54 protein-coding genes (1 of these 54 running past the window's edge) are annotated in these 57,671 nt (G+C 45.6%); 34 read left to right on the top strand and 20 right to left on the bottom strand.

What is annotated here, in order from left to right; all coding sequences use genetic code 11:
• Window positions 1–942: the 5' portion of a 5-(carboxyamino)imidazole ribonucleotide synthase gene (locus J3998_RS05035; protein WP_208148381.1), read on the bottom strand. Its footprint begins 165 nt before the window's first position; the window shows 942 of its 1,107 coding nt (coding positions 1–942); its start codon is at window positions 940–942; its stop codon lies off the left edge, out of view.
• 93 nt (window positions 943–1,035) lie between these two features.
• Window positions 1,036–1,542: a 5-(carboxyamino)imidazole ribonucleotide mutase gene (purE, locus tag J3998_RS05030; protein ID WP_208148380.1), complete on the bottom strand. Its 507-nt coding sequence runs from the start codon at window positions 1,540–1,542 to the stop codon at window positions 1,036–1,038.
• Window positions 1,543–1,742: 200 nt separating this feature from the next.
• On the opposite strand from purE, the gene J3998_RS05025 reads away from it, so the two are divergent.
• The 14 genes from J3998_RS05025 to J3998_RS04960 all read left to right on the top strand — a co-directional run bounded on the left by J3998_RS05025 (window position 1,743) and on the right by J3998_RS04960 (window position 16,408).
• Complete coding sequence (locus J3998_RS05025; RefSeq protein WP_208148379.1) at window positions 1,743–2,684, top strand: phosphate/phosphite/phosphonate ABC transporter substrate-binding protein; 942 nt, start codon at window positions 1,743–1,745, stop codon at window positions 2,682–2,684.
• Between the two features lie 14 nt (window positions 2,685–2,698).
• Entirely contained in the window at window positions 2,699–5,119 is a 2,421-nt protein-coding gene (locus tag J3998_RS05020; RefSeq protein ID WP_208148378.1) for an EAL domain-containing protein, read from the top strand.
• A 194-nt stretch (window positions 5,120–5,313) separates the two neighbouring features.
• Complete coding sequence (metK, locus tag J3998_RS05015) at window positions 5,314–6,474, top strand: methionine adenosyltransferase (RefSeq protein WP_208148377.1); 1,161 nt, start codon at window positions 5,314–5,316, stop codon at window positions 6,472–6,474.
• 205 nt (window positions 6,475–6,679) lie between these two features.
• Window positions 6,680–7,531, top strand: a complete 852-nt coding sequence (gene metF, locus J3998_RS05010; RefSeq protein WP_208148376.1) for a methylenetetrahydrofolate reductase [NAD(P)H] — start codon at window positions 6,680–6,682, stop codon at window positions 7,529–7,531.
• Window positions 7,532–7,543: 12 nt separating this feature from the next.
• A complete protein-coding gene (locus tag J3998_RS05005; RefSeq protein WP_208148375.1) occupies window positions 7,544–8,278 on the top strand; it encodes a 16S rRNA (uracil(1498)-N(3))-methyltransferase in 735 nt (244 codons plus the stop codon).
• A gap of 186 nt (window positions 8,279–8,464) precedes the next feature.
• Entirely contained in the window at window positions 8,465–9,775 is a 1,311-nt protein-coding gene (gene gshA / locus J3998_RS05000) for a glutamate--cysteine ligase (RefSeq protein WP_208148374.1), read from the top strand.
• Between the two features lie 9 nt (window positions 9,776–9,784).
• The gene (gene gshB / locus J3998_RS04995; RefSeq protein ID WP_208148373.1) at window positions 9,785–10,735 is read left to right on the top strand and encodes a glutathione synthase; all 951 of its coding nucleotides are present in this window, start codon (window positions 9,785–9,787) and stop codon (window positions 10,733–10,735) included.
• A gap of 62 nt (window positions 10,736–10,797) precedes the next feature.
• Window positions 10,798–11,817, top strand: a complete 1,020-nt coding sequence (locus J3998_RS04990) for an FAD:protein FMN transferase (protein ID WP_208148372.1) — start codon at window positions 10,798–10,800, stop codon at window positions 11,815–11,817.
• A gap of 9 nt (window positions 11,818–11,826) precedes the next feature.
• On the top strand, window positions 11,827–12,393 hold the full coding sequence (locus J3998_RS04985; protein ID WP_208148371.1) for a YqgE/AlgH family protein: 567 nt from the start codon (window positions 11,827–11,829) through the stop codon (window positions 12,391–12,393).
• Complete coding sequence (ruvX, locus tag J3998_RS04980; protein ID WP_208148370.1) at window positions 12,386–12,808, top strand: Holliday junction resolvase RuvX; 423 nt, start codon at window positions 12,386–12,388, stop codon at window positions 12,806–12,808. The genes J3998_RS04985 and ruvX overlap by 8 nt, the downstream gene beginning before the upstream one ends.
• Before the next feature lie 18 nt (window positions 12,809–12,826).
• A complete protein-coding gene (gene pyrR, locus J3998_RS04975) occupies window positions 12,827–13,339 on the top strand; it encodes a bifunctional pyr operon transcriptional regulator/uracil phosphoribosyltransferase PyrR (protein WP_208148369.1) in 513 nt (170 codons plus the stop codon).
• On the top strand, window positions 13,336–14,382 hold the full coding sequence (locus J3998_RS04970) for an aspartate carbamoyltransferase catalytic subunit (protein ID WP_208148368.1): 1,047 nt from the start codon (window positions 13,336–13,338) through the stop codon (window positions 14,380–14,382). Before pyrR ends, J3998_RS04970 begins: the two co-directional genes overlap by 4 nt.
• Window positions 14,379–15,665, top strand: coding sequence for a dihydroorotase (locus tag J3998_RS04965; protein ID WP_208148367.1), 1,287 nt, complete (start codon window positions 14,379–14,381; stop codon window positions 15,663–15,665). The genes J3998_RS04970 and J3998_RS04965 overlap by 4 nt, the downstream gene beginning before the upstream one ends.
• Window positions 15,665–16,408 (top strand): hypothetical protein, encoded by a 744-nt coding sequence (locus tag J3998_RS04960; RefSeq protein ID WP_208148366.1) that lies wholly within the window; start codon window positions 15,665–15,667, stop codon window positions 16,406–16,408. Before J3998_RS04965 ends, J3998_RS04960 begins: the two co-directional genes overlap by 1 nt.
• 105 nt (window positions 16,409–16,513) lie before the next feature.
• Here J3998_RS04960 and J3998_RS04955 read toward each other — a convergent pair whose 3' ends face one another.
• The 3 genes from J3998_RS04955 to ppk2 form a co-directional block, all read right to left on the bottom strand.
• On the bottom strand, window positions 16,514–16,759 hold the full coding sequence (locus J3998_RS04955; RefSeq protein WP_208148365.1) for a hypothetical protein: 246 nt from the start codon (window positions 16,757–16,759) through the stop codon (window positions 16,514–16,516).
• Window positions 16,760–16,901: 142 nt separating this feature from the next.
• Window positions 16,902–17,138 (bottom strand): hypothetical protein, encoded by a 237-nt coding sequence (locus J3998_RS04950; RefSeq protein ID WP_208148364.1) that lies wholly within the window; start codon window positions 17,136–17,138, stop codon window positions 16,902–16,904.
• Between the two features lie 24 nt (window positions 17,139–17,162).
• The gene (ppk2, locus tag J3998_RS04945) at window positions 17,163–17,957 is read right to left on the bottom strand and encodes a polyphosphate kinase 2 (protein WP_208148363.1); all 795 of its coding nucleotides are present in this window, start codon (window positions 17,955–17,957) and stop codon (window positions 17,163–17,165) included.
• A gap of 203 nt (window positions 17,958–18,160) precedes the next feature.
• On the opposite strand from ppk2, the gene J3998_RS04940 reads away from it, so the two are divergent.
• Both J3998_RS04940 and J3998_RS04935 read left to right on the top strand, forming a co-directional pair.
• Window positions 18,161–18,871 carry a YggS family pyridoxal phosphate-dependent enzyme gene (locus tag J3998_RS04940; protein WP_208148362.1) on the top strand — a complete coding sequence of 237 codons (711 nt, stop codon included), beginning with the start codon at window positions 18,161–18,163 and terminating at the stop codon, window positions 18,869–18,871.
• A gap of 40 nt (window positions 18,872–18,911) precedes the next feature.
• Window positions 18,912–19,280 carry a response regulator gene (locus J3998_RS04935; RefSeq protein ID WP_208148361.1) on the top strand — a complete coding sequence of 123 codons (369 nt, stop codon included), beginning with the start codon at window positions 18,912–18,914 and terminating at the stop codon, window positions 19,278–19,280.
• 162 nt (window positions 19,281–19,442) lie between these two features.
• Here J3998_RS04935 and J3998_RS04930 read toward each other — a convergent pair whose 3' ends face one another.
• The gene (locus tag J3998_RS04930) at window positions 19,443–20,372 is read right to left on the bottom strand and encodes a hypothetical protein (RefSeq protein WP_208148360.1); all 930 of its coding nucleotides are present in this window, start codon (window positions 20,370–20,372) and stop codon (window positions 19,443–19,445) included.
• A 175-nt stretch (window positions 20,373–20,547) separates the two neighbouring features.
• Between J3998_RS04930 and proC the strand changes: the two genes are divergently transcribed.
• The 7 genes from proC (at window position 20,548) to J3998_RS04895 (ending at window position 26,841) form a co-directional block, all read left to right on the top strand.
• On the top strand, window positions 20,548–21,375 hold the full coding sequence (gene proC / locus J3998_RS04925; RefSeq protein ID WP_208148359.1) for a pyrroline-5-carboxylate reductase: 828 nt from the start codon (window positions 20,548–20,550) through the stop codon (window positions 21,373–21,375).
• 1 nt (window position 21,376) lies between these two features.
• Window positions 21,377–21,964 carry a YggT family protein gene (locus J3998_RS04920; RefSeq protein WP_208148358.1) on the top strand — a complete coding sequence of 196 codons (588 nt, stop codon included), beginning with the start codon at window positions 21,377–21,379 and terminating at the stop codon, window positions 21,962–21,964.
• Window positions 21,961–23,106 (top strand): homoserine O-succinyltransferase MetX, encoded by a 1,146-nt coding sequence (gene metX, locus J3998_RS04915; protein WP_208148357.1) that lies wholly within the window; start codon window positions 21,961–21,963, stop codon window positions 23,104–23,106. Before J3998_RS04920 ends, metX begins: the two co-directional genes overlap by 4 nt.
• Window positions 23,103–23,714, top strand: a complete 612-nt coding sequence (gene metW, locus J3998_RS04910; protein ID WP_208148356.1) for a methionine biosynthesis protein MetW — start codon at window positions 23,103–23,105, stop codon at window positions 23,712–23,714. Before metX ends, metW begins: the two co-directional genes overlap by 4 nt.
• A 286-nt stretch (window positions 23,715–24,000) precedes the next feature.
• Entirely contained in the window at window positions 24,001–24,222 is a 222-nt protein-coding gene (locus tag J3998_RS04905) for a FeoA family protein (RefSeq protein ID WP_208148355.1), read from the top strand.
• Window positions 24,219–26,576: a Fe(2+) transporter permease subunit FeoB gene (gene feoB / locus J3998_RS04900; protein WP_208148354.1), complete on the top strand. Its 2,358-nt coding sequence runs from the start codon at window positions 24,219–24,221 to the stop codon at window positions 26,574–26,576. Before J3998_RS04905 ends, feoB begins: the two co-directional genes overlap by 4 nt.
• Window positions 26,557–26,841: a FeoC-like transcriptional regulator gene (locus tag J3998_RS04895; RefSeq protein WP_208148353.1), complete on the top strand. Its 285-nt coding sequence runs from the start codon at window positions 26,557–26,559 to the stop codon at window positions 26,839–26,841. Before feoB ends, J3998_RS04895 begins: the two co-directional genes overlap by 20 nt.
• On the opposite strand, the gene J3998_RS04890 is transcribed toward J3998_RS04895, so the two are convergent.
• Genes J3998_RS04890 through J3998_RS04880 form a run of 3 tightly spaced genes read right to left on the bottom strand, consistent with a single transcriptional unit; the run spans window position 26,838 to window position 28,954 of the window.
• Window positions 26,838–27,785 (bottom strand): PilZ domain-containing protein, encoded by a 948-nt coding sequence (locus J3998_RS04890; protein WP_208148352.1) that lies wholly within the window; start codon window positions 27,783–27,785, stop codon window positions 26,838–26,840. The genes J3998_RS04895 and J3998_RS04890 overlap by 4 nt on opposite strands.
• A gap of 11 nt (window positions 27,786–27,796) precedes the next feature.
• A complete protein-coding gene (locus J3998_RS04885; protein WP_208148351.1) occupies window positions 27,797–28,297 on the bottom strand; it encodes a pyridoxamine 5'-phosphate oxidase family protein in 501 nt (166 codons plus the stop codon).
• Window positions 28,298–28,954 (bottom strand): alpha/beta hydrolase, encoded by a 657-nt coding sequence (locus J3998_RS04880; protein ID WP_341829247.1) that lies wholly within the window; start codon window positions 28,952–28,954, stop codon window positions 28,298–28,300.
• A 143-nt stretch (window positions 28,955–29,097) separates the two neighbouring features.
• On the opposite strand from J3998_RS04880, the gene J3998_RS04875 reads away from it, so the two are divergent.
• From J3998_RS04875 to J3998_RS04865, 3 genes are all read left to right on the top strand, one after another.
• Window positions 29,098–29,259, top strand: a complete 162-nt coding sequence (locus J3998_RS04875; protein ID WP_208148350.1) for a hypothetical protein — start codon at window positions 29,098–29,100, stop codon at window positions 29,257–29,259.
• Window positions 29,260–29,289: 30 nt separating this feature from the next.
• Complete coding sequence (gene lysA / locus J3998_RS04870) at window positions 29,290–30,540, top strand: diaminopimelate decarboxylase (protein WP_208148349.1); 1,251 nt, start codon at window positions 29,290–29,292, stop codon at window positions 30,538–30,540.
• Window positions 30,541–30,678: 138 nt separating this feature from the next.
• On the top strand, window positions 30,679–30,888 hold the full coding sequence (locus J3998_RS04865; RefSeq protein WP_208148348.1) for an addiction module protein: 210 nt from the start codon (window positions 30,679–30,681) through the stop codon (window positions 30,886–30,888).
• A 286-nt stretch (window positions 30,889–31,174) separates the two neighbouring features.
• Here the strand turns inward: J3998_RS04865 and J3998_RS04860 are convergent, their stop codons facing one another.
• The 4 genes from J3998_RS04860 to J3998_RS04845 all read right to left on the bottom strand — a co-directional run bounded on the left by J3998_RS04860 (window position 31,175) and on the right by J3998_RS04845 (window position 38,016).
• Window positions 31,175–32,383 carry a hypothetical protein gene (locus J3998_RS04860; RefSeq protein ID WP_243750602.1) on the bottom strand — a complete coding sequence of 403 codons (1,209 nt, stop codon included), beginning with the start codon at window positions 32,381–32,383 and terminating at the stop codon, window positions 31,175–31,177.
• Between the two features lie 4 nt (window positions 32,384–32,387).
• Complete coding sequence (locus J3998_RS04855) at window positions 32,388–33,578, bottom strand: class I SAM-dependent rRNA methyltransferase (protein WP_208148347.1); 1,191 nt, start codon at window positions 33,576–33,578, stop codon at window positions 32,388–32,390.
• A gap of 87 nt (window positions 33,579–33,665) precedes the next feature.
• Window positions 33,666–34,055 carry a glycine cleavage system protein GcvH gene (gcvH, locus tag J3998_RS04850; protein ID WP_208148346.1) on the bottom strand — a complete coding sequence of 130 codons (390 nt, stop codon included), beginning with the start codon at window positions 34,053–34,055 and terminating at the stop codon, window positions 33,666–33,668.
• Between the two features lie 340 nt (window positions 34,056–34,395).
• Window positions 34,396–38,016 carry an EAL domain-containing protein gene (locus J3998_RS04845; RefSeq protein WP_208148345.1) on the bottom strand — a complete coding sequence of 1,207 codons (3,621 nt, stop codon included), beginning with the start codon at window positions 38,014–38,016 and terminating at the stop codon, window positions 34,396–34,398.
• 257 nt (window positions 38,017–38,273) lie between these two features.
• Between J3998_RS04845 and J3998_RS04840 the strand changes: the two genes are divergently transcribed.
• A complete protein-coding gene (locus J3998_RS04840; protein ID WP_208148344.1) occupies window positions 38,274–38,717 on the top strand; it encodes a PAS domain S-box protein in 444 nt (147 codons plus the stop codon).
• 22 nt (window positions 38,718–38,739) lie between these two features.
• Here the strand turns inward: J3998_RS04840 and J3998_RS04835 are convergent, their stop codons facing one another.
• From J3998_RS04835 to J3998_RS04805, 7 genes are read right to left on the bottom strand one after another with little or no spacing between them, the layout of a single operon-like run.
• Window positions 38,740–39,615 carry a MerR family transcriptional regulator gene (locus J3998_RS04835; protein WP_243750601.1) on the bottom strand — a complete coding sequence of 292 codons (876 nt, stop codon included), beginning with the start codon at window positions 39,613–39,615 and terminating at the stop codon, window positions 38,740–38,742.
• Between the two features lie 42 nt (window positions 39,616–39,657).
• Window positions 39,658–41,100 carry a cryptochrome/photolyase family protein gene (locus J3998_RS04830; RefSeq protein ID WP_208148343.1) on the bottom strand — a complete coding sequence of 481 codons (1,443 nt, stop codon included), beginning with the start codon at window positions 41,098–41,100 and terminating at the stop codon, window positions 39,658–39,660.
• Window positions 41,101–41,125: 25 nt separating this feature from the next.
• Window positions 41,126–41,677: a chalcone isomerase family protein gene (locus tag J3998_RS04825; protein WP_208148342.1), complete on the bottom strand. Its 552-nt coding sequence runs from the start codon at window positions 41,675–41,677 to the stop codon at window positions 41,126–41,128.
• A 21-nt stretch (window positions 41,678–41,698) separates the two neighbouring features.
• Complete coding sequence (locus tag J3998_RS04820; RefSeq protein WP_208148341.1) at window positions 41,699–42,265, bottom strand: DUF3833 domain-containing protein; 567 nt, start codon at window positions 42,263–42,265, stop codon at window positions 41,699–41,701.
• Between the two features lie 9 nt (window positions 42,266–42,274).
• Entirely contained in the window at window positions 42,275–43,507 is a 1,233-nt protein-coding gene (locus tag J3998_RS04815) for an SAM-dependent methyltransferase (protein WP_243750600.1), read from the bottom strand.
• On the bottom strand, window positions 43,501–44,310 hold the full coding sequence (locus tag J3998_RS04810) for a DUF1365 domain-containing protein (RefSeq protein WP_208148340.1): 810 nt from the start codon (window positions 44,308–44,310) through the stop codon (window positions 43,501–43,503). The genes J3998_RS04815 and J3998_RS04810 overlap by 7 nt, the downstream gene beginning before the upstream one ends.
• A complete protein-coding gene (locus J3998_RS04805; RefSeq protein ID WP_208148339.1) occupies window positions 44,307–45,644 on the bottom strand; it encodes an NAD(P)/FAD-dependent oxidoreductase in 1,338 nt (445 codons plus the stop codon). The genes J3998_RS04810 and J3998_RS04805 overlap by 4 nt, the downstream gene beginning before the upstream one ends.
• A 346-nt stretch (window positions 45,645–45,990) precedes the next feature.
• Between J3998_RS04805 and J3998_RS04800 the strand changes: the two genes are divergently transcribed.
• The 7 genes from J3998_RS04800 to J3998_RS04770 all read left to right on the top strand — a co-directional run bounded on the left by J3998_RS04800 (window position 45,991) and on the right by J3998_RS04770 (window position 57,341).
• Complete coding sequence (locus J3998_RS04800; RefSeq protein ID WP_208148338.1) at window positions 45,991–46,761, top strand: SDR family NAD(P)-dependent oxidoreductase; 771 nt, start codon at window positions 45,991–45,993, stop codon at window positions 46,759–46,761.
• Window positions 46,762–46,772: 11 nt separating this feature from the next.
• On the top strand, window positions 46,773–47,240 hold the full coding sequence (locus J3998_RS04795; protein ID WP_208148337.1) for a nuclear transport factor 2 family protein: 468 nt from the start codon (window positions 46,773–46,775) through the stop codon (window positions 47,238–47,240).
• Between the two features lie 143 nt (window positions 47,241–47,383).
• The gene (locus J3998_RS04790; RefSeq protein WP_208148336.1) at window positions 47,384–48,706 is read left to right on the top strand and encodes an MFS transporter; all 1,323 of its coding nucleotides are present in this window, start codon (window positions 47,384–47,386) and stop codon (window positions 48,704–48,706) included.
• On the top strand, window positions 48,699–49,235 hold the full coding sequence (locus J3998_RS04785) for a peroxiredoxin (RefSeq protein WP_208148335.1): 537 nt from the start codon (window positions 48,699–48,701) through the stop codon (window positions 49,233–49,235). The genes J3998_RS04790 and J3998_RS04785 overlap by 8 nt, the downstream gene beginning before the upstream one ends.
• Window positions 49,232–49,789, top strand: a complete 558-nt coding sequence (msrA, locus tag J3998_RS04780; protein ID WP_208148334.1) for a peptide-methionine (S)-S-oxide reductase MsrA — start codon at window positions 49,232–49,234, stop codon at window positions 49,787–49,789. Before J3998_RS04785 ends, msrA begins: the two co-directional genes overlap by 4 nt.
• A 797-nt stretch (window positions 49,790–50,586) precedes the next feature.
• Complete coding sequence (locus J3998_RS04775) at window positions 50,587–55,524, top strand: hybrid sensor histidine kinase/response regulator (protein ID WP_208148333.1); 4,938 nt, start codon at window positions 50,587–50,589, stop codon at window positions 55,522–55,524.
• A 725-nt stretch (window positions 55,525–56,249) separates the two neighbouring features.
• Window positions 56,250–57,341: a hypothetical protein gene (locus J3998_RS04770; protein WP_208148332.1), complete on the top strand. Its 1,092-nt coding sequence runs from the start codon at window positions 56,250–56,252 to the stop codon at window positions 57,339–57,341.
• Window positions 57,342–57,671 lie beyond the last annotated feature (330 nt).

Genomic DNA, 57,671 nt, shown 5'->3' with positions numbered 1-57,671 from the left:
TTCGCCAACAATATTCAACATCGCGGCAATCGGCTGTTTCGGTTCCGTTGAACCCAACGGCAAACCGCAAATGGCACGCACATGGTTTTCAAACTGCGACGTCTGCGCACCTTCAATCGTCCAGTGCCCGGAGTTATGCACACGCGGTGCCATTTCATTGGCAAACAGACCGTAATCGGTTTCAAACAATTCCAAAGTCAGAACGCCTACATGATCCAATTCGTCTAATAATGTTTGGATATAGCTCTCGGCCTGCTTTTGCACTTCTTCGCTGACCTCCTGTGCCGGCGCAATGGTGTAACGCAAAATGCCTTTATGATGAACGTTTTGCACGAGCGGGTAGAATCGGTGCTCGCCATGCGCATTACGCACCGCCACTAGCGAAAGCTCACGGTGAAAATCGACAAACGCTTCCAGAATCAACTCGCGACCGCCGATTTCATTCCACGCCTGCTCAACTTCCTCACCGGTTTTAATCATAAATTGACCTTTGCCGTCATAGCCTTCGGTCGTGGTTTTCAAAATCGACGGCACACCTATTACGTCCACCGCTTTCTCTAGTTCTTCGAGAGAGTTGATAATGGCAAAGTTAGCACAAGGAATGCCCTTGTCTCGAAACAAGGTTTTCTCTTTTCCGCGATGCTGCGAAACTTCTAACGAACGCTCTCCTGGATAAACCGGCGTGGTCTTGGCTATTTCACGAACCACTGCCAAATCAGTGTTCTCACTTTCAAAGGTAATCACGTCGGCAAAATCGACCAGTGCTTTCAGGTTATCGGCCTCTTCTGAATGCAGATGCATATTACCTAACAGTGCCGACGGCTCGTCTTCGCTCATGCCGTAAAAACCGAACTTCTGCCCAAGCGGATACCCCGCCAACGCCAACATACGACCTAACTGGCCTGCACCTAAAACACCAATACGTTTGCTAATTGGGGTCATTTAACACTCCAAAAATGAAAAAACCGTAGGCATGATTTTATCCAAATACATCCACTACGGCTGAAATCTTTAATTTAATTTTTAACGAGTGAATTAACAATCCACTCGCGGATCTGGGTTTTCCAAAACGCTCTTGGTTTGTGCCGCGCGGAAATCGGCAACCGCTTGACGAATTTCCGGCATATTATTGCCGACAATTTGGGACGCCAAAATACCGGCATTCTTTGCACCGGCATCGCCAATCGCTAGCGTACCGACCGGAATACCACCCGGCATTTGCACAATAGAAAGTAACGAATCATTCCCGCTCAAAGCACGCGATTTAACCGGAACACCTAACACAGGTACAACGGTTTTTGCTGCGACCATACCCGGCAAATGCGCAGCGCCACCAGCACCAGCAATAATTACTTGCAGGCCACGCCCTTGCGCTTGCTCGGCATACTCAAACATCAAATCAGGAGTTCGATGCGCCGAAACAACCTTAACTTCATGCGGAACGCCAAAAAGTTCTAACATTTCAACGGCATGTTGCATAGTAGGCCAGTCAGACTTTGAGCCCATAATGACGCCAACGAGAGGTGTTGATGTTTGAGACATAAGTATCGCCTTAATTTTAAAAAGGGGTATATTTTCCTGATTTTACGAATAAAATCAACAATTAATCTTAATATCGGGTTTCAGCACAAAAGCCGCTTAAGATGCCGTTCTAGTTCTTGACCCAAGGCAACTAACCTAATCCTTAATATTATTAAGGATTGCTATAATTTACTGAAGTTTATTTACACTGAAGAACTTTCATGCCTCAACCACTAAGGTTTAGTCGCCGCCTCCTTCTTGGAACACTTGCTACAGCGGTTATCGGTTTAACGGCTTGTTCACGCACGAGCGACACGCCTGAATACTATCAACCGAAAACTCTCGACAAACCGCGATTTATACAGGCGGAGTACAGCTTTGCCGTGCACCCTCTGCACAATCCTTCGCGCTTATTCGAAGTGTTCAATCCACTGATGGAATATCTCAATAACCATATTCCGCACGCCTACTTTCGACTTGAAGCCTCTCGAGACTATCCAACTTTTGACCGAAAACTGGCACAAGCCAGCGTCGATTTTGCATTGCCTAATCCATACCAGACGGTAACCGCTCTTAAAAGCAAACGTTATCACGTCATTGCGAAGATGGGCGACGATCAGAATTTTCGGGGCATTATCCTAGTGCGTAAAGACAGCGGCATTAATAAAATCAGCGATCTACGCGGCAAAACCATTAGTTATCCGGCACCTACCGCACTGGCCGCAACCATGTTGCCTCAATATTTCTTACAACAGAACGGTTTAGATATTAAACACGATTTAACCAATCAATATGTCGGCTCGCAAGAGTCATCCATTATGAACGTCTTTCATGGCGAAGTAGACGCTGCCGCAACTTGGCCTCCACCGTGGGAGCTACTTTCTCAACAGCGTCCTGAACTTAAACGACAACTTCGCGTTCAGTGGCAAACCAATCCTTTGCCGAACAATGCGATTATTGTTCGAGACGATATTCCAACCGATGTCGGTAAACAGGTGCAATATCTACTCACTAATTTGCACACATCCGAGCAAGGACGCAAAATTTTGGCCGGTATGTATTTATCGAAATTTGAAATAGCAAATAACCAGAGCTATGAACCGGTTAAACAGTTTCTTGAAGATTTTCAAAAAACCGTTCGTAACCCGCAAGACGAAATCTAAAGCAACCAGAGATTATGAAGCTGATACCTAAATCGATCAAAAACAAACTGATTCTCAGTATCGCATTGATTCATGCGCTACTGATGACTCTGTTCGTCTTCGATTTAGTGCAACGTCAGCAAGAGTTTTTAACTCAAGAATCACAAATGGCCGCTCAAGGAATCGTCAAAACTCTGGCAGCGAATAGTATCCCGTGGATGCTCTCTAACGATTTAGCGGGTCTGGAAGAACTGGCTACCGCACAAGCTAATCAGGCTAATATCAACTTTGTTATGCTCGTTAATAACCACGGCAAAATTCTCGCCTACCACAACAATATCGATAACCAACACCACAGCGAAAATATCGGCAAATATATCGAACTACCAAAACTAAACCCATTTAATCCACAACGTAGCGAACACTATTACTTTAATGACCGTAACGCCATAGATGTCGCGATCCCGGTCTGGAAAGATCAATCGCAACTCGGTTGGGCGCGAGTTCAACTCAGCCGAACCAACACCAGCCAAAGCATTAAAGTGATTACCAAAGAAGGTCTGTTCTATACCGCTTTTGCGATTATTCTCGGTTCACTACTGGCATGGTATATGGGCTTTAACTTAACTAGCCGGATCTATAAACTAATCGACAACACTCGCCGCATTCGCCAAGGCGAACGTAAAATCGAATTTCCTACCCATGGTAAAGACGAACTGGCTGATCTTGCTCGCAACTTCCAATCGATGCTAGCGCAACTCAATCAAAACGAAGAAGACCTCTACGAAGAGAAAGAACGCGCCGAAATCACTTTACGCTCCATCGGCGATGCCGTAGTGGTTATTGACAATCAATCCATCATTACCTATATGAACCCCGCCGCTGAACAAATTACCGCATGGGATCATTATCTCGCCACAGGCAAACCTATTAACGAGGTCATGCAACTGTTTAACGAAGGAACCAAAAAACCGCTGGAAAATCCCGGAACACGCGCATTGCGTACTGCGCAAGTAATCGGTTTAAGCAAAAACACGATTCTGATAAACCGATTAGGCGACACGATTTCGCTAGTCGATTCCGCCGCTCCGATTATCGACCGAGACGGCAATATTATCGGCGCAATCATGGTATTCCGCGATGCGACTGAAGAACACTCGTTACAACAACGTCTTAGTTGGCAAGCTACTCACGATACATTGACCGAACTGCACAACCGTACCGCTTTCGAGACTGAGCTAGAAAGGTTAATTAAAATCAGTGCCGAAAACCCGCAACATAATAGTTGCCTGGTTTATCTGGACTTGGATCAATTTAAAGTTGTCAATGACACCGTCGGCCATACTGCTGGCGACGTTTTATTACGCCAAATTTCCAACATGCTGTCACATCTAACCGAAGACTTCGGCTTTCTATCCAGAATCGGCGGTGATGAATTCGCCATACTGTTAAATGACCATGATCTGGAGGAAGCCTTAGCATTTGCCGAAAAACTTCGACATAGTATTAGCCAACATCGTTTCTATTGGGAAAACAAGCGCTTCCAAGTCGGAAGCAGTATCGGTATCGCACAAATTCACGGCAATCTTAGCAAAGCGTTGATTTTGTCGCGCGCCGACATCGCCTGCTACTTGGCAAAAGATAAGGGACGAGATCGCATTGAAGCTTATCAAGAAGATGACCAAAGCCGCCAGCAAGACCAAAACATCATTGATTGGGTTGGGCGTATCCGTTATGCCTTAGACGAAAACCGATTCTTACTCTTTGCACAGCAGATTATCGACCTCAACCGCAACGGTAATGAACCACTACAACGCTTTGAAATTCTGGTTCGAATGAAAGATCAGGATTCTCAAATTATCACCCCTAACCAATTCTTACCGGCGGCGGAACGCTTTGATTTGATGAGAGACTTAGACCTCTACATCACCAAACGCGCCATCCGCTGGCTTAAAGCACATAGCGATAAAATTGAGTTACTAAACATTAATATTTCTGGGCAATCTTTAGGCCAGGAACAATTCACCCGTAACTTACTAGAACTACTTGACAATAACCTCGAAAACAATCACAAGATCTGTTTTGAAATCACCGAAACCGTTGCCATCAACCAGATGAGTCATACCATTGACTTCCTCAATAAAATCAAAAGTTACGGCTGTAAACTGGCTTTAGATGATTTCGGCTCCGGTTTCGCGACCTTCTCTTGGCTGAAAAACCTACCGGTAGACTTTGTTAAAATCGACGGTGATTTTATTAAGGACGTACTTAATGATCCAGTCGATGCCGTGATGGTTCAGACCATTCGAGACATTTCTGAGCTAATGCAAATTTCCTCAATTGCAGAATTTGTCGAGAACCAAGAAACCGCCAATTGGCTTAAGGAAGTCGGCATACACTATGCACAAGGTTATTACTTTGACCATCCTCGTCCGATTATCGAGATTTTCGACTAATCACCACATAACCAAATATTAGCGAATATTGATGGCAGCAAAAAAAAATGCCATAATACCTGATTAGCGCCGATTTGATCATCAGCTTGCGGGCGCATTAAATAAGTACGGCTAAAGCGAGGAGCTTTTCTCTATCCCTGTCTCCCGTTGATTTTCCGTACCTCGTTATAAGTTTTCGTTTCCGAGGAACAGTTATGAGCAAAACCACAGTATTTACGTCTGAATCCGTTTCTGAAGGCCACCCAGATAAAATCGCCGACCAGATTTCCGATGCGATGTTGGACGCCATCCTAGAACAAGATCCACGTGCACGCGTTGCCTGTGAAACCTTCGTAAAAACCGGAATGGTATTAATTGGTGGCGAGATCACCACTGAAGCTTGGGTTGACCAAGAAGAACTCGTACGTAAAGTCGTAAAAGATATTGGTTATGACCATGGCGATCTAGGCTTTGATGGTGAAACTTGTGCGGTACTTTCATCTATCGGTAAACAATCACCGGAAATCGCCATGGGCGTTGATGACACTGAAGAACACGAACAAGGAGCCGGTGACCAAGGTTTAATGTTTGGTTATGCATCTAACGAAACCGACGTACTTATGCCGGCACCGATTTACTACGCGCACCGCTTGATGGAAAAACAAGCAGAAATTCGTAAATCAGGTCAACTAAACTGGCTACGTCCAGATGCAAAATCTCAGGTAACCTTACGTTACGAAGATGGTCAACCAGTCGCAATTGACGCTGTAGTACTATCCACGCAGCACAACCCTGAAGTAGACAATAAAACCCTACGTGAAGCGGTGATGGAAGAGATTATCAGGCCGGTTCTACCTGCTGAATGGCTGCATAAAGACACTGACTTCCATATCAACCCGACCGGCCGCTTTGTTATCGGTGGCCCAGTTGGCGATGCCGGCCTAACCGGTCGTAAAATTATCGTTGATACGTACGGCGGCATGGCGCGCCATGGCGGAGGAGCTTTCTCTGGTAAAGATCCGTCAAAAGTTGACCGTTCGGCCGCTTACGCAGGCCGTTATGTAGCGAAGAACATCGTTGCCGCCGGTCTAGCAGACAAGTGTGAAATCCAAGTGTCTTATGCGATTGGTGTGGCAGAACCGACGTCAATCAGCATCGAGACTTTCGGTACCGAGAAAGTTGATATCACGCTAATCGAGAAATTGGTACGTGAACACTTCGATCTACGTCCGAAAGGCTTGATTGCAATGCTGGATCTATATCGCCCAATTTATCAGAAGACCGCTTCTTACGGACACTTCGGTCGTGAGCTACCGGAATTCACTTGGGAAAACACCGACAAAGCCGACGCACTTCGTGCCGACGCAGGACTGTAATCAGTCACTAGAGCATGGCTTGACCATACTGAACAAAACTAAAAAACATATTGCAAAACTCACTAGAGCACAGCGAAAAAGATTTTTAGCGAGGTATAGCTCTGTTTACATTAGAGTAAATGAGCAACGCATCACATAAACAAAATCTTTCGCAGCGCGACCTAGTAGAATTTAGCGATATGTTTAAAAGCAAAGGAACTATCCAATGCAATCACAAAAGAAATATGCACAAAAATTGAGTTTGGAATTTTTCCCGCCTCGTACCAATAAAGGCATGGAAAACCTAAAAACCGCCGCTCAAGAACTTGGCGCGATGAGTCCGGAATATATGTCGGTGACTTACGGGGCCGGCGGCACTACGCAAGAAAAAACGGTCGAAACGGTTCGTTACATCCAAACTCAGACCGATTTTGAAGCCGCCCCGCATTTAACCTGTATCGGTGCAACTCAAGAGAGTGTTTTAGAGTTACTGAATAAATATCAAGAAATGGGCGTCAAGCGCATTGTCGCCCTCCGCGGAGATTTGCCGTCAGGGATGATGGACCCGGGCGAATTCAAATACGCCAGCGACTTGGTAGCCTTCATTAAAGAGCAGAAAGGTGATGCCTTTCATTTAGAAGTCGCTGCTTATCCGGAGACGCATCCGCAAGCGCGCAACTGCGACATCGGCATTAAATGGTTCAAACACAAAGTTGAGCAAGGCGCTGATTCAGCAATTACTCAGTACTTCTATAACTTCGACAGCTATCGCTATTTCGTCGATAACTGCGAAAAGAACGGTATCGACCTACCGATTATTCCGGGCATCATGCCAATCACCAACTACGAAAACTTAATCCGCTTCTCTCAAGGTTGCGGCGCAGAAGTTCCTCGTTGGTTGAAATGCCGTTTGGAATCATTTGAAGACGACCAAGCCGGTTTGCTTGAATTCGGTAAAGATGTGGTCACCGAGCTGTCGCAAAAATTACTGGATGCCGGCGCGCCGGGCATTCACTTCTATAGCATGAACAAAACCCAGCCAACGCTGGATATCGCTACAGCCCTAACCCTAAAGTAAGTTTGTAGCAGCATGCGCACCGTTCGTTTACACCTTCCTGTCGAGTTTATCTCCGGTCAAACCTTGAGTTTGACCAAGGAACAGGCTCATTACGCTTTGACCGTGCTACGCCTAAAAAACAACACTGTCTTGGAACTATTTGACGGCCAAGGTAATTTGGCGCAAGGCACTTTACTGGTCGAAGGGCGCCGTGATGCTAGCGTACAAGTTGGTACTGTCAGTCAATCACACAATGAATCGCCGCTTGACACCATTTTACTGCAAGGAATTTCGCGCGGCGATCGCATGGATTACAGCTTGCAAAAAGCGGTTGAACTTGGCGTTAAAGCCATTCAGCCGCTGTTCACCGAGCGCTGCGAAGTAAAACTGAAAGACGACAAAATCGACAAACGTCGTGCACAATGGCAAGCAATTGTCATTAACGCTTGCGAACAGTCCGGCCGAGCATTTGTGCCAGAAGTTCTGCCGCTCATGACCTTAAAAGAGTTCTGGCAACAAAACCCTTCTATACAAGGTATTGTCTGCGATCCTTATGCAAAGCAAACCTTGGCACAGATGGCGACGCCTAATTTCAAGCAACCGTTAAATATTTTAGTCGGCCCAGAAGGCGGCTTAACCGATGAAGAAGTTGGGCTAGCCGTACAACAGGGTTGCACAGCGATTCAACTGGGACCGCGCATCCTGCGTACCGAAACGGCTGGGCCGGCCATGCTCGCCATTGCCCAATCGCTTTGGGGCGATATTTAGGGTCTACTTAAAATTCATATTTGACTCTGTTGTCATCTTAAAAATGGCCGTGGCAGAACCTAATTATGAATTTTAAGCAGATCCTCACCTTATAAGAATAAATATTATTCCAATCCATACGCTGTATGCGTATTGCAGATTCGCTATAATACTGCTCTTAATCAGCGCAAGTAAAAGAGAGAAAAAATGCCAGCTACTTCCGTTCCGCATTTGCAGACCGCTTTGACCGGCCCACTGCTTGAACTTGAAAGCCACCTACTCGCTCATACCAATGAAATCGAGGCATGGTTGCGTAAACAGTTCAGCAAAACCCCAGCGCCTTTTTACGGCTCGGTGGATTTACGTAACGCCGGTTATAAACTGGCACCGGTGGACACTAATCTATTTCCGGCCGGCTTCAACAACCTACACCCGGAACTGCGTTCTCTGGCGGTGCATGCGGCGCAAAGTAAGATATCTCAAGTCTGCCCTATTGCCGACGGCGTGCTGATTATTCCTGAAAACCATACCCGTAATACCTTTTACTTAGAAAACTTGTTTGCTCTAAAATCGATTATCGAAACCGCCGGTTACGAAGTGCAAATCGGTTCGATGATGGAAGGCTTGGACGCACCGATGGTGATTGAGCTGCCATCCGGCAATGCGCTCACCTTAAAACCTTTAATGCGTAAAGATAACCAAGTCGGCGTGGATGACTTTTTCCCATGTGCGGTTCTGCTGAACAACGACTTGTCAGGCGGACGCCCGGAAATTCTGGAAAATATCGAACAAACTCTACTTCCTCCTCTGGACTTGGGCTGGGACAACCGTTACAAGACGCACCATTTCCAACACTATTCAGAAGTGACTGAAGCCTTTGCCAAAATTATTAACATTGACCCTTGGTTAATTACTCCGACTTCCGAACAGTGCGGCCCGATCAGCTTCAAAGAACGTACCGGCTTGGATCAACTAGCCGATGCAGTCAATAAGATGTTAGCGGACACGCAAAAATATTACGACGAGCATGATATCGGCTGTAAACCTTTCGTCATCGTTAAATCCGATAGCGGTACCTACGGCATGGCGATTATGTCAGTACAGAGTGCAGAAGATGTTCTAAACCTGAATCGCAAACAGCGCAATAAAATGTCATCGGTTAAAGAAGGTTTGCACGTCGAGCAAATGCTGGTGCAAGAAGGGGTTTACACCTACGAAGAGATTGACGGTGCCGTTGCAGAACCAGTGGTTTACATGATTGGTAGCCAAGTAGTCGGTAGTTTCTATCGCGTCCATACCGGTAAAGGAGCAACCGATAATCTGAACTCGCCGGGTATGCATTTCCAACCGATTTCTTATGCCGAAGCCGGCATTTTACCGGATGAAAATCAACAACCGGATGCTGCACCGAACCGTTTCTACGCCTATGGCGTCATTGCACGTTTGGCACTATTAGCTGCCGCGCGTGAAATCGCCGATGCCACCGGTGAACTGCCGCCGCTCGACGACAACGCTTAGGAGCCAAAGATGAAACTCGGAATCGTGATGGACCCGATTGAGAACATCAAACCGTATAAAGACAGCTCTTTTGCCATGCTGTTAGAAGCGCAACGTCGTGGTTACGAACTGTATTATATGCAGCCCGAAGATCTCTATCTTGATAACGGTAGCGCTTATGCCAACACCACGTTACTAAAAGTGTGGGATCGCGGTATCGATGAACAATTTTTCGGTTTCGGTACAAGCCAAGAAACGGCTTTAAGCGAGTTAGATATTGTCCTGATTCGCCAAGACCCGCCATTTAATAACGACTATCTGTACAGCACCCATATTTTGGAACAAGCGGAAGCGGAAGGTGTTTTGGTGGTGAATAAGCCGCAAAGCTTGCGCGATGCCAATGAGAAGCTGTTTGCCAGCTGGTTCCCAAACTGCATTCCGCAAACCCTAGTCAGCGCCAATGCAGACAAACTGCGCGCTTTCGTTGCCGAGCATCAAGACACCATTTTTAAACCGTTGGATGCCATGGGCGGCGCGTCTATTTTCCGCGTCAAAGCCGATGACCCAAATATCAGCGTGATTATCGAAACCATGACCGAGCACGGCAAGCATCATATTATGGCGCAGGTTTACCTGCCGGAAATCAAACAAGGCGATAAGCGCGTTTTGTTGATTAATGGCGAACCGATTGATTACACTCTGGCGCGAATTCCAAAAGAGGGTGAGACCCGCGGTAATATCGCTGCTGGCGGCACCGGTATTGGTATGGAGATCACCGAACGCGAACGTTGGTTGTGCGAGCAGATTAAACCGACTTTACAAGCCAAAGGCCTACACTTTGTCGGTCTGGATGTTATCGGCGATTACATCACCGAGATCAATGTCACCAGCCCGACTTGCATCCGTGAACTGGATGCACAATTCGGCCTGAATATCGCCGGCGTGTTGTTTGACCATCTAGAACAGCAACGCCAAGCATAATGTAACCTAGCGCCACAATACAGAGTTTACGGATTGCGGCGTTACTTTGCGGATGAATTGATATGTATCGTCGGCACTTTCTAAAAAGTATTCCTGCAATCATCAGCGCGCCGCTCTTTTTTAGCGCCTGTTCACAACCATTGCAAGCTCATCAATTTCAAATCATCGTGTTCGGCACCGAAGTCGATATTACGATTTATCATCCAGAGCAAGCCGTTATTGAGCAAGCCGTCGCGAAAATTAATCACGACTTTCAGCGTTTCCACCACGAATGGCACGCGTGGGAACAAGGCGGCATTCTCAGCAAAATCAACAATGCGATTGCTGTCCAAAAACCGATTACGGTTGCTGAATCCGTAAAGCGCTTTATTCTAAAATCACAACAACTCAGCGCGGCCAGCGATTATCTGTTTGATCCGGGCATCGGCAAACTGATTGCCATGTGGGGCTTTCACGGCGACAGCTGGCAAGGCCCTCCCCCCTCTCAAGAGCAAATTGATAGGTGGTTGCAACAACGTCCATCGATCAAAGACATTTACTTTACGGACAATCAACTGCTCAGTGACAATCCAGATGTACAACTGGATTTTGGCGGCAATGCCAAAGGCTTGGCTCTGGATATGGCTTTACAAAGCCTAGCAACGGCAGGAATTAAAAGCGCGCTGGTCAGTATCGGTGGCGATATGAAAGCGCTTGGCAATAAACCACAAGGTAAAGCTTGGCAAATCGCCATTAGTCATCCAAAAAACCCACAGCAGCCAATTGCCTCTATTGCAGCACAAGATGGCGAAAGCGTGGTCACCTCCGGCACTTATCAACGTTTCTATGAATGGCAAGGCCGACGTTTTTCACACATTATCAATCCGAACACCGGCTACCCTGCCGACGGTTTTGCTTCAGTCACGGTAATTCACTCCGATGCGACTACCGCAGATTCCGCAGCAACTGCGCTATTAATTGCCGGCCCGAAGCAGTGGCGTGAAATTGCGAAAAAAATGGCTGTTGAACAGGTCTTTTGCGTCGCTTATGACGGCAAAATATCACAAACAAAAAGCATGGAAAAAAGGCTAAAGTTGATATAATCCGACAGTATGAAACAGTTGCACTCTCTCGAACATTCAATTCTGGTGGCGATGCCTTCACTCGACAATAGTTGGTTTGAAAAAACCGTGATTTATGTCGTCGAAGATAACGAGCACGGTAGCATGGGGCTGGTTATCAACCTGCCTCACAAACTCGATGTGCGTACGCTATTGGAACACTTGGAATATCCTTATACCGAACGCAATCATCACCTTGATGAGCCGATCATTATGGGTGGTCCTGTCGATTTGGAGCGCGGGTTTATCTTGCATCAGCGAGGCGGAAACTGGAAAAGTTCGGTTTACCTCAATGATGATTTATCAATGACCGTTTCCGATGATTTTCTGGAAGCAGTCAGCAGCGACGAAGCACCGGATGATTTTATTGTCTGCCTCGGCTTTGCCGGTTGGGAGCCGGGACAACTCGCCGGAGAGTTGCAAGACAATAGTTGGCTGACCATTCCATACAATGCATCACTGCTATTTGAAACCCCTATCGAACAACGCTGGGAAGTCGCGCTCGGCACCTTAGGTATCGCCCCAGAATTTCTCTCCAGCGAGGCCGGTCATGCCTAAGCCGATTGAAGGCTCCATTATCGGATTTGATTTTGGCTTGCGGCGAATTGGGGTTGCTATCGGACAGACCGTCACTCAAACCGCTTCGCCGGAAGCAATTGTTAATAGTCAAGACGGCAAACCCGACTGGCAATCGATTACTCAACTGTTTGAAAAATGGCAACCGGCTGCGATTGTGGTTGGCTTACCTATGCGCCTGGACGGGAGCGAACAACCGCTAACGCAACCGGCACGCAAATTCGGACAACGCCTTAGCGGGCGTTATGGTCGCCCAGTGTTTTTCATTGAAGAACAACTCAGCTCCATTGAAGCGGAACAGCGCCATGCGCACAGTAAAAAGCGCAGCAAAACACCCCATATTGACGACCATGCTGCACAGATTATTTTAGAAAACTGGTTACAACAAAACACATAGAAGAGAGTCATTTTCAGGATGCAACAACTGGACATAGATGTTAGCGCGCTGCTCGAAACCATGAGCGGACAACTTAACGAGAAGATGGCACAACGCCCTAACCCGAAAATGATCGGTATTCGCACCGGCGGCGAATGGATTGGAGAAGCCTTGCACCAACGCCTTGGGTTGCAAGAAGAGCTAGGGTTGATTGATATTTCTTTCTACCGCGATGATTTCTCGCGCATCGGGCTAAACCCACAAGTTAAACCGGCGCATATCCCATGGGATATTGAAGACCAACACATTATTCTGGTCGATGACGTGCTGTACACCGGTCGCACCATTCGTTCCGCATTGAATGAGATCTTTGATTACGGTCGCCCTGCCAGTGTCACCCTCGTCGTCCTGCTGGATCGTAAAGGTTGCCGCGAACTGCCATTCCAAGCCGATGTGGTCGGTATGCAACTGGAATGCCAACAAACCATTAAAGTAACCGGACCGGATCCGATTGAAGTGACCATCTCAGAGAAAGCCGAGGTATCTGCATGACAGCGCGCTTAACCGCCCCCAATCCGCAATTGAATGAACTGGGTAAACTGAAACACCTTTTGACCTTAGAAGGTCTTAAACAACATCACTTGACCGAGATTCTTGATACCGCTGAATCTTTTATCGATCCGAATACCAATAAGATTAAAAAAGTACCTCTGCTGCGCGGCAAGAGCATTATGAACCTGTTCTTCGAGCCAAGTACACGCACTCGAACCACTTTCGAAATTGCCGAAAAACGTCTTTCTGCCGATATCGAAAGCTTGGATATCCAAACCTCCGCAACCAAGAAAGGTGAATCCTTACTGGATACCTTGTGGAATCTGCAAGCGATGCAGGCCGATATGTTCGTTATCCGCCACGCGGAGAGCGGCGCGGCACACTTCTTCGCACAACATGTCGCTCCGCATGTGCATGTCCTGAATGCCGGTGACGGGCAACACGCCCACCCAACTCAAGCGCTTTTGGATATGTTTACCATCCGCAAGAAAAAAGGCGATGTCTTCGACCTGAAAGTTGCGATTGTCGGCGACATCCTGCATTCGCGAGTAGTACGTTCGCAGATTCAGGCACTGAGTATTCTGGAAGCGCGTGAAATCCGTGTTATCGGCCCTAAAACCCTACTGCCAGAGCACCCTGAAGCACTCGGCGTACATGTCTATCACGATATTGAAGAAGGACTGAAAGACGTTGATGTCATTATCATGGTTCGTCTGCAAAACGAGCGCATGAAGTCGGCATTAATTCCAAGCGAAAAAGAGTTCTTTAAGCGCTACGGTTTAACTGAAAAACGTCTGGCGTTAGCAAAACCGGATGCCATCGTAATGCATCCGGGGCCAATCAACCGCGGTGTTGAAATCGATTCCGCAGTAGCTGATGGCCCGCAATCAGTCATTTTAGAACAGGTTACTTACGGCATCGCCGTGCGCATGGCGGTGATGTCGGTGATTATGAGTAACGCTGCACAACTCGCACAACACCAAGCCGAACAAGAACAAAGCGCCCTAGCCGAAGAGAATGCCGAGATGGAGAACCCTCAATGAGATTAGCCATTTTAAATGCCCGAGTTATCGACCCAAGTCAAGACTTGGATAAGGTCACTAACATCTATATGGCACGCGGTCGGATTGCCGAAATCGGCGACGAAGCGCCGGAAGGCTTTAGCGCCGATCAAGAAATTGACGCAACCGGTAAATGGGTTGTTCCCGGCTTAGTAGACCTGCAAGCGCGCCTTGGCGAACCGGGCAGTATCTTTGCAGGTTCCATCGCTAGCGAAACCCGCGCTGCGGTTGCCGGCGGCGTCACAACTATCTGCTGCCCTCCAGACACTAATCCTGTTAATGATACACAAGCCGTAACTGAACTAATACAACGTCGTGCCCGTCAAGCGGCAACGGCTTATGTCATGCCGATTGGCGCCTTAACTCAAGGCTTGGAAGGAAAATTACTAAGCGGCATCTACTCACTTATCGAGGGTGGTTGTGTGGCACTTAGCCAAGCTAACCGCCCGGTACAGAGTGCACTGACTTTAAAAAACGCACTTGAATACACAGCATCACTGGATACAGTGGTGATGTTGCGTTGTGAAGACCAAGATTTAAAGAACAACGGCGTGGCTCACGACGGACCGGTCGCTTCACGTCTAGGTTTGCCGCCGATTACGCCAGCGGCGGAAACGTCTGCTCTAGCACGCGATTTGGTTCTGGTTGAAGAATCCGGTATCCGTGCTCACTTTTCGCAGCTTTCTTGTGCGCGCTCAGTCGAAATGATTGCCGAAGCCAAAAAACGCGGCTTACCGGTAACTTGCGATGTTGCAATTCATCAGCTATTACTATCGGAAATGGACGTACTTAGTTTCAACAGCCTGTTCCATGTATCGCCGCCATTGCGCAGTCTGCGTGACCGCGATGCATTGCTAGCCGGCGTTCGTTCAGGGGTGATTGATGCAATCGTCAGTGACCATACACCACTGCACCGTGATGATAAACTGCTACCGTTCGGTGAAAGCCAACCGGGAATTATTGGCTTGGAAACACTTCTGCCGCTGGTATTGAAATTGGTACAAGAAGGCCAACTAGATATTACTACCGCAATTAAAGCCGTAACCCAAACACCGGCGGAAATCTTACAGATCCCAACCGGCTCATTACAGACTTCGCGCCCTGCTGACTTGGCTATTATTGATCCCGAAGGCATCTGGACGTTCGATAAAGACAGCATTATCAGCGAAGGCAAAAACTCGCCATTTATCGGCTGGGAGTTTATCGGCAAGGTTGAACAAACTTTCTTCCAAGGCCGCCCTGTCTATAAAAACAATGAAGTTTAATGGATAGCGCCAACTACTCGATTGCACAACTTCAGTGGCAGGAACAACTAAACGGCCACTGGCTATTGAGCCTGCAAATCACCGCGGATAACGCTACTGACAAGAATGCCGTTGACTTTATAACGGCACGCTTTTCTCTCAATAGCGGACAGCCGTTAAATCTATTTGCGATCCATTCACTTAGCGATAACCATTGGCAATTGCAATTTCTCTGTGACTCTCAAATCGAGGTTGCAAGTGACACTTGTCTACAAATTATCTGGTCAGAAAAAACACTACCGTTAAAAGCGGATAAGCTACTGATGCTTGGCGAAGAGTTATGCATGGCTCCACTGTTTGCCTTGGCTAAACAGCGTCAAAACCACACGAATCCTACCGGTGATTTAGTATTACTTCATGCCCAAAAAAGGTTCCCATTTGCCATCAAGCCGGCACGCTTTATGGTGCAAGGCACACCGCCTGAAGCAATTGGTGCTTGTACGTTATTAGAAGATTGGAAAATTGCGAATCGACTCTGTAGCGAAGACTTTATTGCCGGATGTGCTCAGATGAGCCTAGCTGAAATGTTAGCCGAATGGCTAAAGACGGCGCTAATTACTGAACAGCACCGCCCTAAAAATGTGATTGATGAATGGCACGTTATTCTGTCTGCTACAAAATCCACCACTCAAGAATGTTGCGAACTCCTTAACCAAGCATCACTAAAGGCAAATTCACTGAAAATCAATTTACTTTGCCTGTAAAAAACATAGAAAAAATTTCAAATATCTCAGCGGATGCATTCAAACAAAAACCACCTTAGTAAGCAGTTTCTTTCAGCCAAAAGCCATTTACTGAACTCTCTAAACTTAAATATCGTTGGTACGTACCAGTCTGATACCAACAACAATAAATAACCACAAAACTAGCAAAAACAGCAGACTACTTAACCCAAATGCAACAATCTGTAAAAGATAGCTTTGATCGACTTGATAAGACCGAACTAGATCCAGTCCTTGGTTCATAATCATCCATGTCCATAATGCTGCACCGGCAACCGCGGTAACAATCAAAAAGAATCCTTCTTTTCGGCACTTCTCCTTTTGTAAACTCATTGCTCTATCCTCGATAAAAACTTATTAACAACCACCATTTATTCGAACCATTATCTCAAATATTGGCATTTTTACGTATAGTATAAGTATTTTACTGAGAGTACGCAAAATTAAATTTACATTACATTCCATTTACCCCGATTCATGAATCACCTTCATCCTGCTCAATACTGGAAGCCAGATGACGAGTGCTTTTAGCCAAAGCTTCAATTTGCTTGGCATTATCATGCAATACTTTCGAGGCATGAGCAGCAATCGCGGCTTCAACTAAAATTTGTAAATCTTCATAGTCCTCTTGGCTAAGCACTGCTTTCTGCTCTTCTCCGAGGCTATTACGAAAACCTTTTACAACATCATAGGCATGGTGGGAAATATTCATCCATTCTCTCCTTAAGCAATTACCTTACGCATCCGAAAAAATATCTTCGCCACTACTGACAATTAGCGGGTCAGGTACTCCTACGACCTCTTCATCCTTACCATCGTACGGAATCTGATTTAAAATAAAGCGCATCGCTTCTAAACGCGCTCGTTTTTTACAATTCGATTTAATCACTGTCCAAGGAGCATGGTGGGTATTGGTATAAAAGAACATATCTTCCTTGGCTTTGGTGTAATCTTCCCAGCGATCCAGTGACGCCAAATCCATTGGACTCAGCTTCCACTGTTTTAGAGGATCGGTTTTACGCGCATTAAAACGGCGCAATTGTTCTTTGCGGCCAACCGAAAACCAAAACTTCATCAACCGAATGCCTTCATTGGCTAGCATGCGTTCAAACTCCGGCGCTTGGTGCATAAATTGGTTATATTCCGGCGGAGTGCAAAATCCCATAACTCGCTCGACCCCAGCTCGGTTATACCAAGAACGGTCAAACATGACGATCTCGCCGGCCGTCGGCAACTGCTCAATATAGCGCTGGAAATACCACTGGCCTTTTTCTTTTTCATTCGGCTTATCCAGAGCAACTACTCGAGCACCACGCGGGTTTAAATGCTCTCGAACCCTTTTGATAGTGCCCCCTTTTCCTGCCGCATCGCGCCCTTCAAACAGCATCACAATTCGCTCGTCATTCTCTTTAACCCAACGTTGCAACTTCAACAACTCAATCTGCAACAGACGCTTTTGCTGTTCATATTCCGAACGCTTCATTTTGGTTTCGTAGGGATAGTTATTCTCGCTGGATATCACTTTCTTCATCGCATCACCTCTGCTGTACTGAACCCGCAACGCTTGTCAAAAATTGACTAAACGAATTAAAAATTACTCTAACATTTGAGTATACTCTAGCCATCACTTGTTCTGGTTAAGCAACGGCGAAAGTTGACCGCAAACAATCAAATCTATCTAGCCGCCAAAACACTTCACTAGAATAAACGCCACCCCATCGACAGAGGATACGCATGACCGCTCGAACACAACAGTTACAACACAGCCGGCAACAAGTTCAACAGCGTATTCAGAACGCTTGCATCGATGGCAAACGCAATCCTGATGAAGTCAACCTATTAGCGGTCAGTAAAACTAAGCCGTTCACTGATATACTGGCAATGGCACAGGCCGGACAACAGGATTTCGGCGAAAACTATCTGCAAGAAGCGCTTGATAAAATCACGCAAGCACCGCAATTAACGTGGCATTTCATTGGACCTATTCAGTCCAATAAAACCCGTCCAATCGCTGAAAATTTTGCTTGGGTACATAGTGTCGATCGTGTAAAAATCGCTCGCCGGCTTAGCGAACAACGTCCAACCGACTTACCGCCCTTAAAGATTTTATTAGCCGTCAATATCGATCAAGAAACCAGTAAATCCGGTTTTACTCCGCAAGAATTACACGATGCGGTAGCGGAAATCAGTCACCTTCCGAATATTACACTACGCGGACTCATGACAATCCCTAAAGCGCGAGATGATTTCAGTGAACAACGTGCTGTTTTCGCAAAAATGAAACATTTATTAGATAAGCTGCAACAGCAAAATCCGCAACTGCAACTCGATCAACTCTCTATGGGCATGTCTGGAGATTTGGAAGCGGCTATTTTCGAAGGCGCAACTTGGGTACGCATCGGCACCGACTTGTTCGGGGCAAGAAATTATTCACTTCAGACTTAAAACAACACAATTCATTTCATTATGTTTTTAAGAGGTAAATATGGATAAGAAATCGATTTTAGTCATCGATGACGAAAGGATTAATTTAAGTATTCTCGGCGCTATGTTGGTTGACGATTACGAACTAATGGTGACCAAAAGTGTTTATACGGCAAGAGAGCTAATCCAAGAAAACCAACCTGATTTGATTCTGTTAGATGTGGTCATGCCCGATATTAATGGCATTGAATTTGCGCAGTCGCTTCGTCAAGATACCAACACACAACATTTACCAATTATCTTCATATCTGCTGACACGAGTGAAAATACCAAAAATTCAGCACAGGCCGTCGGAAATTGCTACTACCTCAGTAAACCGATTCATAAAGCGCTATTGTTAAAGGCCGTGCAATCGCTCCTTAAGGATTAAGTCGCAATAAAATGAAAAAAGCCGATTGAGTTTCCTCAACCGGCCTATCTCCTTTTTGCCAGTATTCACATCTGTAGATTGATGGTTACTGCATAACGGGTAATTGATTACCTCTATTATTTATATCGGCAAGCATTCAAAAACTTTAGCGTTTAGGCAAATTTAAGTTGGCTCTTTTACGCTATTTTCATTTTCGGTCGCATCACTGTCGGCAGTAGTTTGGTTGTTATCTTGGGCAAACTCAGCAAACTGCTGATGAAACGCTTTAACACGTTCCAACCACCCACTCGTAGAATCTTGTTCAGGAAAACGCTGTGCCAATACTTTACCGGTCAATTCATCCCACATGGTTTGCGAGTCTTCCATAAACTGATTCAGTGATTCAAGCGCCGCTTGCCATTTTTGATAATATTCGGGGAGTTGCTCAACCCCTGCCGTTTCCGCAGATTGTTGCTCAGCACTATTTTCACCGTATTCCTGCATAGCCGCTTGTTGCTGACGGCTAACCCAAGTCGCCGACTGCGTTAAATTCAAGCTTACGTTCTGCAATTGACCAAAATCGATTTCCATATCAACCGCACTCTGTAAAGCCTGCTCGATATTGCCTCCATAAAATTGATTAGCAATTTGATCGACCTGCTCGAAAACACTGAAAATCGCCCCCAATTCCTCTTCATTGAGATCGCCTTCAATACTCATCGCAAACCGCTCTTCAAAAGCGGCCATCTGCACCGCTTCTCTCGATTCATAGACAGAAAAACCTTGCGGTGCTTCATCATTCTGCTCGGCATACTGCATCTCTTTATAAGATTGGTAAGCGGCGTATAACTGACGAAAATCGACCGACACCTTATCGCCTTCTTTGGTGGTCAATTGCAGACTCATACTCTCGCTATAGGAGAAAGCTTGTTCGGATTGCATTATCGAACCAGCACGCATTGCCGAGGGGGTATAGGCAACATCTTCATTCTGTTTTATAAAATTATTAGCGGCATTCTCAGCGGCTTTCGGATTGGCGTTATCCTGACTCGGATTTAGATAACGGTTCAGCAAACCATTGGCAGTTAATGCATTGGCAATTGGCGTAGACATCACAGCACCTCAAAGTAATTCCGGTAAGTTTTACATTTAACGGCAGTTCGCGACAAAACTTAAGCGAATTTATCACTCAAAAAAGCATTGTGCAATTACGTGCAAGCGCTGTAATTCAGTGCTCTTTTTAGCTTATAATAATGTCCCTCATAACTAAGTAAAAAGACCGAGGACTATGAACGCAAAAATCTGTTTTATCGGCGCCGGCAATATGGCGAAGAGCTTAATCGGTGGCCTGATTGCAAGCGGTTATGACGCAAACAATATTCTTGCAACCGACCCGAATCAAGAACAGCGTGATGCCCTAAGCAGCCAGTTTGCCATTCAAACTTATGCCAACAACGGCGAAGCCTTGATGCATGCCGATATTATCGTTCTGGCAGTTAAACCACAGATTCTGCGTCAAGTCTGTGCAGAAATCAGCGATACAGTACAAGCAGGTTCACCATTGATTATCTCGGTTGCCGCAGGGATTCGTACTGACGACATCAATCGTTGGTTAGGCGGAGAACTGGCCATCGTACGTACCATGCCAAACACACCGGCGTTGATTCAAACCGGCGCTATCGGTCTTTATGCTAATTCACAAGTCAACAGCGAACAGAAAAGCCAAGCAGAGCACATTATGCGCGCTACCGGCTTGACTCTATGGGTTGAACAAGAAAATCAAATTGATGTAGTTACCGCACTATCAGGTAGCGGTCCAGCTTATTATTTTCTATTTATGGAAGCGATGGAAAAAGCCGCACAAGACATGGGACTGGATGCCAAATCCGCTCACCTCTTGACCATGCAAACCGCGCTTGGTGCAGCGAAGATGGTGATGGAATCGCATCAGGATTGTGCAGAACTGCGTGCCAATGTTACCTCGCCAAACGGTACCACTGAAAAAGCGATTCAATATTTTGAAACCCATAACTTGCGTGATACGGTTGCCGGCGCAATGAATGCAGCGCGCAACCGTGCACAAGAACTGGCAGACGAGCTTGGAGGAGAAGCTTAAGATGGAAATGAGTTCACCCCTAGGCCAAGGCGGCCTGTTTTTGCTACAGTTTGCGGTCGGCTTGGTAATCTTCGCCTTGATGTTACGTTTCTTAATGCGCGCGACTTATGCTGACTGGAATCATCCCGTCGTAACATTTGTAGCCAAAGTGACCAACCCGATTTGCGCACCACTCAATAAAGCTCTTCCAACTAAAGGTCGTTGGGATTGGGCTGCGGTGATTACGGCAGTGATTCTGCAATCGCTGTTTGTGCTTTTAATCGGTTTTTTGACCAACCGAGATTTCGGCATCGGTTTTATTGCCTTAGCTGCATTAAGCGAAGTAATGAATCAGCTACTCGATATGCTGTTCTGGCTAATTATTATCCAAGTCATCTTGAGCTGGGTGTCGCCGCAATATAACCCAAATACCGCGATTTTCATCCAGATGACCCAGCCGGTTCTGGAGCCTTTCCGCCGTATGCTCCCGCCAATGGGCGGTTTTGATTTATCGCCGATTTTAGCGATTGTCGCCATCAAACTGGTGCAAATCGTTATCGTCGGTTCGATTGCTACAGCCGCGCAATCAATGATAGGAATGCCTGGATGAGTATTGCTAACCCGACAGTAGAACAGCGCTTTGCTTTTAAAGCGCCGTTACCGCTAAAAAGCGGTTCAAGCCTACCTGAATACGAACTGGTGTACGAAACCTATGGCGAACTAAATGCCGATAAATCCAATGCGATTTTAATTTGCCACGCTTTGAGCGGTGACCACCATGTCGCCGGTATTGATGCCGATGGCAAAAAAGGCTGGTGGGACGGCTATATTGGCTCAGGCAAGGTCATTGATACCGATAAATTCTTTGTGGTCTGCTCCAATAACTTAGGCGGTTGTCGCGGCAGTACCGGCCCTACGACCATCAATCCGCAAACCGGCAAAGTGTACGGAGCGGACTTTCCTATTGTCACCTGTAAGGATTGGGTAGAAAGCCAGAACGAATTGCGTAAGTATCTTGGCATCGAACAATGGGCGGCGCTAGTCGGCGGTTCAATGGGCGGCATGCAAGTCATGCAATGGGCGATTGATTACCCGGAAAAGCTACGCCATGCAATTGTCATTGCCGCGGCGCCAAAACTGTCAGCACAAAACATCGCTTTCAACGAAGTCGCACGGCGTGCCATCATGTCCGACCCGGAATTTCATGACGGCCGCTTCCTTGATCAAGAAACCGTACCCAAAAGCGGTCTGGCGTTAGCGCGCATGCTGGGTCACCTAACCTATCTATCCGACGATATGATGGGCACGAAATTTGGTCGTGAACTGCGTGAAGACAAATTGAAATACAACTTCGACGTTGAGTTTCAAGTAGAAAGCTATTTGCGCTATCAAGGCGAGAAGTTCGCCACTAAGATGAACTTCGACGCCAATACTTATTTATTAATGACCAAAGCGCTCGACTACTTTGATCCAGCCGCAGATTACGACCACGACTTGAGCAAAACTTTGGCGCAAGCGACGGCAAAATTTCTGGTGGTATCATTTACTTCCGACTGGCGCTTCTCGCCGCAACGCTCGCATGAGATTGTTAAGGCACTGCTCGATAATGATGCCGACGTCAGCTATGCCGAGATCACTTCTGCGCACGGTCATGATGCTTTTTTATTGCCAAACGATCACTATGAAGGGGTTTTCGGTAACTATATGCAACGCGTTTACGATGACATCCCGACTGCAGAGGCATCCGTATGAGCCAGAAAATTTCTACCGAATTTAAACTGATTGCCGACTGGATTACGCCAAAAAGCCGCGTGCTCGACCTAGGTTGCGGAGACGGCCTACTGTTAAAACACTTGATCGAAAAACATCAAATCAACGGCTACGGCATGGAACTGGATGCCCAGAAATCGATTCAAGCGATGCAAAATGGGTTGAACGTGATTCAAAGTGACTTAAACAGCTATGATTTGAGCTACTACTTTGATGAAGATTCTTTCGATTTCGTGATTATGACCCAAGCACTACAGGTGGTTCGCCGTCCTGATGAACTATTGGATCAAATGCTAACCATCGGCAAAAACTGTATCGTTACCTTCCCGAATTTCGGCCATTGGCGCAACCGTATGCAATTAATGTTCGGCGGTAAGATGCCAGAAACAGAAACTCTGCCGTATCACTGGTTCGACACGCCGAATATTCATATGTGTACTTTCAAAGATTTTGAAAACCTTTGTGAACAGAAACACATCAAAGTCGTAGCGCGCACGGTTGTCAATCGAGACCATCAAACATCGCTAGGAATGCGTCTTGCCCCAAATCTAATCGGTGAAGTCGCTCTCTATCAAATCCGCAAAAAATAGTCACTTCATATCGCCCTGTTTGAGTCGCATGGCGATATGGCGTTTACTCATTTATAAACCCTATCTAATATTAGCTATAAATAATTTCTGTTGCATAGCCACTCAGCAAGGTTTGAGCTACAAGCAACTATTTGCTATCATTCGCAAATAATAACAATTATCATTTGTTTTCGATTTTTGCAGTCTGCTTAAAAGCAAAATTACAAAATCTTAAAACTTTGATAACGACAACAGACCTAACTCTTTCCGTTTCGTCTGATAAAAATACTATTTAAGAGTAACGAAAATGCGGCTAGCACAGTGCAATAATGGACAAATCGCGCAAATCACCCATCTTGACGGTGACGTACATATGAAAATGCGCCTAATAAATCTGGGGTTCCATACCAATAGCGTGGTCGAATTGATTATGAGCCGTGGTAATAATTTAGTCGTTACCGTTGACGGTAGCCGCTTTGCACTGGATAAAAGCATTGCCGAACTTGTAGCTGTGAAACCTTTATCATGACCGTAGTACCACGTAATTCCGAACATAACAAAACCAAAACGTTACAGCACAATGTGCAAATTGCGTTGTTAGGTAGCCCAAACTGCGGCAAAACGACCCTTTTCAACCGTTTGACCGGCGCGCAACAAAGCACCGGGAATTGGCCTGGTGTAACCGTTGAGCAAAAATCCGGCTACTTCAAACTGAATAATCAAAACTTTCATTTAATCGACTTACCGGGCGTTTACAGTCTGGAGTTATCCGATAAGTGTGGTTTAGATGAAAAAGTCGCCTGTAATTTCCTACAGTGCCAACCTGCCGACCTAATCATCAATGTGGTCGATGCCACTAGCTTAGAACGCCAACTCTTTTTGACTGCACAACTTTTGCATATGGGCTTGCCGGTTGTCGTTGTGCTGAATCGTATGGATTTGCTCAAAGAACGGAATCTACATATTGATGTTGATAAACTTTCCGAGCAACTGCACTGTCCGGTGATTCCAATTTCGGCTTATCACAATAAAGGAATTGACCAATTAAAGCAGCAGATTCCGCAATTATTGAATCATAAAGTTGACTTGCACTTTGACCTACCGGAAGAACTGCATAATTCGGTACATACAATTCGTGATCTGCAAAAACAGGATGCCCCGCAACCAATCAATGAGTCCTGTTGGAAAACGTTACAACTGCTGATTCACCCGCACACCGCGGATTTGGGGTTACAAAGTTTTTGTACAGCCGAAAAACAGCGGCTACAAGAATTCTACGATGAAGACCTAGCACTGATTGCTGCAGATTTATATTTCCAATTTGCACATGACGCAGCGCACGCCAGTCAAGTACACACTGACCAATTCACTCGCAACACAACCGATTCCATCGACAAGTGGGCACTGCATCCAATTTGGGGCTTGCCGATTTTCTTTGCTGTCATGTATCTGTTGTTCGCTTTATCGATTGCCGTTGGCAATGTCTTTATCGATTTCTTTGACCTCGGTGCCCAAGCGTTTTTCGTTGACGGGGCTGCACAACTGATGCACAACATCGGTTTGCCGGAATGGGCAATTGTCTTAATTGCCAACGGCATTGGCGGCGGCATTCAAGTGGTTGCCACCTTTATCCCGGTCATTGGTGCACTTTATCTGTTGTTATCGATACTCGAAGACACCGGTTATATGCAACGCGCCGCGCTGATAATGGACAATTTCATGCGCAAACTCGGTCTATCCGGGCAAGCCTTTGTCCCCTTAGTCATCGGCTTCGGCTGCAATATTCCGGCGGTACTCGCCAGCCGCACTTTACCGGCGCAACAAGACCGAATTAAAACCGTAATGATGACGCCGTTTATGAGCTGTAGCGCACGTTTGACGGTCTATGTGATGTTTGCCACCGCCTTCTTTGAAAACAACGCTGCACTGATCGTATTTTCGCTGTATTTCATCGGTATTTTAGCGGCCGTACTGACTGCCTGGGTGCTGAAGAAAACCCTGATTGGCGGCGAAGCTCCACCGTTACTAATGGAATTACCGATTTACCATAAGCCGACGGTTTTAAATGTTCTATTGAATACACGAAATCGCTTGAAAAGCTTCATTCTCGATGCCGGTAAAATCATTATTTTAGTGGTGTTGGCGCTGAATGTTCTGAATAGTCTAGGAACCGACGGCAGCTTCGGCCACGAGAATCAAGAAACGTCGGTTCTAAGTAGCATCGCCAAAACTGCAACGCCGATTGTCGAACCGCTCGGAGTAACCGAAGAAAATTGGCCGGCGACCGTTGGCTTATTCACCGGCTTGCTTGCCAAAGAAGTTGTGGTCGGTTCGCTGGATGCGCTCTATCAACAACAAACGGTTGACCTCTCGGAAGACCAGCACTTTGATTTAGCGGCAGCGTTGCTAGAGGCTTGGCAGACTGTACCGGATAATCTGACCGGAATTTTCGGCGATATTTCCGACCCATTAGGATTGCAATCCATCGAGTCGGTTTCCGATAAACAAGCGATTGCCAGTGAGCAAGGTTTCAGCCTATCCACCCTAGACAAAATGGTCAGCGCCTTTGATGGTTCCGTTGGTGCCTACGCTTATCTACTGTTAGTTTTACTGTATTTTCCATGCGTGGCAACATTCGGCGCGATTAAGCAAGAATTGGGCTGGCGCTGGGCTTTGACCAGCGGAGCTTGGAGCCTGTTCCTCGGCTACGCAGTGGCCGTCAGTTTTTATCAAATTGCCACCTTTACCCAACATCCGAGTAGCTCCACAGTCTGGTTGCTGATCTTCTCGGCTATTTTCGCGGCAATTTGGTTTACACTGAAATATCTCGGCAGTAGATACCGAGGCGATAAAGGAGTCAAACATGATTCTATTAGAACTTAAGCGCTATATTCGGCAGCACGAGCGAGTCAGTTTCAGTGACATCTGCAATCGTTTTGATTTAAGCGAAGACGCCGCTGCCGGGTTATTACAACCTTTAGTCCAACAGGGTCATATCCAAACCATTGACAATTTTTCAGCGACGACAACCAGCTGCAATAGTGGCGGTTGTTCCGGCGGCTGCGCCAGCCAACAGACTTACTACCAGTGGCTAGAACGCAAAGTAAAACAGCTGAGCTTGCCTGTTCAGATTAAAGTGTCTGTTTAAAAATCCCAAGCGGTGACTGACGGGATCTGTTGCAATGCCTGACGGACTTCTTGATGTTGCAGATAATCATCAATCTGCTGTTGTGTACGGCTGGAAGGCATTTGAAATTCAATCGCAGTTCGGTAAAGTTCTTGATGATGCGCCGCGGCTTGTCGACTATTTTCAGGGCGCGAATACAACACCTTGCCACGAGCAAGCGTGATTTGATCCAATTCCATAAAAACATCAACGGTTTGTAATACCTCATACTTTTCTTCGCTGAGAAACGCGACCCCGCCCGCACTGAGATTGATCTGTTGTTTCGGCCAACCTTCCGCGGAAGAAATCGGTTCATAGGCCGTTTTTAGCAGATTAAACAACTGGTTAAGTAGATTATATTTATGACTCAGCTTATCCAGAATCATCGCAGCCGTGACTTCTCGAGCCACAAGGCTATCAAGATTAGTGACATAAAAACGACTGTCAAAATCGTTCTTTTGCGGCTGGTTAAAAATAAAAAGGCGACCATCCAGAACATTTTCTACGGAGTCTTTCAACACTTTTAACGCATTGTCGATTTCACCATATAAACCCGCAACCAACAGACTGGTCGGCGAATCCTTTTTCACTTCCGGTGCTTGGTGCTTGTTATCATCACGACTTCGAAATTTAAATTCGGGATGCTCTTGCGGATTACGCTGTTCCAACAGTTCGTTCAATAGCCAATCAAGGTAATTAAGACGCTGATTCATACTGTAAAACAGATCATATAAATGCGAACCGCGATTGGAAATATCTTGTAGCAACTGTCCTAAAATGCCATCCAAGCTACGAACTTGTTGTTGTAGTCGATAACGCTGCTGCCCTTTCAATAACTGGCTGGCATGTTTTAATTCGGTTTTCTCACGCTGCAAATAAATCCGTAGCATGACGTCAAAACGAAAAAACCGGCGCGAGTTAGCCATAAAAAATATTCCTATCGTGGTTTCTGTAAACGCGGTTCGCTATCTAACCCATCAGCAAACTCATAAGCTTGGGCAAAGCCGCGCACATACACGGCCTTTTGTACCTTCATCTCAAACAGCACAAAATCCGGCAAGGTTTTCAATGTAGCAATAATGTCGCCAAAACGCTGCTCAAAACGCATCATCCATTCAGAAAACTGTACTGTATCACGCTCGATAGCTTGTGCAAACAGCTCAAGACTTAAACGTTCACGGGCAAAAATCTGCTCGCAATCTTGTTCGTCTTGCACCAGAAGAGCACTTATCTGACTGACTCTTTCACTGGCAAGAAACAGATTATGAGTATGCGTTGCCAAACCACTGACAAACACCGCTAAATTGCCATATTCGTCAAAGGCAAATGGTGCATGACTAGTGTGCAATTGGCCGTCAGCATTTTGTGTACTCAACAGCAGGCTTTGCCGCCCTTGCCAAAATTCTCGGCATTGTGCCGATATAGCTTGTGCACTCATTTAACGTTCCTGCAACCACTTACCGATATGCATCAACTCCTCGCTACAAACTGCATGTTGCATGGGATAACTATGCCATTCAACCTCATAACCGCTTTTTTGCAAAGCGTTGCAAGTCGCTTGACCAATCGCAAACGGCACCACTGGATCATGCTCACCATGCATCATCAAAACCGGCGTGTCGCGATGCAGTTCAAACCGATCTGCCATCGGGCAGTATGTGGACAGTGCCATCGCGCCTGCTAAATCATATGGCCCGTTTAATGCAACATTCAAAGCGATTAAACCGCCCTGTGAAAAACCGGCCAAGATAATGTTCTCAGCACCTATACCGAACTTGATTTGAGTTTCGATCAGCTCAAAGATTTGCTGGCAACTCGTCTCGATTCCAGCATGATCAACATCGTTCATAAAATCTTCGCTGCGAATGTCATACCAAGAATGCATCTGCATACCGCCATTGATGGTGACCGGATTAATTGGCGCATGCGGGAAAATAAAGCGCACACCATGCTCCGGCGGCAATCCCAAATGCGGTACGACTTCTTCAAAATCATGACCATCAGCACCCAACCCGTGCAACCAAATAACGACTTTTTTGACTTCACCTTGCGGCTCGAGCATGACCGGCGGCTCTTGTTTTAATTGTGCAAACACGCTTTGTCCTTTTTATACGCATAATTGAGCAACACTTTACCAACTCCGTTGAAGTTTACCAACGTTAATAACTGATTGATGAATAGCTCTGGTAAAATAGCGCCAATTTTTTACGCTTTGGCAAATCAGCGCGAGGTATCGGCATGCACTCTTTCAGCAAATGGATTAAAACAGCCGCCTACAGCTTAGGGCTTTTACTGTTAGCAAGCCAACTGAATGGTTGCGGTAAAAAGAGCGACTTAACGCTACCGGATGAACCACAAAAACAACTTTCCGGCTTTACCGAACACACACCAAAGCAATAACCGAATTCTGAAATTTTAGGGCTCAACAAGATGACTCCATTTACTTACAACAACGGCAGCATGCAAGCAGAAGCCGTATCGCTACAACAACTGGCTGAAGAACATGGCACACCTTTGTATGTTTATTCACGCGCGGCGTTTGAAGAACGCTGGCAGGCTTTCGACCAAGCATTCGGCGAGCAGCCGCACTTGGTTTGTTACGCGGTTAAAACCAACTCCAATATCGCAGTATTGAATGTTCTAGCGAAAATCGGGGCGGGGTTCGACATCGTTTCTCAGGGTGAATTGGAGCGTGTGCTTCGCGCTGGCGGAGACCCTAAGAAAGTGGTGTTCTCCGGTGTGGCTAAACAGCCTGCGGAAATCAAACGCGCCTTGGAAGCTGGCATCCGTTGTTTCAATATCGAATCACATGCTGAATTAGACCGTATTCAAGACGTTGCATCAGCAATGAATATGATTGCGCCGATTTCAATTCGCGTAAATCCGGACGTAGATGCCAAAACTCACCCATATATTTCGACCGGCCTGAAAGACAATAAGTTCGGTGTTGATATCAATACCGCGCCTGAGCTGTACCAAAAAGCAGCTGATTACAGCCACATCAATCCTATCGGGATTGATTGCCATATTGGTTCGCAGCTAACGGAAATCACGCCTTTCGTGGATGCGCTGGAGCGTGTACTAGCGCTTAAAGAGCAGCTAGGCCAACAAGGCATTGAACTGCACCACTTGGATTTAGGCGGCGGCCTTGGTATTCAATATACCGACGAAACGCCACCGGCAATCAGCGACTATATCGGCGCGCTATTAACTAAGTTAAACGACAAATCGATTGAAGTCATTATCGAACCAGGTCGTGCCATTGCCGGCAATGCAGGCGTGCTTTTGACTGCGGTTGAATTCCTAAAACCGACCGACCACAAAAACTTCGCGATTATCGATGCGGCGATGAATGACTTGATTCGTCCGGCGCTGTATCAGTCATACCAAGATATCGTCGCAGTTACGCCGCGTAGCGACGGCACCGATGCCGAATGGGATTTAGTTGGTCCGGTTTGTGAAACCGGTGACTTCCTAGGTAAAGGCCGTAGCCTAAATCTTAAAGCTGGCGATATTCTGGCGGTTAAATCAGCCGGCGCTTACGGCTTTACCATGGCATCTAACTACAACACGCGCCCGCGCGCTGCAGAAATCATGGTCGACGGCGATAAAGCGCATGTCATTCGCCGCCGTGAAACCTACGACGATTTAATTGGCTTGGAAACCGTTATCGCCGATTAAAACTCGATTATCATGAAACGTAATAAACGCAGTGCAAATTTGCACTGCATTTTGCAAAGATATTCTAAATTACTCATTGCTGGGTGTATGATTGAAATTTAACGGACTTTATGACCAACAAATTTGAGGTTTTCTAGAATGTCAGTCAATGCTATCCAAATTCAAAATATGCCTATTTCCGAAAAACTACAACTTTTGGAATTATTAACTGATTCATTAGCCCAACAGCAAGGTCAAGTAAATTCACCGAGTTGGCATCAAAATGAATTAGAAAGCCGTGCTCAAGAACTTTCTGAGCCGGAGAGTTGGTATTCTTTAGAACAGATAAAATCCCATTACCGTCGATGAAAACCATTTCGTTAACGCCTGCAGCCGAAAAAGATTTACAAGCGGCATGGCAGTTTTATGAAAGGCTGGAACAAGGACTAGGTAATTACTGTATTGATGCATTAATCACGGATTTAGATTCATGACAATTTTACTCAGGCATCCATCCACAATTTTTTGGCTACTACCGACTTCTCGCAAAACGTTTTCCGTACGCCATCTATTATTCTATTTTAGATAACGAAGTTGTTGTATCTGCTATTCTGGCAACAAAACAAAATCCACAAAAAACATCCAAACGCTTCGATTAATCTGCTTTTGGCAGTTGTTGCAGTAGCCAAAGATGCAAGTCACTGAGCTGTTTGGCTTGTGCCAGTTGATTGCCGCTGCCACGGATTTTGAGGATTTCCGGTTGGGCATTTTGCGCTAGGTTATTAGTCAATTCCGGCCATTCAATTAACGCACTCCAAATCACAGTTGCATCTGTTTCATCCACTTCTTGCCAAGCAACAATATCCTGTCGACCGCTAAGTCTTTCGGCAATTAAATGCCACGGATGTTGCACCGCTAAACTCAACTGTTGCAGGTGTTCTGGATGTTCGACCGGTTTAGCAGCTCCGCCCAACAACTGCAAATTCAAATTTGAAACATCCGGTAGGCTGGCAAACAATGTTTGCTGATAATGCTCTTCAACTTCGGAAAGATAGCGACATTCGGCGATATTCTTCACCAGCTGCGGCTTGCCCAGTAATTCACTCAACTGCAATGTATCAGCCAATAATGCGGTCATCGCCTGACACTGCATCGGTCGACATGGCAACTGCGCTAGAGATTGATGCAGTCGACTCCCGATGAGTTCGGGAAAACCGGCCGCCAAGGACAAAGCCATCGAGTTAATTCGTGGCAATTGTTGCAGCCCGTCGAGACGTTTCGGATCGAGAATACAGGTTTCAATCTGTTCGGCAATCTGCTGATTAACAAAACGCAGACGCAGATTACGTAGCAACTTCACCGTTTCCGTCTTACCTGGCCAACCGAGTTGCGCCACTAAATTCTGGCGCTTACCACCCAATAAAGCAACAATTTCCGGTTCCTCCATACCGCTAGTCACCAAACGCCAAGCCAGCATCGGCGAGTGATCAAGCAGTTCGAAAATTTGCGGGTATTTAGCACAATAATGAAGAAGTTTGAGCTGATTGTTCGGAAACAGTTTGCATGAATCTTGCACCCACTGCGGAATCTGCTTCAACCATGATTGCAATTCGGAAACCTTTGGCCAATCAAACGGTTTTAAAAACGCCGGATAATCGCTTATCGGTTCGGCATCCATCATCATCTTGTCCCAACTCGGCACGGCAAAAACACCCAGCTTCGGAAAAATCTGCCGAGCATCAACCACCAGAAGCTGGTCAAACTCTTCCCAGAAACAGAACTTAGCAAGGTGCTTCTGACGAAGGTCTAACTGGCTATGTTGGGCAAATTGCACCAACGGTAACTGCGTATCGAAGCTCGACATCTACTTACCAACTTGCGCCAACTTTAAAGAACAGCGTTTTGATGTACTCTGTCTCCGGGATAGCAGGGTGTACCGGATGATCTGGCCCTTGATGACCTTGATCAAAGAGCTGAACTTGACGGTCAATATGACGTCCTGCCGACTGCACCGCCTGTAATAACTGGTCGCGCGTTAAGTGATGCGAACAAGACGCCGAGACCAAAATACCATCTTTTTCCAAGACACGCATCGCAAGCTGGTTAATGCGTTTATAGGCTTCAAAGCCTTGCTTGAAATCCTTCTTGCGTTTAATAAAAGCCGGGGGATCGACAATCACCACGTCATACTTATGAGCTTCCATCTTCAAGGCATTCAGTACATCAAACGCATTGCCTTGAATGGTGATAACCTTGTCCTGAACCCCATTTAATTGCGCATTACTATCCACGCCGTCCAAAGCAAATTCCGAAGCATCGATACAAGTCACTTCTTCTGCACCGGCATTGGCGCAAGCGACTCCCCAACCGCCAAGATAGCTGAACACATCCAACACACGCTTACCTTCCACCAGCTGTTGTAGGCGGGCACGCGATTGACGGTGGTCATAAAACCAACCGGTTTTCTGGCCGCCTTGAACCGGAATGGCGAACTGTGTCGTGTTCTCTTCAATCAGTAGATTTTCAGGCAATTCGCCGATGACTTCTTCATACAGAGGTAAACCTTCCAATTCGCGCGCCGCCAACTCGTTTTTCAAAACAATCGCTTGCGGGTGATAAAGGTTTTCTAGAACCTGAAGGATGTCATCCTTGACCGCTTCCATGCCGGCAGTGGAAATCTGTACCGAAAACACATCGCCAAAACGGTCAATGACTAAGCCCGGCAGACCGTCTGCTTCAGCAAAAATCAAACGATAGAACGGTTTATCGAAACTCAGTTCACGCAAAGCTTGCGCCGCTTGGATACGTTTTTTCAGGAACTTAAGATTCATTTCTAGCTTTGGCGAACGGCTCAGAATACGGGCACAAATCAGAGTTTTCGGGTTGACATACCCCATACCAAGAGGCTTACCGTTATTGCCTTCAATAATCACCTGCTGCCCAGGTTCAAAATCCTTTAACGGCGTGGCTTGAATATCCACTTCATTACTGAATACCCACAGGTGCCCCTGTTTAATACGGCGTTCTTCGTTTTTTTTCAGACGTAAACTGGCTAGCATGTTTATCTCATTTCTAGGTATTAAAAAACAAAAAGAAGAGACAGTTTCCCGTCTCTTCTTCTGTTGCGATTAAAATTGTGGAGAAGACTATTCAGCGTCGATTTGCGCTTGGTAATCTTCTGCACTCATTAGGCTGTCAAGTTCCGACTCGTCATGCGGTTGAATCTTAAACAGCCAACCACCGTCATACGGCTCATCATTAATCAACTCCGGCTCGTCTTCCAGTTCTTCGTTAAAAGCGACAATTTCACCGCTAATCGGCGCGAAAATATCGGATGCCGACTTTACTGACTCGACCGACATCACTTCTTCACCTTGGCTAATATCCGTGCCAAGTTCCGGCGGAGTAACGCTCATTAATTCGCCAAGCGATTCTTGAGCAAAATCAGTAATACCGACAACCGCCAAGCCGTCAGAGTCAATGTAAACCCACTCATGGGTATCCGCATATTTTAGATGGTCTGGTAAAACACTCATGACAAGTCTTCCTAGGGTCTGTTGAGAATTCATAATTAGGTTCTGCCACTGCCATTTTTGCGTCCAACAAGGCGGAAATCGTGTGAAATAGTTATTCTATTTGAACGCATTTTCAACACAGTTGGCGTGAAAATGGCGACGGCCCTTCGGGTTGTGCTTAAAAATCCGAAACTCTGCGTTGCTCATCCCTTATTTGGAATAACCAAACTGCACTCAGAGCGCCTTGATTGTCGAACTTTTAAGCGACAACAGAATCAAATATGGATTTTCAACAGACCCTAAGTTTTTTTGCAAATCATAACATCAAAATTACAGACTTTTTAAATTTTGAAAAATTCTTTTATAGGTTATCGAAATTGTCGGCTTGAATGAAGTTTTTGTATAACTCATCGGCAGGAATCGGACGCGAGAAAAGATAGCCCTGCATCGAATCGCAACCGACCTCTTCAAGCACTTTACGTTGCTCTTCATGCTCGACCCCCTCAACGACAACTTTCATCCCAAAGGCATGAATGGTCTGTATCGCGCCGCACACCATAATCCGATCACGCTCGTCATCAATAATTTGACGTACAAAACTTTGATCGATTTTTACTACATCAAACGGTAGGTTTTTCAGACGATACAGGGACGAATAACCCGTGCCGAAATCGTCCATCTGAATTTCCACCCCCAGTTCACGCAGACGGTGTAAAGTCTTAGCCATAACAAAGTGGTTTTTGACGAACGAACTTTCTGTCACTTCGATAGCTAAATTGTGTGGATTAAATCCGGTTTCTTGCAGAATCTGTTGCAATAATTTAACAAAATCGGAATTAATCAGCTGAATAGTCGAGACATTGACGCCCATTCGGTGCTCAACCTTTGTGTCGCCAAACCAGCTTTGGAAATCAGCAATTGCCTGACGCAACACCCATTCCCCGACTTTGTGAATCTTACCGGTCGTCTCAAGCAAGGAAATAAAACGATCCGGCGCAATCATGCCATGCTCAGGATGCTGCCAACGAATCAAGGCTTCAAAACTAGTAAACTGCTGTTCTTTAAGACGGAATTGCGGCTGATAATGCAAAACAAACTGCTGCTCGGCAACCGCCTTATTCAATTCGGTTTCCAAATTAAAGCGGTTCTGTGAATCTTTCAGCAGTTCGTCACGGAAGAAAATATATTTCTTCGCGCTATTATGTTTGGCGTCATACATTGCTGCATCGGCCATTTTAAGCAACTCTTCGGCGTAACGAGAGTGGGTCGGATAAATAGCAATCCCAAGACTGCAACCGCTGTAAATTTGATGCCCTTCAATCTCAATCGGTTTTTCCAATTCGGCGGTCAAATTGCCACAAATTCTCTGCACACTTTCGGTGCCGCGAATCCCTTCCAAAAGAATGGTGAATTCATCGCCGCCCATTCGCGCCAGCAAATCTGATTGACGCAGTACCGATTTCAAACGCAGTGCAACATTTATCAATAACTCATCGCCAACCTGATGGCCGAGTGTGTCGTTAATATCTTTAAAACGATCTAAATCCAAATACAGTAAAGCAAACTGCTCGTTGGTATTGGACGCTCGGCTAATCGCTTGTCCAAGTGCCTCTTGGAAAAATCGTCGGTTTGGCAGCTGAGTGAGGCTATCATGGGTCGCTTCATACTCAATCGCTTGTTGCGCCTTTTTCAGCTGGGTAATGTCATACATCAGTACCAAATAGGCTTTCTGCCCTTCCCATTCGGTTTCATTGTAGGTGACCTCGGCAATACCGGTTGAGCCGTCATCATGCACAATATCGACTTCATTGTGCATTTCCAGATTCATATCGACCGGCAAGGCAAATTGCGTCCCGACAATCTGTTCCCGTGCACGCCCCATCAGTTCTTCAACCGCTTCATTGGCAAATTTCACTTCGCCAAGACTATCAATCACTAAAATACCGGTCTGGCTTTTCAGCACCACACTATCGAAATTCTTACGGCTCAACGCCAACTGCTTAGAGGTTTCTCGCAATTCTGACACATCGTGTGCAACACACAGATAAAACGGCTCTTCGAGATTCGAGTCATTGATATAAACACAGGTGAGATTGAGTTGCACCACCTGATCTCGGTAGGAAAAATGCCAATCAAAATGGATTTGCGAAGGGGTTGTTGGTAATGGTAATTCGCTCAACAAATGCTGTAGAGCTGCACGAGATTCCTCAGGAACCCACTCATCCAACCAAAATATCTCCGCTTGCCGGACATCCAATAAAACATCAGAATCGGCTAGCGAAACCTCTTTTAGGCGTCCATTTGCCTGCAGATGGAACATCTCGCGAATACGCTGATTCACGCTCAGCAATTTAAAATCAGCACTGCATGTAAATACCAAAGCCCCGGAAGCCTCCATATAAAGAGCAGCCAAACGCGAACTGCGTTTAGCAATCTTCATTAATTGCAGTTCATGCTCCACATTTTCCAAATGCATAATCAGCCACCAGTCCATATTGTGTTTGACCGGCGTTATTGAAATTCGTAGGGAAACCGTTTGGTTGGAATGATTGATTAAGCGCGCTATGTGGTGCTCAATTGGCTGAACCGACTTATCGGAACCATCCAATGCCGAAACCAGCGCATGCATGTGGTCACGGTCAAAGTGATCAAGGAAAAGGTGGTAGATATTCATCTGTGCAAATTCATTTTGGCTATAGCCAAGCAATTCACTGGATACCCCATTACTAAACAACACCCTACCGGAAATAGAAAACACCAAAACGCCGTTATGTACGGCATTATTAACCGCTTGCAAACGTTCTTTTTCTAGATAAAGCGCTTGAGATTTCTGTTCCAGCTCCAAAATCTTGTTCTGCAATTCTTTACTCTGCTTGATCGCACTTTCGCTATGACGCAAACGGCGTTGTGTGGTTCTACCGATTAAACCGGACATTAACACCAACCCCAAAAGTAACGCGCCTAAAAAATAGCTCCATTCTTTATACTGTTTCAACCATTCATCGAAACTAAGTTGCGGCAACTGCTCATAAGGCTCAATGCGAAAATCGCGTAATAGCTGGTGCACTGCCAGATAATTTTGCGGCACCGTCCAAGACAGGCGTTCGTCAATATCCGAAGTCATCACCGGAGATTGCCACCTCAATAATAACTGAACCAAACTAGCCGCTTCGTCATTGCGAATATGAGTTAAGGAAGCCAAAGGCCATTCAGGGAAAAGACGGGTACTGACTTGTAGCGGAAATGCCGGTGTTTGTTCCGTTGAGAAAACACTCAGTTGCCTAGCCTTATCAACCCATTCCAAAACACCGGTACGGATAAAACCGACTTGTTTGTCGCCGGCGATAACCGCATTCACGACATGCTGGTGATTGTGGTAGAAAGTGACTCGGTTATCGTTTATCGGAATTTTTAGCTGCTCGCGAATCATCTGCTTTTGAAGCAGATAGCCGCCGAAAGAGTAGCTATCAACCGCGGCTATCGCTTCTTGATGAAGACTAAGCACATTCTTTACATCAACGCCCTCTCGGCTAATGATAACGCCGCCGAATTTATCGACCTTCTGACCATTAATCTGTCTGACCAAGGTCACAAGACGAAAAATATCGTACTTTTTCTCTAAAGCCGCATACAAGGCAGGATTGGCAATCAGAAAATCGATTCTGGCGTTTTTCACCTGACTTTCGATCTGCGAAAATTCCAGCGGTTTAAGGCGATACCGATAAGAGTCGGCTTGATTATTCAGATAATCAATCATCGGCGTCCACAACTCAAGTGCGCGCTGCGAGCCATTCAATGCAAGCACACCAATTACCCTTTCCGAGACGACCAAAGGTGATGTCGAGCTATTCTCAGTCGAAGCGATGGCAAAATTGGGAATAAAAACTAAAACCGCTAGTATCGAAACAGCCAGATACCCCAGCCAAAACTTTGCTGTTTTGAGAAATTTAATGGCAGTAGATAAGCTAGCGAATTGTTGCATTAGCCTTTCTCGAATTTGGAGTTAAAGCAAGCCGTTTAACAGACATACTCATAGCATCTTAGCACAAGAATGAATAGGCACTTTTTATCGACGATGGGGAATTAATACGCAACTAGGAGTTTTGCAAGCAATATTGATTTCTAACAAGAAAGAATTGCCTAGCGATTCAGTGATCCGACAATCCAATACAGATTAAATGGTTGCCCCCCTAGATAGCCTTGGCTAAAATGTCTGGCAATTGATTGAATGGTGAAATTATGAAAGACCCAAAACTTCGCAACGCCCTGCTTTTGCAACTGGTTGAACAGGCTCAAGATGGCATCGTAGTTGCAGAAAAAGAAGGCAATGACACCATTTTGATTTACGTTAATTCCGCCTTTGAACGCTTAACCGGTTATAGTGCCGACGAGATTCTGTATCAAGATTGTCGATTCTTACAAGGCGAAGAAACCGCTCAGCAGTCTGTTACCGAAGTGCGTAAAGCGATTGACAGCAATGAACCGGTGCGAACCATCTTGAAAAATTATCGCAAAGACGGTTCGGTGTTCTGGAATGAATTAAGCGTCACACCGTTTTACGATGAGCACGACCAGATCACTTACTATATCGGTATCCAAAAAGACGTGACCGAACAGGTCGAATTGCGCAATGCCTTGGAAAAGGCAAAGCAAAGAATCGCCGAATTGGAAAACGCACTGTAAATTCGGTTAAAGTTTGAATTTATTACAGCAATGATCCATTACGGAATAACTCACTGAATCGTAATTGTTCGACCTGAATCGCAACCTTATCATCACTTAAGTTCGGCCGCATTAACAGTGCAATGCAATCTAAAGCCGGATAGATTTCTTTGCCCCGGATAGCAAATTCCTGCACCGAAGATTGTGCAATCAATACCGCACCCTGACATTGCAAAGCTTTCATATTTGCCATATTCGGAAGCTCCTTGTTCGGTGCGACAAGCATAGGTTGCATTCCATTCTGTAAAACCCAAAGAGCTGCCAAAACCGAAGCCAGCTGCGAATTTAGATTTGGACTGCTGGCAACTAAGATATTCTTTTGTGGCGAATTATACGTAATCCGCTTCTGAGCAAAACGAAGACGAGAATAGAGACGAGGCAGTAATGCTGATTCCCAGATAATTCTCTGCTCCGCTTCAACCAACAACTGCTCAAAGCGTCCTAGCAGCTGCAAGACACTCAATTCATCCAGCTCAATAAAAAGACTATCCAAAGCCTCTTGCAAGGCGGGCATATCCAAAGCTTGTAGAGCCACTTGCAAACGCGCCTCCAGCTCCTCAAACTCAGCCATCTGGTTCAGGTGTTCAGTTTCAGCCTGTTGCTCTAAAACCGACTTGACCTGACTAATCGGTACGCCTTGTTGAGTGAGCTCGACGGCTCGCTTAATCGCGCGTACGTGTTCATCGGTGTACAGACGGTGGCCGCTCTCGGTACGCACCGGCTCGATTAGACCGTAACGACGTTCCCAAGCTCGGAGCGTAATGGCATTAACGCCCGTTAGCCGCGAGACTTCACGAATTGGATACAGAGCTTGGTTAGCATTCATGGCAAGGGTTTCAATCAATGATAAGTTGTGCATATCTTAGACAAAAACTGTAATAGGCGCAATGAAACAGCCACATCAAGCTTTCAGTTGCTCAACACGTTGCAAATGCCTTTTCCGGCTCTGACTTAAATCGACGAGCGGTAAAGGATAATCCTGACCGAGTTGAATACCTTTCATCTTGCACTCCTCTTGATGCAACCACGGCGCATGGATTGCCTTTTTCGACAAGGTCTTTAACTCAGGAACCCATTGACGAATGTATTCTCCTTCCGCATCAAAACGTTCGCTCTGACGTAACGGATTAAACAGACGGTAATAAGGTGCCGCATCAACACCGCAACCGGCGACCCACTGCCAGCCCATGGCATTATTGGCCGGATCGGCATCAACCAAGGTATCGGCAAACCACTGCAAGCCATGCAGCCAACTTTGATTAAGGTCTTTAGTCAATAAAGACGCTACCACCATACGCACACGATTATGCATATAACCGGTCTCCCAAAGCTGGCGCATACCGGCATCGACAATAGGAATACCGGTCAGTCCCTTCTGCCAAGCTTCAATCAGCTCTGCATCGGTCTGCCACTGCATAGTGCTGAATTTTTGCTGGAAAGGTTCCTGCTCGGTATAAGGGAAAAACCATAGCAAAAGACGAGCAAATTCGCGCCACAATAGCTGGCGCACCCACGGCTGATAATGTATTGACTGCTGTTCACTCAATGCGAGCAATTCAAAATAAATCGCCCGACTGGAAATCTCGCCGAAATGCAGATACGGCGACAACGCACTGGTTGCTTCAATTGCCGGAAAATCGCGATCCTCGTTGTAATCATCAAGATGATCGTCAATAAAATAGCGTAATTTCTGCCATGCTCCCTGTTCGCCGATACTCCAATGTTTAAGGATTTTTTTCGCCCACGGCTGTTGCTGAATCGCCAATAAATCCTCTGGTATAACACTTAACCCCTGCTCTTTGAATTCAGGCCATGCAAGCTTTTTCCAGTCGGCGCTATTCTCGGTAACCTCATCATTAAAAGGCTCAAGAGTATGGACTTGTGCGAGCGCCGCCTTATAAAACGGGGTAAACACGACATAAGGGTTTTTCTGTTTATTGACCACCACGCCCGGATCAAACCAAAATTCCGAGAAGAACGGTTGCAAGGCGACTTTATTCTGCTGACAGATAGTCAACGCCTCGTTCTGCATTGCCGAAAAGGGCTGACCAACCTGAAAGCTGTAAAAGACTTGCGTTGGTTCAATAAGCTGCAAAGCTTGCGCAAAATAATCGGCAAAGTCGCCGCTAAAAATCAGCAACTCGCCGCCTCTGGCACGCAACTGCTGTTTTAAGGTTTGCAGGCTTTGCGCCAACCACGCAGAGTTAGCATCACCGATTAGCTGTTTCGGGTCATGAAAATACACCACTGCCACACGCTCGGAATCCGCAATCGCTTTCTCCAATGCCGGGAAATGACTAAGTCGCAACTCTCTTTGCAACCAAACTAAGGTTGTTTTCGCCATAAGGGATTCTCTGAAATAAGGCCTACTAGAAAGGTTCAAAAAGCTGTTCTTTAACCGAATCTGACAATGGCTTCTCACCCAGCCAAATTCCGAAATACAACTGTTTAAAACCGGCCGCTTTACTTTGAAAAACCGGTCTACTATTAAAACTCAATACCACACCTTGTTGCAGTGTATAACTAAGCTGATAACAATCATCCGGTTGCACATTCTGATAAGCGCTATGCAAACCGTCAACCGCTTGCTGCAATGCCGGTGACAGTTTATCCGGTAGCGCTTCGCTGGCTGCCTCAATAAACTCGTCTTTACTGATTTTATGCAGGTAGCAGAGCTTTAATTTAAGCGGTGTCTGCGCATCCAAAAGTTCATTGGCTGAGCGGTTTGACGGCGCAAACAAGGTCGCTCGATAAACATCAATAAACAACCAAGAGGCTGTAGCACTGGAACGCTCCGGCAACAGTCCTAGAACCGAATTATCCAATTGGATTTTGGCATCCTTATCTAACGAAGCCAAAACCATTTGCTGGGGCAGCAGAATCATCGCTAAGGCTGCCAATAAGACTTTTAAAAAACGCATATAAGACACCTAATCAAGCATTTACGGAAGCGGTTGTTTGCTAAAAAACAGCGTCACTTCACCCACCGTAAATCCAAACTTACTGACCTTGGCGCGATTAAACATACTCTGTTCGTTTTGCAACCACATCCAATCATTGAAATTGACCGCGATCGTGTCGTTTTTGTATGGCAAATCTAACACATACTGCCATTGCAAGGCGTTACCGGCACTGCGGCCTACTGCCGCACCGATGACATCATCCGCTTCACCACGGTAATTGCCGTCGCCTAAGTCGGTAATGCGCCAGATACGGCGCTGTTTTTCACCGTTGTCATAAATAAAATGTTCGTCCAAAACCAGTTTATCGCCGTCAACTACACCTTCCATCTGCACGCTAAATCGGCGTAGCACTTGTCCGCTTCTATTTTGAAACTGGCCTTGAGCATAGGTGGTTCCGGCAAAAAATTTAAAAATATCCAATTTAGGCGTCTGTTCAGCATAGTCGTCCACCTGTACGCTACTGCATCCCGCAAGTAGCGCCATAGCGGAAAACAATAATGCCAGCAACGGAATTTTCTGTCGTGGTCTGAATCGATTACACAGCATCACAACACCCTATTGTTTGTGCACAAGAGTGATTTGGTTTACCGAAATATGGCCGCTTTCAAAACCGACCGTGCAGTAATCCAGATAGTAATTCCAGATACGTTGAAACGCCTTGTCATATCCCATATCCAGCAGTTTTCTTGAATGCTGGTTAAAGTCATGTTTCCAAAGTTGGCAGGTCTTGGCGTAGTCTTGCCCAAAATCGAGACGATTCTCAATCTGGAAGCCATGCTGCTCAGCCAATTGCGTCAACTGCGAGACACTCGGTAAGAGACCGCCGGGGAAAATATAAGCCTGAATAAAATCGACGCTGGATTGGTAGGCCTCGGCTTTATCGTCAGCGATGGTAATGATTTGCAAAACCGCTTTGCCCTGTTTTTTCAGCACCTTTTGCAAGGTCTGGAAATAACTTTGCCAATACTCTTTACCGACCGCTTCAAACATCTCAATCGAGACAACATGGTCATACTGCTGCTCTTCAAGACGGTAATCCTGCAAAGCAACCTGATAATCTTGCTGAGCAAAATTCTGTAGCCGCTGCAACGCATATTGACGCTGTTCGGTCGAAAGCGTCAGGCCTTTTATTTGCGCTCCATTTTGCAAGGCGGTCTGCATAAACCCGCCCCAACCACAACCGATTTCCAGTAAACGCTCGCCGCCGCTTAACTGTAACTCATCGATGATGCGCTGATTTTTGTTTTCTTGCGCTTGTTGCAAAGAGGTTTCTTGATTGTTAAAGAGTGCGCTTGAATAGGTCATGCTCGAATCAAGCCACAAAGCGTAGAAATCATTACCTAAATCATAATGATAAGAAATATTTTGCTTAGAGTTTTGCAGGGAGTTATGGCGTTTTCGGTGTTGCCATAAGTGCGATAAATTGCCAAGACGATTGCCCAAAATCGCATCCAGTTCGGTTTGGTTTAAATGCGCCAGTTTTAACAAGTGATATAAAGACGTGGTATCCACTGCACCTTCGTAATAGGCTTGCACAAAACCCAATTCGCCTTGGGTTTTGAATAACCAGTAGCTGCGAAACGGTTGGTTAATGATCAACTCGGCATGCGGCCCCGCTTCGGAACCTTCAAAACGGTGACTTTTGCCCTCGAAAGTCAGCGTTAAACTGCCCTTTTGCAATTTATCAAACGGTAGCTTCAACAACGCATAATGCACCCAGGACGGCGCAATCATCTTTTGTAAAACTGAACTGAATAAGGATTTACTGGTCGTGGAATTCTTCAACATAGCCGCATCTCCGTATGAGAGTATTTTGTTTTTGCTAAAGCTTTTGGCGTGCTTCGGAATTTGCCGCCTTTAAGCCAGATTTTCAGTGCCCACCAATGAATCATTGCCAGCACCTTGAGACTATTGAACGGCATTTGCAACGCCGCTTTTATTAACTGCTTTTGCTGTAAAGGAACCGCCTTAGCAACTTGAGTCGCAACCAGCATTTTCTTGCCATTTTGACTTTGGTAGATCCCAAGCTGAAAACGCTCAGACGGTGCCTGCAGACGAAAGTGATATTCACAATCCATATCAATAAACGGCGACACATGAAAAACCTTGTCTGCTTTAGCCTGCAATCCTGTTCTTTGCAATTGGCTCAGTGGTTGACCGCCGTTGCCGAGCACATAATGATGCCATTGCCCGAAGGTATTACTGACCTCGCCAACCACAGCAACCAACTCGCCCGCCTCGTTGTAGGCGTACCACATCGCTAAGGGGTTAAAAACAATGCCTAAAAAACGCGGTGAACAGACCAACTCGATACGCGCCGGTTTTTGCGCAACGCCATACTCGCTTAACAGCGCTTCTAACCAAACTCGCCAACCGGTCGCATTGCGCGCACCAAAGTCCCGGTAATAAACGCTATACAGATTGAAGCGGTTTAACGACAAGCTACGTAAACCGCGTTCGGCAACTTCCTGTTCAATTCGGTCAACATCAATCCGCAAACTCATCACCGAATAGTTAAAGCGGTACTGCACCGGAAAAAACCGTTGATGCATAACATTGCCTAAATAAATCGCTGACCCGGATGACTTCATGCGCGCTGCTCGCTTTGCACCTGTTCCCAAGGTAACGCTATCTGCCAGCGACGAGCCAATTCAACGGCACTGCGCAAGCCGTCTTCATGAAAACCGTAACCGGTATAAGCTCCGGCAAACCAGCAGTTGTGCAAACCTTGCAGATTGATTAGCTGTTTCTGGGCGCTCATTGCCGCTTCATCAAAGACCGGATGTTGGTAAACAATACGCTCGAAAGTTTTATCGGCTTGCGGCGCTTGCAACGGATTAAGCGTCACCAAAATCGGTTGCTCGGTACTGAAGTTCTGCAACAAGTTCATCCAGTAAGTTACCGCCACATTGGTTTCAGGGGTATTCGATTCGCGCAAATAATTCCAACTGGCCCACGCCAATTTACGTGCCGGCATCAATGACTCGTCACAATGCAAATAGGCGATATTTTCTTGATACTGAAAATGCTGCATACAGGTAAAGGTCTGGCGCAATTCAGGACTTAACATCTGCCAGCTTTGATCGCCGTGCGAAGCAAAAACCACCTGATCAAACTCTTCCACGCCCTGTTCGGTTTGTAGCTGCACACCTTCAGCGCGGTGCGTGACCGATTGCACTGGGGTATGCAAACGCATCTCAAAATCCGCTTGCGCCAAAATGGCATCAATATAATGCTGCGAACCACCGGAAACGGTTTCCCACTGCGGACGATCCTCGATATTTAACAAACCGTGATTCTCAAAGAAGCGTAAAAAACTCGCGACCGGAAACGCCATCATGGTCTGCACCGGACAAGACCAAATCGCCGCTGCCATCGGCAATAAATAATAATCGCGCATGCGCTCGCTGAAACCGTGTTTCTGCAGATATTCCCCCAAACTGATAGCGGTTTGTTCAGGTGCAAAAAGATCTTTCTTAGCCTGTTTGTTAAAGCGCAAAATCTCGCGAATCATTTTCCAGTGCGCCATCGACAAAAGATTTGAACGTTGTGCAAACAAGGTATTGAGGTTATTTCCGGAGTACTCGATTCGACCTTGATCAATCGACACTGAAAAGCTCATTTCGGTGTTTTCAGTCTGCACATCAAGATGTTGCAACATTGCGGTTAGGTGCGGGTAATTCGGACGATTGAAGACAATAAAACCGGTATCGACAGCTTGCGATTTGCCGCCGATTTCAATCACCTTGGTATTGGTGTGACCACCCAATTTAGCATTTTTTTCAAACAAGGTGACTTGGTGCTGTTGCGACAGAAACCAAGCACTAGCCAAGCCACTGATGCCACTACCAATAACGGCAACCTTTAAGCCCGATTTGCTGGGTGGTCGGGGTGCATGCAATGTGGAAGTATGATTTTGCGACATTGTTATACCTATCAAAAAGAGTTGGTTGTATAAGCTTTTTTATAATTTATACAAAACCTTTACATAAATGCAAATTTATTATACAAATAGCCTAAGAATTCTTAACAAGCCTTATACAAAAGACGTTCATTGCAAACCTAGTGAAGCAATGTTTATTTCTTAAGTGAACGGCATTATTTTTTAGAACGATTGAATTTCAGGGAAGCTCAGAATTAAGCCCCCATTGATTTCAGTCAGTTGGACTTGTTCTGCATTTCCTTAATTTAGCTACGAAACAGACATCCAAATTGGATGCAGTTACGTAGAAAAAAGACATAGATATAAAAAACAGCAAGATGAAGTAAACATGCAACAAACTGACCATACACAGCGTATCTGGCTAATTGGCGCTTCTCAGGGTATCGGCCTGCAACTAAGCAAATTGCTGTTAGAGCAAGGTTTTCACTTGGTCGCGTCGGCGCGCCAAGCCACCAGCAACCATGAACTTCTAGAATTACAAGAAAACTATCCGCAACATTTTGCTTTATTGGATTGCGATATTAGCGGTAGGGATTTAGGCGATGTTTGTAAGCGTGCATGGCAGATTTATGATGGCCTAGACATCTGGTTTTATAATGTCGGCGCCTATCAACCGATGCGGATTGATGAATGGGATTTAGCGGCGTTTGAAATGATGAATCAAGCCAATTATCTGGGCGCGGTAAAAGTGATGTTGCCGCTGCGCAAGTTACAGCAACAGCACAACATTGCTATGCGTTGGCTTTGGAATATCAGCTTAGCAGCCGATTTTGGACTCCCTTATGGCGGCGGTTATTCCGCCCCCAAGGCAGCACTATTAAATTTAGCTGAGTCTTTACAGCCGGAATTGGCAACCCGACAAATTGATTTGCAAATCATTAATCACGGTTTTGTGAAAACCCGTTTGACTGCCAAAAACCAATTCCCGATGCCGGGTTTAATGGAGCCTCAACAGGCCGCACAGAGAATCATGCAATTACTGGTGAATAGACCACAGCGTTTTGAACTGCGCTTCCCTTTCGGCTTGAGTTTATTGCTAGCAACCCTGAAGCGGTTACCGAAACGCCTCAGTCTAACCATTACCCAAAAGATGCTGTAAGGAGCAACAACATGACAGCTTTTCCGAACCCTAAAATCGACTTTGCGGCATCTTTAATCCAGTATGCGCAAGCCTTTGAACAGCTTGCACCGGAAACCATTCATTCGGAACTGGCTCCGCTACTGGCGGAAGACATCTATTTTGAAGACCCCTTTAATCAATTGCATGGCAAGGCACGAACCTTACAACTGTTTGAGCATATGTTCGAAACCGTATTGCAACCGCACTTTCGGGTTCTCGATTATTCGCTGTCCGACAAAAAGCCCAGTTGTGGCTTTCTATACTGGCAATTCAGCTTTATTTACAAGGGTAAATCGCAGCGTTTCGACGGTATCAGCAAGGTGCTTTTCAATCAACATGGGTTAATCTGCTCACATATCGATTACTGGGACCCTGGCAAACATATCTATGCACAAATTCCTGTACTGGGCTGGCTACTTGGCAAAGTAAATAAACGCCTAGCACTTCCCAAGGAATAAATGGAAACACAGAATAAGTCCCAATTGACTTCAGCGAAGAGTTTGAAGAGATAAGTCGAGACAGGGGCTTTTTAAAATTTGGACTTGTTCTGCGTTTCCAAAGATTACAGAGGCTCAAAATGCAGCATTCGACAGAGAAATTAATGACACAAAAAAATAACCCGCACCGGAACGGTTTTCTATATGGCGTGCTCGGTTTTCCACTCGCCCTGCTCGGGATTCCGCTGTATCTATATTTACCTAACTATTACCACCAAAATCTAGAATTGAGCCTGACACTCATCGGCAGCGCGCTCTTAGCGGCTCGCCTAGTCGATGTGATTACCGACCCTGTAATCGGCTGGTATAGCGATGTTTTTAAAACGGATAGCAACGGGCGCATTAAGCGCCAGTGGCAAATTTCTATCGGCGCAGTACTGCTGTTATTAGGCAGCTTTCAATTGTTTTTCCCTGCTGTCGATACCGGTTGGAGTTATCTTTTCATTTGGAGCTTCATCACCTATTTAGGATGGACTCTCGTCCAAGTTCCACACCAAGCAATGAATGCTGAAATTTCGGTTAAGAGAACCGATAAGACGCAATTCGCCATCTACCGTGAAGCCTTTGCTATCTTTGGTGTCATCGGCATTCTCACGCTGCCGGCTGCATTCAATCTCGAACAAAACTCTTCAGCGTTTTATCAGCTCACCTTCGGCCTGCTGGCAATCATGACCGCCATCGGCGTTGTGAGTCTGTTTTTTATCAAGCAGGATCAACAAACCCAGCAGTTTGCACAAGACGCGTACAGAATGAAAAAAAGTCTACTTGATACTTTGGCACTGCTATGGCGCCATAACCGCAGTGTCTTCGCAATTATGCCGAGCTATTTAATCAATAATCTCGCTAATGCCATTCCAGCAACCCTATTTATGATTTTTGTCAGCGATTACCTGCAATTGCAAGAGTACACGGCTCTGTTTTTACTGACCTATTTTGCCGCCGGAATCTTGGCTTTACCGATCTGGTTCGAACTCTCTAAACATTTTGCAAAAAAGACAGTTTGGCAAGCGTCAATGCTACTGGCCGGTTTCAGTTTTGCCGGTGTTTTTACTCTACAGGCTGGCGACGTTTTCGGATTCTTGTTAATCTGCATCCTCACCGGTGTCAGTCTCGGTGTGGATATCGCCATGCCAAGTTCAATTCAAGCCGACTTAACCCAATCTGCCTCGGAAAATCATGTCCATTCAGCCGGGTTATTGTTCGGCATCTGGAGCATGCTCACCAAACTCTCGTTAGCATTGGCAATCGGTATTAGCTTTCCGCTGTTAGACTGGGCACAAAGCAATGATGCCTTCCCGCAACTATTTTTAGTACTCATGTACGCAGCCGTGCCGATTGTATTAAAAATTTTTGCTTGGTGGCTACTGATAAGATTCGACTCCCATTACAATGATGAAACGACTCGTGACGGAGAAAATCATGCATAAACTTAAGAACTTATTTCTTTCGGCGTTCTATTTAATCGGCTTACTACTGGCTCCGAACGCGCACGCTGAATTGCAAATCGGTGATGTAGCGCCAGCATTCAGCTTACAAGATCAACACCAGAAAACCGTTAGTCTGCAACAGCAACGCGGAAAATGGGTCGTGTTATATTTTTACCCGAAAGACGACACCCCCGGCTGCACCACCGAAGCCTGTAGCTTCCGCGACAACATCAACCGTCTTATTGTCCAGCAGGCGGTGATTTTAGGCGTCAGTGTCGACTCGGTTGCAAGCCATAAGAAGTTTGCCGATAAACATGAACTGCCTTTCAGCCTGCTAGCGGATGAAGACGGTAAGGTTGCGGCGCAATATGACGCGGTACTGAACTTAGGCATTATTAAATTTGCTCGTCGCCACAGTTTTATTATCGATCCGAATGGTAAAATCGCCCGCGTTTATCGCAATGTCGATCCGCAGCGACACGTTGCCGAAATACTGAAAGACCTTAAACAATTACAAGGCAAATCATGAGCAATCAGAATCGAAGCGACTACCCATTTATTGTTTTCGGCATGGGCTGCTTCTGGGGTGCAGAAAAACGCCTTAGCGAAGTGCCGGGCGTGATCGATGTGGAATCCGGCTATGCCGGCGGCGATAGCCAAGATGCCACTTATAAAGAAGTTTTGGCTTTGGAAAAAGCCTTACAAATGGGGTTAGCCGAACAACGCAATCACGCCGAAGTGATTAAAGTCAGTTACGATCCACAACAAGTCGATTTAGAAACTTTGCTGGCGCACTTTTGGCAAAATCACAACCCGACGCAAGGCGACCGTCAAGGCAATGATGTCGGCAGTAATTATCGCAGTGTCATTTATTACCGAACCGAAGAAGAAAAACATCTTGCCTGCCTGAGTTTAGAGAAGTACCAAACCGCACTAAAACAACACGGTTTCGGCAAAATCACCACTGAAATAACCGAACTACGCAACTACAGCCGTGCCGAAGAATACCATCAAGATTATTTACAAAAAAATCCATTTGGCTACTGCGGCTTGGGCGGCACCGGCATTCCCTATCCAGATTAATTTTTTAAATACCAACAAAAAGCCCCAAGAATACTCTCTCGGGGCTTTAAAAATATTTTTGAGACATGACTAACGGAACCAATCAATTTTGCCGTCATTGTTCGGTAGCGTAACTACTTAACTAGCATAAAAATCGCTAACATTTCAATTGTCATCCCCATAACAATCAGCAACATATATTGCAAGCCGGTATCAATATTAGAGAACCACTTCATCGCCACACTCTCCTTGTAAATTTTTATTAACATATTCACCGTTGTAGTTTACCGACTCGCTCGCCGCTCAAAAGGCGCAAGATTACGTAGTAAAAACCAGCAAATCTCTTAAATTGACCAAAATCAATTTTAACTTTCAGCAAAAATACAACAATTTATGCAACTGCAAGAATAAGTTAAGTAATCATTTCAAGTAAAAATCCACTACCTGAATCTCCACAATTAAGCGTTTTTGCCTACCCTCAAGAAAATTGTTCGATATGGTTTTTTCAGTCCTTATCTATTTGTCGATTCAGATTTATGTACGCGAACGTAGAGAATCCGCTAAAGTACTAATAAAACAGGAATCAGGGAAATGCAGAACAAGTCCCATTGACTTCAGCAAGGGGTTACAAGTAGGAAAACCTAACCACGGAGTTGCCCTTGTCGTCCTCGCTCTACAGGACTTTGCAAAAACTGTCTTAACGGTAGCCTGTTCTAGACATGACTGCAAAAAATCGCCTACCTGAGGCAATTTGGACTTATTCTGCGCCCCCTTAGATTCCATTAATGTCATTTGTATTCCCTTAGAGCAGTCCGTTAATGACTAAAGATTCACTCGCAGTCAAAATTAGTTTATTGGTTAGTTTGCTGACGGTACTTACTCTGCTAGCCGTCTATTTAACCGACCACGACCTATATCGCGAGAATGCCAAACAAATGGCCTTGGACAGCGGAATACAGCATGTCCAGAACAGCGAAAAGCAATTTGCCACACTTCTCAACAATACCCAATCACTGTTGCATGCAATTGCCGAGAACCAAAATTTCAAGGACTATTTAGCTAACGTTAAGCACGTCACTGACGATAACGCTAACAAGCAACAAGCCCTGACGCTCTTTATGAGCTTGGCACAAGCCAATGAAAATATTATGCAATTGCGCTTTATCGATAGCGACGGGAATGAAAACATACGTATTAACCGTAATAGCTCAGCTTCCGAGCCATACTGGGTCGCTAACAGTGATTTACAGAATAAAGCACAACGTTACTATTTTACGAATGCGAAGAAAAACCAAAGTAACCGAGTGCAGTTTTCACATTTAGACTTGAATATTGAACACGGCAAACTGGATCAACCTTATCGTCCAACCGTTCGCGCCATGCTTGACGTCTATCACGACGATCAATTTCAAGGTATGTTGGTGATCAACCTATTTGCACAACCTATTCTGCAACAGATGATGGCTATACCATCAATTACTGCCACGCTGATTGACGGTGACGGCTACCCATTACTGCACTCTGACCCAAGCTACAACTGGGGTATGTTCCAACAGCCGCCAAAGAACCTCAGTGCCAATTATCAATATTTACTTTCGATGTTGCAGCAGACGCCTTTAGTAGAGCACCAAGACATGCTTTTGGTTCGATTGCAGCTGCCTTTGCCTCAGGACTTATTCCTAATTCTTCAAGTCAACGATCAATACCTAACTCGCATGGATGAGATCCATAAACGTAGTTACTCACTCAGCACCATTTTGGCTACCCTATTAATGATTCTTGCCGGATTTACTGCCATACACCTACTCAAAAAAAATCAATTCAAAATCGCTCAACTAGACAAAAAAATAGTATTAGCAATAGAAGGGTCTCATATCGGTTTCTGGGAACTTGATTTATCCAATGAGCGCTTCCACTTCGATAGTGGCATCAAAACCTTGTTACCGTTTCTTGAAGAAAATGGCGAAGTTACCCTGCCGCAACTGGAGCACCTTCCTGAAGGCTTTGCCAAAGGTCTGCGGGAAGTTGCCTACAAGGCTAAACATGCAAAGCTGAATCACACCAAACGGATTGACTTTGATTTTGATGCCAATGGAAAATCGCAAGCCTGGTACTTTCAATTCAATGTCATGCTCGACCCAGAAGGCGACCGCATCTGTATGGGAATCTGCTATGAAATCACTGATTTCCGCCGCCACCAACGAGAACTGAAAGCGCAAGAGAATCTGTGGAAATCGGCACTGCTTGGTACCGGCGACAGCTTATGGGAATGGGATATCGAAGCCGATAGCATTACCTTCTCAAAACAGCTTTGTAAGCTCCTTGGCTACAATGACGACTGTCAGTTGCCGCACATGAAGCAATGGCTGGCGATGGTTCACCCCGAAGATTTAGCGGAAAGCCAATTGCGTCTACAAAACCTTTTTAACGGTTCAAGCACTCGCTATGAAAATGAAATTCGAGTCAAAGGCCGCAACGGTGATTATCACTGGATACTTGATCGGGGCATTGTTTTCGAATTTGATAGCCATGGCGACCCTCTAAAAATGATCGGGACACACAGTGACATTACTGCCCGTAAATTGCACGAATTAACTGCCATGCAGCTCACGCAGGAGCAGGAAATGCTGTTCAATACCATCGACAGTATTCTGATCACTTGCGACCAAGACGGCACCATCACTAAATTCAATCGCACTGCCGAACACCTTTTAATGTATTTCCATGACAAAGTAGTCGGTGAACTGAATGTTTTGATGCTCCTAAATACTCAAGAGATTCTGGACTACGCAAACAAATATAACGTCAATATCAGCGAAACCGAACTACCGCTCAGTTTTAGCAGTTTATTGAAAATTCTAGCAGAACGACCTATTCGCAGCTTTTCTACCACTTTGAGTTCATCGGACGGCTTTAAAGTCCCGGTAATGCTATCGATCTTTACACAATATGATGACGATAATCACGAGGTCGGTCTGATTCTCAACGCCACCGATATACGCTTGCAGCAATCTCTGCAAAAAGTTCGTGACGAATATGAGAACAAGTACTTCAATCTATTTGAACAATCACTCGATGGTATTTTACTGATTGATGCGAAAACCTTTGAAATCGTCGAATTCAACCATGCGATTTGTCGTTTATTAAGCTACACACCGGAAGAGATGCAACAACTTGATTTACGGGAGCTTGACAATGACAAGGATTTGTTAGGCATTAATCAACGAGCAAAATCGCTGGAACAAGAGACCTCAATTTCATTTGAAAACGTATTAATAGACCGCTATGGGATTGCCAAAGACGTTTTAATTAAGGCGCGTCGAATTAATTTACAAGGTCGCGCATTACTTTATCTGATACTGCATGATATTAGTAAGTTCAAACGCATTCAAAATCGTCTAGAAGAACAAGGTTCGCGTTTAGTTCAAGCACAGAGTCTCGGTAAACTGGGGAGCTGGAGTTATAACTTCTTCACCCATAAACTCACTTGGTCTCTAGAAGTCTTCACCATCTTCGAAAGAAACCCGATTTCCTACGATCCAAGTTTCGACAAATTCATAGACTCAATCCATCCAGAGGACCAACAGAAAGTCTTATATGAATTCAATTACTGTAAAGATTCCGGCAAACTTTATCAAGTCGAGCACCGTATATTAATGGCTGACGGTCGGATTAAACACGTTCTGGAACGAGCCACTTTCAGTAAAGATACCGAAGGCAACGTCTATTCTGCACAAGGAACAGTACAGGACATCACCGAAACCAAACAACTGCAATTAGACCTGATTCGAGCCAAAGACGAGGCGGAAAACGCCAACCGCGCAAAAAGCTATTTCTTGGCCAATATGTCGCACGAAATCCGTACCCCGTTAAACGGTATTATCGGCATTAACGAACTGCTACAAAAAACCAACTTAACTGAAATGCAGCAGCAGTATTTACAGAAATCCGTGCGCACCTCCAATGCCCTGATGAATATCATTAACGACGTCCTTGATTACTCCAAAATCGAAGCCGGCAAACTAAACCTAGAGCATACGGAATTCGATCTTAGCACCCTACTGGTAAGCTTAGCCGACCTCTTTTCTCTGGAAGCAGAACGCAAAGGTATTGAACTAGTCTTTTTGATTGACCCGAAAGTTCCAAGTCAGCTACTCGGTGACCCACTGCGAATTTCACAAGTTTTCAACAACTTGGTCGGCAATGCACTGAAATTCACCGAAAAAGGCGAAATCCGTATCAGCATCGAACAGTTAAAACAAAAAGGCTCACAAACCGAAATCGAAATTACCGTTACCGATACCGGAATCGGTATCAACGCTGAGCACCGAGATCGTCTATTCAAACCTTTCTCGCAAGCAGAAAGTTCTAATACTCGTAAATTCGGCGGCACCGGCCTCGGATTGGTAATCAGTCGCGAACTTGTGGAGCACATGGGCGGGCGTATTTGGCTAGACAGTAAATACTATTCGGGAAGCCAATTCCATTTCACCTTACAACTCAAAATACCGCAACAGCAGAAACAATTAGCCGACACTTCCAACATGCAAGCACCCGAATCACTGAATGTACTTGCCCTGCTCAGCCGTCAAGATGAAGCGAAAAACCTCGCCGAACATTTACAACACGAAAGAATTAAGTTTGCTAACTGCGATACACTTTCCGACTGCAAAACGGCTCTAGAGAAACAGGATTACAACCGACTGATTATCGAACTCGGAGAACATGATTTCAGCGAGTTGCAACAGGAAATCAAGCTTGATGAATTTTCCGGTTCCATCATTATTATCGCTTCGCAAGAACAGCAGAAAAACCTGAATAAGCTAGCGACGCCGTTACAAGAAAAAATTATCGCAATCATTAATAAACCGCTGATTTACTGTAAACTAATTCGCCAATTACTGCTGTTGAAAAAGGCCGACTTGACCACTACCGAAAGCGACGAGCTGTATCGTTTCAATGCCAAAGTCTTGTTGGTCGAAGACAACAGCATTAACCGTTTTGTCGCGCGCGACTACCTGGACGATTTTGGAATAGAAGTAGTTGAAGCGGTTAATGGACAAGAGGCTGTCGATCTCAGTAAACAAGAATCGTTTGATTTAATCTTGATGGATTTACAGATGCCGGTAATGGACGGCTTCGAGGCTGCTCGCATTATTCGCCAACAAGACAAAGACACGCCGATTATCGCCCTAAGCGCCGCCGTACTTGAGGAAGACGTCGAACAATGCCGTCAAGCTGGAATCAACCAACATCTGAGTAAACCGATTACCATTCAAAAATTATGTGAAGCGCTTAGCGAATACCTGCCAAATCAAGCTGAACAGCATAACCACAAAAAAACAACCTCGGAAGAATCCGAAAAACCATCGCTTGATGACCCACAAAAGAATCCTATAGATGAAGTCTCAACAGCATTTGCAGACGAATTACTCATCGACCTCGATGAAATGATGGAGCGCTATCTTAAGGCCGACAAGATTAATTACCTATTGCAAGAATTCATCAAAACGCATCTCGATTTCATTGAGAAAAACCATTCACTTGATGCGAGCAGTGCCGAATTTGACCGCGAAATCCACACCCTAAAAGGCGTGGCATCGGTAATGTGCATGAACCGTTTGTTTGCAGTCAGTAAAGCCTACTACCAAGCAAAAAGTGCCGAAGAAAAGCAACGCCTCCGCCCACAACTGGAACAAATTATCCTCGCCTCAATTGCTGCGGCCGAATCCCACATACACGAAAACCAATCATAAATTCCAGGATCTCTTAAGGAACCTCTGATTGAATCAGATTAATTTCTGGCAACACCAAAATTTTCAGGTCAAGGCGTTCGGATTGTGGTTTGGATATTCCAAGTATGCGCTGAGCAACACAGAATGATGATATGTTCAGCTCCCCCTAAGGGCACTGAAAAACTCAGCATCTCTTACGATCTTCGATTGCTATTACAACCATCGGGGAGGCAGCCGCTACCCAAATAATTTCCAACAAAGCTTCAACAAGCCAAGAATTTACAACGTGCATCACTTCACCAACTTCTTACATAAAAAAACCCGCAATGGGCACTACTCCATGCGGGTTACAAGATATACGAAGCTTATAAACAATGGACTTATCAAGCAAATAAACACTACTTAATGAAATTGTTTATGGAGTTAATTTTAGTTAAAGAATCTTTTTTTGCAACTTTTTTATTAATGTTTTTTTTGAATTACAGTATTTTATAAATAACAATTACTCAAATAAACCAGAAAAAACCTAAATAATCGTAATAATCTGAACATACTCACTTAACTTTATGGGCAATAATTACATCTGTATTATTTTTACATTTATTTTACTCTTGACCATTGCCTTTCTTTTCACTTTAAGGTACTTTTACCTGAGAGATTGCAAAGCAAGTTGATTGACTATTCGCTTTTTGCAGAACTCACTCAATCTTTAAAGTTACTTATTTACATATTTTCTGGAGAATCACATGCTTGCTTCACTACTAGGGCTAAACACGCCAACACCTGATGAATTTAATGATGATGACCTTATTGCTGCGACGGTTGGACAACTAAAAGACCTACCAGTTCTAGGCGATTCTGTCGGACCACTTCTTGACACCTTGCATGGCCTACCACTTCTTGGTGAAGACGTTAAATTCCTAACTTCGACTCTGCACGCAACTCTACCAGGCGGTGCTTTAGTCAATGATTTACTAGATACAGTAACCAGTCTTCCTGTAGTTAACGATGTACTAGGCCTAGTAGAACAGCTAGATAATGGCCTGCTTGGTGGAATTACCAGTGAAGGAGGATTGCTTCCTTCACTATTGGCACCGACTGGCCTAGTCGGCGGTCTTTTAGGAACGGTGACCGGTCTTCTTGACGGCCTGCCTATCGTTGGTGATCTATTAGGCGGCGAGAGTGACAGCGGACTACTTGGCGGCTTGTTAGGCGGTCTACCGATTGTTGGCGACTTACTTGGTGGTGACGACGGGCTTTTAGGCGGTCTCCTCGGTGGTGACGGCCTGCTAGGTGGACTACTTGGCGGTGACGGTCTTCTTGGTGGCCTTCTGAGTGATGACGGTCTACTTGGTGGTCTTCTAGGTAATGACGGACTTGTAAGCAATTTACTTACCCCTCTTATCGGTCCAGAAGGTGTTGTGTCTGGTCTAGTTGGTACGGTGACCGGCCTACTTGACGGCCTACCAATCGTTGGTGACCTACTTGGCGGCGACGGTTTACTAGGTGGACTTCTAGGCGGTGACGGCCTGTTGGGCGGCCTTCTAGGCGGACTTCCAATCGTTGGTGATCTATTAGGCGGCGGTAGCAGCGAAGGTGGATTGCTTGGTGGCCTATTAGGTGGCGGTAGCGACGAGACAAGCGGTGGCATTCTAGACCTAAGCAGCTTATTAGGTGGTGAAGACGGGCTACTTGACGGCTTGCTAGGTGGCCTAACTGGAAGTGCAGATGCAAGTGCAAATGTCACCGTAGAAGCTGAAACTGCTTCAAGCGGCGGATTGCTAAACATTCTAAGCCTAGGCGGTGACGATAACTCGCTACTTGGCGGTCTACTTTAATTAACTTGGCTAACCAATTAAGCCAAAAATTAAACACGACTCTAAGGAAATGCAGAATAAGTCTAAATGACTTTAGTTAATAGGAACTTATTTTGCCTCTCCCTAACGGACAACGATCTTTATGGCTGTTGTCCGTTTTTTATTTCTCCTTCAACTCATGTTCGTTTCCTTAAGGAAACGCAGAATAAGTCCCCATTGACTTCAGCGAGGTGTTTGAAGCAGTCAATTCTAGGCAGTTTCGCAAAGCATAGCCATCGCTATGGTTAAGAAGCCTAACAACGAAGTGACGCTTCCAAACCTCGCCCGTAGGGGCTTTGCAAAATTTGGCTA

Source organism: Thiomicrorhabdus marina, from assembly GCF_017571465.1.
Classification (GTDB): Bacteria; Pseudomonadota; Gammaproteobacteria; order Thiomicrospirales; family Thiomicrospiraceae; genus Thiomicrorhabdus; species Thiomicrorhabdus marina.
The sequence above is the reverse complement of the archived record's forward strand: the minus strand, read 5'-3'. Positions and strand labels throughout refer to the sequence as shown.

Excerpts from the sequence above, each read along its gene's own strand:
- J3998_RS04800 (WP_208148338.1), top strand. The coding sequence starts at position 45,991 with ATGCAACAAACTGACCATACACAGCGTATCTGGCTAATTGGCGCTTCT.
- J3998_RS04820 (WP_208148341.1), bottom strand. The coding sequence starts at position 42,265 with ATGCTGTGTAATCGATTCAGACCACGACAGAAAATTCCGTTGCTGGCA.
- J3998_RS04950 (WP_208148364.1), bottom strand. The coding sequence starts at position 17,138 with ATGAATATTTCCCACCATGCCTATGATGTTGTAAAAGGTTTTCGTAAT.
- J3998_RS04965 (WP_208148367.1), top strand. The coding sequence starts at position 14,379 with ATGAGATTAGCCATTTTAAATGCCCGAGTTATCGACCCAAGTCAAGAC.
- purE (WP_208148380.1), bottom strand. The coding sequence starts at position 1,542 with ATGTCTCAAACATCAACACCTCTCGTTGGCGTCATTATGGGCTCAAAG.
- J3998_RS04845 (WP_208148345.1), bottom strand. The coding sequence starts at position 38,016 with ATGCAACAATTCGCTAGCTTATCTACTGCCATTAAATTTCTCAAAACA.
- J3998_RS04895 (WP_208148353.1), top strand. The coding sequence starts at position 26,557 with ATGATTCTATTAGAACTTAAGCGCTATATTCGGCAGCACGAGCGAGTC.
- gshA (WP_208148374.1), top strand. The coding sequence starts at position 8,465 with ATGCCAGCTACTTCCGTTCCGCATTTGCAGACCGCTTTGACCGGCCCA.
- pyrR (WP_208148369.1), top strand. The coding sequence starts at position 12,827 with ATGCAACAACTGGACATAGATGTTAGCGCGCTGCTCGAAACCATGAGC.
- J3998_RS04810 (WP_208148340.1), bottom strand. The coding sequence starts at position 44,310 with ATGAAGTCATCCGGGTCAGCGATTTATTTAGGCAATGTTATGCATCAA.
- metX (WP_208148357.1), top strand. The coding sequence starts at position 21,961 with ATGAGTATTGCTAACCCGACAGTAGAACAGCGCTTTGCTTTTAAAGCG.
- J3998_RS04770 (WP_208148332.1), top strand. The coding sequence starts at position 56,250 with ATGCTTGCTTCACTACTAGGGCTAAACACGCCAACACCTGATGAATTT.
- J3998_RS04970 (WP_208148368.1), top strand. The coding sequence starts at position 13,336 with ATGACAGCGCGCTTAACCGCCCCCAATCCGCAATTGAATGAACTGGGT.
- metK (WP_208148377.1), top strand. The coding sequence starts at position 5,314 with ATGAGCAAAACCACAGTATTTACGTCTGAATCCGTTTCTGAAGGCCAC.
- J3998_RS04885 (WP_208148351.1), bottom strand. The coding sequence starts at position 28,297 with ATGAGTGCACAAGCTATATCGGCACAATGCCGAGAATTTTGGCAAGGG.
- J3998_RS04825 (WP_208148342.1), bottom strand. The coding sequence starts at position 41,677 with ATGCGTTTTTTAAAAGTCTTATTGGCAGCCTTAGCGATGATTCTGCTG.
- J3998_RS04860 (WP_243750602.1), bottom strand. The coding sequence starts at position 32,383 with ATGTCGAGCTTCGATACGCAGTTACCGTTGGTGCAATTTGCCCAACAT.
- feoB (WP_208148354.1), top strand. The coding sequence starts at position 24,219 with ATGACCGTAGTACCACGTAATTCCGAACATAACAAAACCAAAACGTTA.
- ppk2 (WP_208148363.1), bottom strand. The coding sequence starts at position 17,957 with ATGAAGAAAGTGATATCCAGCGAGAATAACTATCCCTACGAAACCAAA.
- J3998_RS04815 (WP_243750600.1), bottom strand. The coding sequence starts at position 43,507 with ATGTTGAAGAATTCCACGACCAGTAAATCCTTATTCAGTTCAGTTTTA.
- J3998_RS05005 (WP_208148375.1), top strand. The coding sequence starts at position 7,544 with ATGCGCACCGTTCGTTTACACCTTCCTGTCGAGTTTATCTCCGGTCAA.
- J3998_RS04830 (WP_208148343.1), bottom strand. The coding sequence starts at position 41,100 with ATGGCGAAAACAACCTTAGTTTGGTTGCAAAGAGAGTTGCGACTTAGT.
- proC (WP_208148359.1), top strand. The coding sequence starts at position 20,548 with ATGAACGCAAAAATCTGTTTTATCGGCGCCGGCAATATGGCGAAGAGC.
- J3998_RS04795 (WP_208148337.1), top strand. The coding sequence starts at position 46,773 with ATGACAGCTTTTCCGAACCCTAAAATCGACTTTGCGGCATCTTTAATC.
- metF (WP_208148376.1), top strand. The coding sequence starts at position 6,680 with ATGCAATCACAAAAGAAATATGCACAAAAATTGAGTTTGGAATTTTTC.
- gcvH (WP_208148346.1), bottom strand. The coding sequence starts at position 34,055 with ATGAGTGTTTTACCAGACCATCTAAAATATGCGGATACCCATGAGTGG.
- J3998_RS04985 (WP_208148371.1), top strand. The coding sequence starts at position 11,827 with ATGAAACAGTTGCACTCTCTCGAACATTCAATTCTGGTGGCGATGCCT.
- J3998_RS04955 (WP_208148365.1), bottom strand. The coding sequence starts at position 16,759 with ATGAGTTTACAAAAGGAGAAGTGCCGAAAAGAAGGATTCTTTTTGATT.
- metW (WP_208148356.1), top strand. The coding sequence starts at position 23,103 with ATGAGCCAGAAAATTTCTACCGAATTTAAACTGATTGCCGACTGGATT.
- J3998_RS04835 (WP_243750601.1), bottom strand. The coding sequence starts at position 39,615 with ATGCACAACTTATCATTGATTGAAACCCTTGCCATGAATGCTAACCAA.
- J3998_RS04935 (WP_208148361.1), top strand. The coding sequence starts at position 18,912 with ATGGATAAGAAATCGATTTTAGTCATCGATGACGAAAGGATTAATTTA.
- J3998_RS04865 (WP_208148348.1), top strand. The coding sequence starts at position 30,679 with ATGTCAGTCAATGCTATCCAAATTCAAAATATGCCTATTTCCGAAAAA.
- gshB (WP_208148373.1), top strand. The coding sequence starts at position 9,785 with ATGAAACTCGGAATCGTGATGGACCCGATTGAGAACATCAAACCGTAT.
- lysA (WP_208148349.1), top strand. The coding sequence starts at position 29,290 with ATGACTCCATTTACTTACAACAACGGCAGCATGCAAGCAGAAGCCGTA.
- J3998_RS04960 (WP_208148366.1), top strand. The coding sequence starts at position 15,665 with ATGGATAGCGCCAACTACTCGATTGCACAACTTCAGTGGCAGGAACAA.
- J3998_RS04840 (WP_208148344.1), top strand. The coding sequence starts at position 38,274 with ATGAAAGACCCAAAACTTCGCAACGCCCTGCTTTTGCAACTGGTTGAA.
- J3998_RS04805 (WP_208148339.1), bottom strand. The coding sequence starts at position 45,644 with ATGTCGCAAAATCATACTTCCACATTGCATGCACCCCGACCACCCAGC.
- J3998_RS04990 (WP_208148372.1), top strand. The coding sequence starts at position 10,798 with ATGTATCGTCGGCACTTTCTAAAAAGTATTCCTGCAATCATCAGCGCG.
- J3998_RS04875 (WP_208148350.1), top strand. The coding sequence starts at position 29,098 with ATGCACTCTTTCAGCAAATGGATTAAAACAGCCGCCTACAGCTTAGGG.
- J3998_RS04890 (WP_208148352.1), bottom strand. The coding sequence starts at position 27,785 with ATGGCTAACTCGCGCCGGTTTTTTCGTTTTGACGTCATGCTACGGATT.
- J3998_RS05020 (WP_208148378.1), top strand. The coding sequence starts at position 2,699 with ATGAAGCTGATACCTAAATCGATCAAAAACAAACTGATTCTCAGTATC.
- msrA (WP_208148334.1), top strand. The coding sequence starts at position 49,232 with ATGAGCAATCAGAATCGAAGCGACTACCCATTTATTGTTTTCGGCATG.
- J3998_RS05025 (WP_208148379.1), top strand. The coding sequence starts at position 1,743 with ATGCCTCAACCACTAAGGTTTAGTCGCCGCCTCCTTCTTGGAACACTT.
- J3998_RS04930 (WP_208148360.1), bottom strand. The coding sequence starts at position 20,372 with ATGTCTACGCCAATTGCCAATGCATTAACTGCCAATGGTTTGCTGAAC.
- J3998_RS04775 (WP_208148333.1), top strand. The coding sequence starts at position 50,587 with ATGACTAAAGATTCACTCGCAGTCAAAATTAGTTTATTGGTTAGTTTG.
- J3998_RS04855 (WP_208148347.1), bottom strand. The coding sequence starts at position 33,578 with ATGCTAGCCAGTTTACGTCTGAAAAAAAACGAAGAACGCCGTATTAAA.
- J3998_RS04905 (WP_208148355.1), top strand. The coding sequence starts at position 24,001 with ATGCGGCTAGCACAGTGCAATAATGGACAAATCGCGCAAATCACCCAT.
- ruvX (WP_208148370.1), top strand. The coding sequence starts at position 12,386 with ATGCCTAAGCCGATTGAAGGCTCCATTATCGGATTTGATTTTGGCTTG.
- J3998_RS04940 (WP_208148362.1), top strand. The coding sequence starts at position 18,161 with ATGACCGCTCGAACACAACAGTTACAACACAGCCGGCAACAAGTTCAA.
- J3998_RS04785 (WP_208148335.1), top strand. The coding sequence starts at position 48,699 with ATGCATAAACTTAAGAACTTATTTCTTTCGGCGTTCTATTTAATCGGC.
- J3998_RS04920 (WP_208148358.1), top strand. The coding sequence starts at position 21,377 with ATGGAAATGAGTTCACCCCTAGGCCAAGGCGGCCTGTTTTTGCTACAG.
- J3998_RS04790 (WP_208148336.1), top strand. The coding sequence starts at position 47,384 with ATGACACAAAAAAATAACCCGCACCGGAACGGTTTTCTATATGGCGTG.